The 46,455-nt window shown below is 71.0% G+C and carries 52 protein-coding genes and 2 pseudogenes; 20 read left to right on the top strand and 34 right to left on the bottom strand.

Annotated elements, in window-relative coordinates; all coding sequences use genetic code 11:
• Positions 1 to 415: 415 nt before the first annotated feature.
• On the bottom strand, positions 416 to 1,099 hold the full coding sequence (locus AB0K00_RS51360; protein ID WP_203852089.1) for a response regulator transcription factor: 684 nt from the start codon (positions 1,097 to 1,099) through the stop codon (positions 416 to 418).
• Positions 1,100 to 1,176: 77 nt separating this feature from the next.
• Positions 1,177 to 2,220 (bottom strand): annotated as a pseudogene (locus AB0K00_RS51355) (ATP-binding protein); the annotation flags it as partial.
• A 220-nt stretch (positions 2,221 to 2,440) separates the two neighbouring features.
• Between AB0K00_RS51355 and phoU the strand changes: the two are divergent.
• On the top strand, positions 2,441 to 3,097 hold the full coding sequence (phoU, locus tag AB0K00_RS51350; RefSeq protein ID WP_363538108.1) for a phosphate signaling complex protein PhoU: 657 nt from the start codon (positions 2,441 to 2,443) through the stop codon (positions 3,095 to 3,097).
• Positions 3,098 to 3,157: 60 nt separating this feature from the next.
• Here phoU and AB0K00_RS51345 read toward each other — a convergent pair whose 3' ends face one another.
• On the bottom strand, positions 3,158 to 3,928 hold the full coding sequence (locus AB0K00_RS51345; protein WP_363538106.1) for a phosphoglyceromutase: 771 nt from the start codon (positions 3,926 to 3,928) through the stop codon (positions 3,158 to 3,160).
• 45 nt (positions 3,929 to 3,973) lie between these two features.
• On the opposite strand from AB0K00_RS51345, the gene AB0K00_RS51340 reads away from it, so the two are divergent.
• The 3 genes from AB0K00_RS51340 (at position 3,974) to AB0K00_RS51330 (ending at position 6,830) form a co-directional block, all read left to right on the top strand.
• A complete protein-coding gene (locus AB0K00_RS51340; protein WP_363538104.1) occupies positions 3,974 to 5,206 on the top strand; it encodes an MFS transporter in 1,233 nt (410 codons plus the stop codon).
• A gap of 76 nt (positions 5,207 to 5,282) precedes the next feature.
• Positions 5,283 to 6,464: an MFS transporter gene (locus tag AB0K00_RS51335; protein ID WP_363538118.1), complete on the top strand. Its 1,182-nt coding sequence runs from the start codon at positions 5,283 to 5,285 to the stop codon at positions 6,462 to 6,464.
• Between the two features lie 15 nt (positions 6,465 to 6,479).
• A complete protein-coding gene (locus tag AB0K00_RS51330) occupies positions 6,480 to 6,830 on the top strand; it encodes an STAS domain-containing protein (RefSeq protein WP_363538103.1) in 351 nt (116 codons plus the stop codon).
• Positions 6,831 to 6,874: 44 nt separating this feature from the next.
• Here AB0K00_RS51330 and AB0K00_RS51325 read toward each other — a convergent pair whose 3' ends face one another.
• From AB0K00_RS51325 to mshA, 4 genes are all read right to left on the bottom strand, one after another.
• On the bottom strand, positions 6,875 to 7,909 hold the full coding sequence (locus AB0K00_RS51325; protein ID WP_363538101.1) for a chlorophyllase: 1,035 nt from the start codon (positions 7,907 to 7,909) through the stop codon (positions 6,875 to 6,877).
• Between the two features lie 323 nt (positions 7,910 to 8,232).
• Positions 8,233 to 9,654: a glycosyltransferase family 39 protein gene (locus AB0K00_RS51320; protein ID WP_363538099.1), complete on the bottom strand. Its 1,422-nt coding sequence runs from the start codon at positions 9,652 to 9,654 to the stop codon at positions 8,233 to 8,235.
• Positions 9,655 to 9,709: 55 nt separating this feature from the next.
• The gene (locus AB0K00_RS51315; RefSeq protein ID WP_363538097.1) at positions 9,710 to 10,201 is read right to left on the bottom strand and encodes a YbjN domain-containing protein; all 492 of its coding nucleotides are present in this window, start codon (positions 10,199 to 10,201) and stop codon (positions 9,710 to 9,712) included.
• Positions 10,198 to 11,514, bottom strand: a complete 1,317-nt coding sequence (gene mshA, locus AB0K00_RS51310; RefSeq protein WP_363538095.1) for a D-inositol-3-phosphate glycosyltransferase — start codon at positions 11,512 to 11,514, stop codon at positions 10,198 to 10,200. Before mshA ends, AB0K00_RS51315 begins: the two co-directional genes overlap by 4 nt.
• A 129-nt stretch (positions 11,515 to 11,643) precedes the next feature.
• Between mshA and AB0K00_RS51305 the strand changes: the two genes are divergently transcribed.
• A complete protein-coding gene (locus tag AB0K00_RS51305) occupies positions 11,644 to 12,399 on the top strand; it encodes an SDR family oxidoreductase (protein WP_363538093.1) in 756 nt (251 codons plus the stop codon).
• The gene (locus AB0K00_RS51300; RefSeq protein ID WP_363538116.1) at positions 12,399 to 13,151 is read left to right on the top strand and encodes a class I SAM-dependent methyltransferase; all 753 of its coding nucleotides are present in this window, start codon (positions 12,399 to 12,401) and stop codon (positions 13,149 to 13,151) included. Before AB0K00_RS51305 ends, AB0K00_RS51300 begins: the two co-directional genes overlap by 1 nt.
• A gap of 6 nt (positions 13,152 to 13,157) precedes the next feature.
• Here AB0K00_RS51300 and AB0K00_RS51295 read toward each other — a convergent pair whose 3' ends face one another.
• Positions 13,158 to 14,258, bottom strand: coding sequence for a UDP-N-acetylmuramate dehydrogenase (locus AB0K00_RS51295; RefSeq protein WP_363538091.1), 1,101 nt, complete (start codon positions 14,256 to 14,258; stop codon positions 13,158 to 13,160).
• Positions 14,259 to 14,323: 65 nt separating this feature from the next.
• On the opposite strand from AB0K00_RS51295, the gene AB0K00_RS51290 reads away from it, so the two are divergent.
• Positions 14,324 to 15,088, top strand: coding sequence for a maleylpyruvate isomerase family mycothiol-dependent enzyme (locus AB0K00_RS51290; RefSeq protein WP_363538089.1), 765 nt, complete (start codon positions 14,324 to 14,326; stop codon positions 15,086 to 15,088).
• Positions 15,089 to 15,160: 72 nt separating this feature from the next.
• On the opposite strand, the gene AB0K00_RS51285 is transcribed toward AB0K00_RS51290, so the two are convergent.
• Genes AB0K00_RS51285 through AB0K00_RS51275 form a run of 3 tightly spaced genes read right to left on the bottom strand, consistent with a single transcriptional unit; the run spans position 15,161 to position 16,657 of the window.
• Positions 15,161 to 15,994 carry an EI24 domain-containing protein gene (locus AB0K00_RS51285; RefSeq protein ID WP_363538087.1) on the bottom strand — a complete coding sequence of 278 codons (834 nt, stop codon included), beginning with the start codon at positions 15,992 to 15,994 and terminating at the stop codon, positions 15,161 to 15,163.
• A 58-nt stretch (positions 15,995 to 16,052) separates the two neighbouring features.
• Positions 16,053 to 16,403 carry a hypothetical protein gene (locus AB0K00_RS51280; protein ID WP_363538086.1) on the bottom strand — a complete coding sequence of 117 codons (351 nt, stop codon included), beginning with the start codon at positions 16,401 to 16,403 and terminating at the stop codon, positions 16,053 to 16,055.
• Positions 16,403 to 16,657, bottom strand: a complete 255-nt coding sequence (locus AB0K00_RS51275; protein ID WP_363538084.1) for a hypothetical protein — start codon at positions 16,655 to 16,657, stop codon at positions 16,403 to 16,405. Before AB0K00_RS51275 ends, AB0K00_RS51280 begins: the two co-directional genes overlap by 1 nt.
• A 71-nt stretch (positions 16,658 to 16,728) precedes the next feature.
• Here AB0K00_RS51275 and AB0K00_RS51270 point away from each other — a divergent pair, with 71 nt between their 5' ends.
• On the top strand, positions 16,729 to 17,136 hold the full coding sequence (locus AB0K00_RS51270) for a GntR family transcriptional regulator (RefSeq protein ID WP_363538082.1): 408 nt from the start codon (positions 16,729 to 16,731) through the stop codon (positions 17,134 to 17,136).
• Here the strand turns inward: AB0K00_RS51270 and AB0K00_RS51265 are convergent.
• From AB0K00_RS51265 to mtfM, 11 genes and pseudogenes are all read right to left on the bottom strand, one after another.
• The gene (locus AB0K00_RS51265) at positions 17,126 to 17,863 is read right to left on the bottom strand and encodes an alanyl-tRNA editing protein (RefSeq protein ID WP_363538080.1); all 738 of its coding nucleotides are present in this window, start codon (positions 17,861 to 17,863) and stop codon (positions 17,126 to 17,128) included. The two genes, AB0K00_RS51270 and AB0K00_RS51265, sit on opposite strands and share 11 nt — an antisense overlap.
• A 187-nt stretch (positions 17,864 to 18,050) precedes the next feature.
• Entirely contained in the window at positions 18,051 to 18,938 is an 888-nt protein-coding gene (locus AB0K00_RS51260; protein WP_363538078.1) for an alpha/beta hydrolase, read from the bottom strand.
• A 10-nt stretch (positions 18,939 to 18,948) separates the two neighbouring features.
• The gene (locus AB0K00_RS51255) at positions 18,949 to 19,275 is read right to left on the bottom strand and encodes a DUF2516 family protein (protein ID WP_363538076.1); all 327 of its coding nucleotides are present in this window, start codon (positions 19,273 to 19,275) and stop codon (positions 18,949 to 18,951) included.
• A 70-nt stretch (positions 19,276 to 19,345) separates the two neighbouring features.
• Complete coding sequence (locus AB0K00_RS51250) at positions 19,346 to 19,867, bottom strand: hypothetical protein (protein ID WP_363538074.1); 522 nt, start codon at positions 19,865 to 19,867, stop codon at positions 19,346 to 19,348.
• 20 nt (positions 19,868 to 19,887) lie between these two features.
• A pseudogene (locus AB0K00_RS51245) lies at positions 19,888 to 20,277 on the bottom strand (helix-turn-helix transcriptional regulator); the annotation flags it as partial.
• A 69-nt stretch (positions 20,278 to 20,346) separates the two neighbouring features.
• A complete protein-coding gene (locus tag AB0K00_RS51240) occupies positions 20,347 to 21,294 on the bottom strand; it encodes an asparaginase (protein WP_363538072.1) in 948 nt (315 codons plus the stop codon).
• The gene (locus AB0K00_RS51235) at positions 21,291 to 22,124 is read right to left on the bottom strand and encodes a 3-keto-5-aminohexanoate cleavage protein (protein WP_363538070.1); all 834 of its coding nucleotides are present in this window, start codon (positions 22,122 to 22,124) and stop codon (positions 21,291 to 21,293) included. Before AB0K00_RS51235 ends, AB0K00_RS51240 begins: the two co-directional genes overlap by 4 nt.
• Positions 22,125 to 22,132: 8 nt before the next feature.
• Positions 22,133 to 23,200 (bottom strand): folate-binding protein, encoded by a 1,068-nt coding sequence (locus AB0K00_RS51230; protein WP_363538068.1) that lies wholly within the window; start codon positions 23,198 to 23,200, stop codon positions 22,133 to 22,135.
• Positions 23,201 to 23,203: 3 nt separating this feature from the next.
• On the bottom strand, positions 23,204 to 23,629 hold the full coding sequence (locus AB0K00_RS51225; protein ID WP_363538067.1) for a transcriptional repressor: 426 nt from the start codon (positions 23,627 to 23,629) through the stop codon (positions 23,204 to 23,206).
• 9 nt (positions 23,630 to 23,638) lie between these two features.
• Positions 23,639 to 24,223: an FABP family protein gene (locus tag AB0K00_RS51220; RefSeq protein ID WP_363538065.1), complete on the bottom strand. Its 585-nt coding sequence runs from the start codon at positions 24,221 to 24,223 to the stop codon at positions 23,639 to 23,641.
• Positions 24,220 to 24,324: a small membrane protein MtfM gene (gene mtfM, locus AB0K00_RS51215; RefSeq protein WP_033363477.1), complete on the bottom strand. Its 105-nt coding sequence runs from the start codon at positions 24,322 to 24,324 to the stop codon at positions 24,220 to 24,222. Before mtfM ends, AB0K00_RS51220 begins: the two co-directional genes overlap by 4 nt.
• A 121-nt stretch (positions 24,325 to 24,445) precedes the next feature.
• Between mtfM and AB0K00_RS51210 the strand changes: the two genes are divergently transcribed.
• Entirely contained in the window at positions 24,446 to 24,820 is a 375-nt protein-coding gene (locus AB0K00_RS51210) for a DsrE family protein (RefSeq protein WP_363538063.1), read from the top strand.
• Position 24,821: 1 nt separating this feature from the next.
• Here AB0K00_RS51210 and AB0K00_RS51205 read toward each other — a convergent pair whose 3' ends face one another.
• From AB0K00_RS51205 to AB0K00_RS51180, 6 genes are all read right to left on the bottom strand, one after another.
• A complete protein-coding gene (locus AB0K00_RS51205; RefSeq protein WP_363538061.1) occupies positions 24,822 to 25,607 on the bottom strand; it encodes a hypothetical protein in 786 nt (261 codons plus the stop codon).
• Positions 25,608 to 25,688: 81 nt separating this feature from the next.
• Positions 25,689 to 26,000: a DUF1416 domain-containing protein gene (locus AB0K00_RS51200; protein WP_363538059.1), complete on the bottom strand. Its 312-nt coding sequence runs from the start codon at positions 25,998 to 26,000 to the stop codon at positions 25,689 to 25,691.
• A gap of 13 nt (positions 26,001 to 26,013) precedes the next feature.
• Positions 26,014 to 26,865: a sulfurtransferase gene (locus tag AB0K00_RS51195; protein WP_363538057.1), complete on the bottom strand. Its 852-nt coding sequence runs from the start codon at positions 26,863 to 26,865 to the stop codon at positions 26,014 to 26,016.
• A 213-nt stretch (positions 26,866 to 27,078) separates the two neighbouring features.
• The gene (locus AB0K00_RS51190; protein ID WP_313900978.1) at positions 27,079 to 27,147 is read right to left on the bottom strand and encodes a putative leader peptide; all 69 of its coding nucleotides are present in this window, start codon (positions 27,145 to 27,147) and stop codon (positions 27,079 to 27,081) included.
• A 79-nt stretch (positions 27,148 to 27,226) separates the two neighbouring features.
• A complete protein-coding gene (locus AB0K00_RS51185) occupies positions 27,227 to 27,997 on the bottom strand; it encodes a DUF2993 domain-containing protein (protein ID WP_363538055.1) in 771 nt (256 codons plus the stop codon).
• Between the two features lie 79 nt (positions 27,998 to 28,076).
• The gene (locus AB0K00_RS51180; RefSeq protein ID WP_363538053.1) at positions 28,077 to 28,838 is read right to left on the bottom strand and encodes a hypothetical protein; all 762 of its coding nucleotides are present in this window, start codon (positions 28,836 to 28,838) and stop codon (positions 28,077 to 28,079) included.
• Positions 28,839 to 29,294: 456 nt separating this feature from the next.
• Between AB0K00_RS51180 and AB0K00_RS51175 the strand changes: the two genes are divergently transcribed.
• The 6 genes from AB0K00_RS51175 to pstB all read left to right on the top strand — a co-directional run bounded on the left by AB0K00_RS51175 (position 29,295) and on the right by pstB (position 35,122).
• Positions 29,295 to 29,996: a response regulator transcription factor gene (locus tag AB0K00_RS51175; RefSeq protein WP_327006563.1), complete on the top strand. Its 702-nt coding sequence runs from the start codon at positions 29,295 to 29,297 to the stop codon at positions 29,994 to 29,996.
• Positions 29,997 to 30,010: 14 nt separating this feature from the next.
• Complete coding sequence (gene mshD / locus AB0K00_RS51170) at positions 30,011 to 30,931, top strand: mycothiol synthase (protein ID WP_363538051.1); 921 nt, start codon at positions 30,011 to 30,013, stop codon at positions 30,929 to 30,931.
• Positions 30,932 to 31,124: 193 nt separating this feature from the next.
• On the top strand, positions 31,125 to 32,243 hold the full coding sequence (gene pstS, locus AB0K00_RS51165) for a phosphate ABC transporter substrate-binding protein PstS (RefSeq protein WP_363538049.1): 1,119 nt from the start codon (positions 31,125 to 31,127) through the stop codon (positions 32,241 to 32,243).
• 97 nt (positions 32,244 to 32,340) lie between these two features.
• Positions 32,341 to 33,243 (top strand): phosphate ABC transporter permease subunit PstC, encoded by a 903-nt coding sequence (gene pstC / locus AB0K00_RS51160; protein WP_363538047.1) that lies wholly within the window; start codon positions 32,341 to 32,343, stop codon positions 33,241 to 33,243.
• Positions 33,243 to 34,325, top strand: coding sequence for a phosphate ABC transporter permease PstA (pstA, locus tag AB0K00_RS51155; RefSeq protein ID WP_363538045.1), 1,083 nt, complete (start codon positions 33,243 to 33,245; stop codon positions 34,323 to 34,325). The genes pstC and pstA overlap by 1 nt, the downstream gene beginning before the upstream one ends.
• A 20-nt stretch (positions 34,326 to 34,345) precedes the next feature.
• Positions 34,346 to 35,122, top strand: a complete 777-nt coding sequence (gene pstB, locus AB0K00_RS51150; RefSeq protein ID WP_363538114.1) for a phosphate ABC transporter ATP-binding protein PstB — start codon at positions 34,346 to 34,348, stop codon at positions 35,120 to 35,122.
• A 4-nt stretch (positions 35,123 to 35,126) separates the two neighbouring features.
• Here pstB and AB0K00_RS51145 read toward each other — a convergent pair whose 3' ends face one another.
• Complete coding sequence (locus tag AB0K00_RS51145; RefSeq protein WP_363538043.1) at positions 35,127 to 35,888, bottom strand: NUDIX hydrolase; 762 nt, start codon at positions 35,886 to 35,888, stop codon at positions 35,127 to 35,129.
• Between the two features lie 9 nt (positions 35,889 to 35,897).
• A complete protein-coding gene (locus AB0K00_RS51140) occupies positions 35,898 to 36,320 on the bottom strand; it encodes a hypothetical protein (RefSeq protein ID WP_363538041.1) in 423 nt (140 codons plus the stop codon).
• 38 nt (positions 36,321 to 36,358) lie between these two features.
• Here AB0K00_RS51140 and AB0K00_RS51135 point away from each other — a divergent pair, with 38 nt between their 5' ends.
• The 3 genes from AB0K00_RS51135 to AB0K00_RS51125 are packed head-to-tail and all read left to right on the top strand — an operon-like array spanning position 36,359 to position 39,757.
• Positions 36,359 to 37,336 (top strand): Gfo/Idh/MocA family oxidoreductase, encoded by a 978-nt coding sequence (locus AB0K00_RS51135; protein ID WP_363538039.1) that lies wholly within the window; start codon positions 36,359 to 36,361, stop codon positions 37,334 to 37,336.
• Between the two features lie 41 nt (positions 37,337 to 37,377).
• The gene (locus AB0K00_RS51130; protein WP_363538037.1) at positions 37,378 to 37,704 is read left to right on the top strand and encodes a hypothetical protein; all 327 of its coding nucleotides are present in this window, start codon (positions 37,378 to 37,380) and stop codon (positions 37,702 to 37,704) included.
• Between the two features lie 37 nt (positions 37,705 to 37,741).
• Entirely contained in the window at positions 37,742 to 39,757 is a 2,016-nt protein-coding gene (locus tag AB0K00_RS51125; RefSeq protein ID WP_363538035.1) for a M91 family zinc metallopeptidase, read from the top strand.
• On the opposite strand, the gene AB0K00_RS51120 is transcribed toward AB0K00_RS51125, so the two are convergent.
• The 3 genes from AB0K00_RS51120 to AB0K00_RS51110 all read right to left on the bottom strand — a co-directional run bounded on the left by AB0K00_RS51120 (position 39,754) and on the right by AB0K00_RS51110 (position 42,518).
• Positions 39,754 to 40,770: an inorganic phosphate transporter gene (locus AB0K00_RS51120; protein WP_363538112.1), complete on the bottom strand. Its 1,017-nt coding sequence runs from the start codon at positions 40,768 to 40,770 to the stop codon at positions 39,754 to 39,756. The two genes, AB0K00_RS51125 and AB0K00_RS51120, sit on opposite strands and share 4 nt — an antisense overlap.
• On the bottom strand, positions 40,770 to 41,396 hold the full coding sequence (locus AB0K00_RS51115; protein ID WP_363538033.1) for a DUF47 family protein: 627 nt from the start codon (positions 41,394 to 41,396) through the stop codon (positions 40,770 to 40,772). The genes AB0K00_RS51120 and AB0K00_RS51115 overlap by 1 nt, the downstream gene beginning before the upstream one ends.
• 114 nt (positions 41,397 to 41,510) lie before the next feature.
• Positions 41,511 to 42,518 carry a hypothetical protein gene (locus AB0K00_RS51110; RefSeq protein WP_363538031.1) on the bottom strand — a complete coding sequence of 336 codons (1,008 nt, stop codon included), beginning with the start codon at positions 42,516 to 42,518 and terminating at the stop codon, positions 41,511 to 41,513.
• 71 nt (positions 42,519 to 42,589) lie between these two features.
• Here AB0K00_RS51110 and sigJ point away from each other — a divergent pair, with 71 nt between their 5' ends.
• Entirely contained in the window at positions 42,590 to 43,471 is an 882-nt protein-coding gene (gene sigJ / locus AB0K00_RS51105) for an RNA polymerase sigma factor SigJ (RefSeq protein WP_363538029.1), read from the top strand.
• Here the strand turns inward: sigJ and AB0K00_RS51100 are convergent.
• Positions 43,454 to 43,954 carry a DUF402 domain-containing protein gene (locus AB0K00_RS51100; RefSeq protein ID WP_363538027.1) on the bottom strand — a complete coding sequence of 167 codons (501 nt, stop codon included), beginning with the start codon at positions 43,952 to 43,954 and terminating at the stop codon, positions 43,454 to 43,456. The genes sigJ and AB0K00_RS51100 overlap by 18 nt on opposite strands.
• 235 nt (positions 43,955 to 44,189) lie before the next feature.
• Between AB0K00_RS51100 and AB0K00_RS51095 the strand changes: the two genes are divergently transcribed.
• Positions 44,190 to 46,151 carry an ATP-dependent DNA helicase gene (locus AB0K00_RS51095; RefSeq protein ID WP_363538110.1) on the top strand — a complete coding sequence of 654 codons (1,962 nt, stop codon included), beginning with the start codon at positions 44,190 to 44,192 and terminating at the stop codon, positions 46,149 to 46,151.
• Positions 46,152 to 46,455: the final 304 nt, after the last annotated feature.

Genomic DNA, 46,455 nt, shown 5'->3' with positions numbered 1-46,455 from the left:
TTTCGTCAGTTCGAAGGATCAAGCGGTGACCGTCTCCATCTCCTCAACCACCTCAAAGGTGGGCGATTCGTACACCACTTCCGTGGACGTGACCCCGCCGCGCAGCGGTGGGGCAGCTAGAAACAGGCTTGAGTGTGAGCGAAGCGAGCATGGGGGGCGCGGGGTGGGAACCCCCCGCCGGGACCCGCCGCGCAGCGGTGGGGCAGCTAGCAACAGGCTTGAGTGGGAGCGAAGCGAGCATGGGGGGCGCGGGGTGGGAACCCCCCGCCGGGACCCGCCGCGCAGCGGTGGGGCAGCTAGAAACAGGCTCGAGTGCGTCGCGTCAGCGACGCATGGGGGGCGCGGGGTGGGAACCCCCCGCCGGGACCCGCCGCGCAGCGGTGGGGAAGCTGGAAGCTGCGCGGCCAGCGGTTGCCTACGGCTCGAACTTGTAGCCGAGGCCGCGGACGGTGACGATGAAGCGCGGTGCTGACGGCTCCGGCTCGATCTTCGAGCGCAGGCGCTTGACGTGCACGTCGAGGGTCTTGGTGTCCCCGACGTAGTCGGCGCCCCAGACGCGGTCGATCAGCTGGCCGCGGGTGAGGACCCGGCCGGCGTTGCGCAGGAGCAGCTCGAGCAGCTCGAACTCCTTCAGCGGCAGCTGCACGGCGTCGCCGGCGACGGTGACGACGTGCCGGTCGACGTCCATGCGGACGGGGCCGGCGGACAGCGTCGGCGGGGCGAGCTCGCCGACCGCGTCGACCTGCCGGCGCAGCACCGCGCGGATGCGGGCGACCAGCTCACGGGGTGAATACGGCTTCGTGACGTAGTCGTCGGCGCCGATCTCCAGGCCGACGACCTTGTCGATCTCGCTGTCCCGGGCCGTGATCATGATGATCGGCACATTGGACTTGGTCCGCATCTGCCGGCAGACCTCGGTGCCCGACATCTCCGGCAGCATCAGGTCGAGCAGGACGATGTCCGCTCCGGTGCGGTCGAACTCCGTGAGGGCCTCGGTGCCGGTCGCCGCGATGGAGACCTCGAAGCCTTCCCTGCGGAGCATGTACGACAGCGGGTCGGAAATGGACTCTTCGTCCTCGACCACGAGTACGCGCGCCAACGTGCTGTCCTTTCGTAGTTGCCGAGGAGCCGCACTGCGCTGCGAACCGCGGGTGTGATGTTGCGATTGGGTCACAATCATGGGGTGCCTCCGATCTCAACGGACGGCGGTAGCGCCAGCGCGGCGTCCGCCGGACGCGCGGGCAGCCGCAAGGTGAACGTCGAGCCAACTCCGACACTGCTGACCACGTCGACGCGGCCACCGTGATTGGTGGCGATGTGCTTGACGATTGCCAGGCCAAGGCCGGTGCCACCGGTCGCCCGGGAGCGGGCCCGGTCGGCCCGGTAGAACCGCTCGAAGATCCGATCGATATCACGGGGCTCGATGCCGATGCCCTGGTCGGCGACGGCGATCTCGATGTGCCCGGCGTCGTCGCCGGTCGAGAGGCTGGTCGTGATGCTCACCGTCGTCGAGTCGGGCGAGTAGGCGATCGCGTTCTCCACCAGGTTGACCACGGCGGTGACGAGCTGGTTCTCGTTGCCGTAGACGACCAGGCCGCGCGGGCCGCGCGACGCGACCTCGATGTTCTTCGCGGAGCTGGGCGTCTTCGTGCGGTCCAGCACCTCGGCGATGATCTTGTCGACGTCGACCGGCTCCGGCTCGGGCAGCGGCTCGGCGCCCTGCAGGCGGGACAGCTCCATCAGCTCGGAGACGAGCCGGCCGAGGCGGACCGACTCGTGCTTGATCCGCTCCGCGAAACGGATCGCGGCGGCGGGGTCCTTGTCGGTCGCGTCCAGCAGCGCCTCGGCGAGCAGCTGCAACGCGCCGACCGGGGTCTTGAGCTCGTGGCTCACGTTGGCGACGAAGTCGCGGCGGACCCGGGCGACCCGGTGGGCCTCGGTGACGTCGGCGGCCTCGATCGCGACCCGGCCGCCGCCCAGCGCGACCGCGCGCACGTTGACGCCGAGCGGGTCGCCGTGAGTGAGGCGCGGCAGGTCGAGCTCGACCACCCGGGTCACCCCGTTGCGCCGGACCTGACCGGCGAGGCTACGCACGATGGTGTGCGCCTCCTCCCCGACGCCCTGGCGCTGCCGGACGAGACCCATCTCGCGAGCCGCCGCGTTGACCAGCACGGGCCGGTCGGCATCGTCGAGCACGACGACACCGACGAGCAGCGCGTCGAGGATCTCGGTCATCGCCGTATCCGTCGCCGCGCTGTCGGCCTTCGACTGCCGGAACTTCCAATCCACGATCTGATCGTAGGAGGTCGCTTACCCGACGGACGGTGGTCCAGGGCACGAAACGGGCTCACATCACTCAGTGTTCACCCTCACGCGGGGTGAAGTTCACCGGACTCGTCGGTGTGAGACCTACCGTGAGGGACACCACGATAGGAGAACTATGCGCGACGAATACCGTGCCGACCTGCTGCAGGTCAACCGTCTGCTGGTATCGATGGCGGACGCTGTGCGCAACGCGATGATCCGGGCCACCAAGGCCCTGCTCACCGCCGACCAGACCGAGGCCGAGGAGGTCGTGGCCCGCGATGCGGAGGTCAACGCCCTCTACCGGCTCGTCGAGGACAAGGTGTACGACCTGTGCGCCCGCCAGGCTCCGGTCGCCTCGGACCTGCGTGTGGTGCTGACCGCCCTGCACCTGGCGACCGACCTCGAGCGCATGGGCGACCTCGCCGACCACGTCGCGAAGACGGCGCTGCGCCGGCTGCCCGACGTGGCCGTGCCGGAGACGCTGGTCGAGACCTTCGAGCAGATGGGCCTGGTCGCCGACCGGATCGCGGGCAAGATCTCGCGCGCGATCTCCACCCTCGACGTGGTCGCCGCCGGGCAGCTCGACCGCGACGACGATGAGATGGACCGGCTGCACACCGGCCTGTTCGAGATCATGTTCGGCCCGAAGTGGACCGAGAACACCCAGGCGGCGGTCGACACGGCCCTGCTCGGCCGCTTCTACGAGCGTTACGCCGACCACGCCGTCAACGCCGGCCGCCACGTGGTGTTCCTCGTCACTGGCGAGGCGTTCGACACCGCGCAGGCGTAACCAGGACCAGGCACAGCCAAGAGAGGGGGCCGCGAAAGCGGCCCCCTCTGTTGCGAAGAACTACCGGCCCTGGTTGGCGACCGCGGCCGCGGCCTCCTTGGCCGCCTCCGGGTCCAGGTAGGTGCCGCCCACCGTGACCGGCCGCAGCGCCGCGTCGAGGTCGTAGCGCAGCGGGATGCCGGTGGGGATGTTGAGCTTGGCGATGGCCTCGTCGGAGATGCCGTCGAGGTGCTTCACCAGGGCGCGCAGCGAGTTGCCGTGCGCCGCGACCAGCACCGTCTTGCCGTCCAGCAGCTGCGGCACGATCTGGTCGTACCAGTAGGGCAGCATGCGCTGCACGACGTCCTTGAGGCACTCCGTGCTCGGGCGGATGTCCGGCGGCAGGTTCGCGTAGCGCGGGTCGGCGGCCTGCGACCACTCGTCGTCCTCGGCGATCGGCGGCGGCGGCACATCGTAGGAGCGGCGCCAGAGCATGAACTGCTCCTCGCCGAACTCCTCCAGCGTCTGCTTCTTGTTCTTGCCCTGCAGGGCACCGTAGTGCCGCTCGTTGAGCCGCCAGTTGCGCTGGACCGGGATCCAGTGCCGGTCGGCGGCGTGCAGGGCGATCTCACTGGTGCGGATGGCACGGCGCAGCACTGACGTGTGCACCACATCCGGCAGCAGACCGGACTCACGGATCAGCTCGCCGCCCCGCCGGGCCTCGGCCTCTCCTTTGGCGCTGAGGTCCACGTCGACCCAGCCGGTGAACAGGTTCTTGGCGTTCCACTCGCTCTCACCGTGCCGCAAGAGCACCAGTGTCCCGACTTCACTCATGCCGTCATCTTCCCGCACGGAATCACTTCGACAGCACCGGACCTCCGATGTAAGGATGCGAGCGTGCCCCGCAGCTTACAAAAACCCTCCCGGTTGCCCGGTCAGTTCTGGATCGTGTGGACCGCGACGCTGGTCAACCGCGCGGGTGGCTTCGTCGGCATCTTCCTGACGATCTACCTGACGACGGAGCGGGGCTTCAGCGAGTCGGTGGCCGGGCTGGTCCTCGGGCTCTACGGGCTCGGTGGTGCGATCGGCGTCACAGCCGCCGGGCACCTGACCGACCGGTGGGGGCGGCGGCCGACGGTGCTGCTGGCGATGGGATCCGCCTCGGCGCTGATGGTGTGCCTCGGGTTGGCGCACAGCCGCCCGGCAATCATGGTCGGCGCCCTGGCACTGGGCATGGCCGCGGAGGGCGCCCGCCCGCCACTCGGCGCGATGATCGCCGACCTGGTGCCGGCCACCGACCGCGGCCGGGCCTTCTCGGTGTACTTCTGGGCGATCAACCTCGGGTTCGCCACCGCGGCGGTCCTCGCCGGGTTCGCGGCCGGCAGCGGCTACCTGACGCTGTTCCTCGCCGACGCCGCGACGACGGCGGCCGCGGCGATCCTCATCGCGGTGAAGATCCGCGAGACCAGACCGGCGCTCGTGGAGCACCACCAGGAACAGCGTTCCGGCCTCCGCACGCTCGCCCGGGACCGCGTCTTCCTCGGCTTCGTCGCCTGCAACCTGCTCGTCGCGCTGGTCATGCTGCAGCACATGGCGATGCTGCCCCTCGCGATGATCGGCGACGGGCTGGCGCCGCGGACGTTCGGCATCGTGATCGCGCTCAACGGCGTGCTCATCGTGCTCGGCCAGCCCCTCGTCACCCGGCTGCTCGCCAACCGCCGCGAGGCCCTGGTGGCGCCGGTCTCCGCGGCGGTGATCGGGGTCGGCTTCGGGCTGACCGCCCTGGCGCACACCCCGGTCTGGTACGGCGCCACCGTGCTGCTCTGGACCACCGGCGAGATGCTCAACGCCCCCTCCACCGCGGCGCTGCTGGCCGGTCTGTCCCCGGTCGACATGCGAGGCCGCTACCAGGGCGCCTACAGCCTGTCGTGGCAGGCGGCGTCCTTCCTCGCGCCGACGCTCGGCGGTACGGTGCGCGACCTCGCCGGCAACACCGCGCTGTGGCTGGGCTGCCTCGGGCTGGCCCTCGTCGCGGCGGCGTGGAGCCTCCTCGCGGCGCCGGCCCGGGAACGCCGGGTGGCGGCGGTGACGGCCGCCGCCGAGCGGCAGCACGAGCTGGCTAAGATCTAACTGTTAAGAACATTTACCGTTCCTGGAGCACCGCTTGCGCAACTGGTACCGGTCCACGATCGGCGGACTACCGAGGATGTACTGGCTGCTCTGGACCGGCATGCTCATCAACCGGGTCGGCGGGTTCGTCGCGCTGGTGCTGTCGCTGTACCTGACCTCCGAGCGCGGTCTGAAGCCCAGCGCCGCCGGGCTCGTCGTGGGCCTCTACGGCATCGGCGGCATCGCCGGCGTCCTGCTCGGCGGCGTGCTCGCGGACCGGTGGGGCCGCCGGCCGACGCTCCTGCTCGCGCACTTCGGCGCGGTGGTGTTCCTCGCCGGGCTCGCCATGACCGACCGCATCCCGGCGATCGCGGCCCTCGCCGCGCTGCTCGGCCTCATGCACGCCATGCCCGGCCCCGCTTTCGTCGCCGCGATCGTCGACGTGGTGCCGGGCAGGGACCGCAGCCGGGCGTTCAACCTGCAGTTCTGGGCGTTCAACCTGGGCATGGCCGCGGCGTCGCTGCTCGCCGGGCTGCTCGCCGAGGTCAGCTTCACGCTGCTGTTTGCCATCGACGCGGCCGCCACCCTGGTCACCGCGGTGCTGCTGCTGTGGAAGGTGCGCGAGACGAAACCGGCGGCCAGGCCCGCCTCGAACGCGCCGGCGGGCGGGCTGCACACGGCGCTGACCGACCGCGCGTTCCTGCAGTTCGTCGGGCTGAGCCTGCTCCTGGCCGTGGTCACCCTGCAGAGCTCGACGATCCTGCCCCTGGCCATCACCGCCGACGGGCTGCGCCCGACCGTGTACGGCTCGGTCGTCGCATACGCGGGGCTGCTCATCGTCGCCGGGCAGCTGTTCGTGCCGAGACTCATCGAGCGATGGCGCAAGGGCACCACCCTCGCCGTCGCCAACGTGTTCCTCGGGCTCGGGTTCGCCAGCGTGGCGCTCGCCTCCGACGTGCCGGGCTACCTGCTCGCCGCGACCGTGTGGACGGTCGGTTCGATGCTCGCCGCGCCGCCGAACGCCGCCGTCATCGCGGAACTGTCGCCGGAGGCGCTGCGCGGGCGGTACCAGAGCGTCTTCTATCTGATCTTCCCGGCGGCCAGCTTCATCGCGCCCGCGGCCGGCGGAGCGAGCCTGGAGTTCCTCGGCGACTGGCACTGGGTGATCTGCGGTGCCCTCGGACTGGTCGCCGCGGCCGGGCACCTGCTGATCCAGCCGGCCCGGGAACGGCGGGTCACCCGCGAACAAGAGAGGTTAGAAGTCCCGGTCGCTGGGTAGACGCCGCCTTTCGACATGACAGGGGGCGAAGTGGACGGTCTGTCGGCGAAGCTCGAGGCGCCGGATCCTGGCACGGTCGTCATCCGGCTCGACGGGGAGCTCGACCTCGCCACCCGCGACCAGATCGTCCTGGTGGTGCGCGGGGTGCTGCCGACCTTCCACCCGGACACCCTGGTCCTGGACCTGGGCGGCGTGTCGGTGCTCGACTCGGCCGGCATCGGCGCGCTGGTCAGCTGCTGGAAGCTGGCCCAGGACGCCGGCTGCGCGCTGCGCCTGCGCAACCCGCGACCCCTCGCCTACGCGCAACTGCGGCTGACGGGCCTGCTCGACGTGTTCGCCCTCGCTGAAACCGTCCAGCCTCGCTGAAACCGTCCGGCCTCGCTGAAATCGTCAAACCTCGCTGAAACCGTCTAGATGGTGCCGTCGTACTTGGCGGCGCCGCTGACCGTCGCGTCGCCGCGCAGCCGGCCCTTGGCCGCGCCGTCGCTGTAGAGCGTGAACCGCAGGAAGTCCAGCATCGTCTTGGACACCGCCTGGTTGGCCGGCGCGGATCCGAACAGCCCGCCGCCGTGATCGCCGCCGAGCAGGGTCAGGAACGCCTTCGGCCAGGTGCAGCCGTCGTACAGGGAGCGCCCGCTGCTGTAGGGCACGGTGCCGTCGGCGTCGCCGTGGATGAACAGCACCGGGGTCGACGCGCCGCTGAACTTCCCGCCCATGCCACCGCCGGAGACGATGACGCCGCCCTTGAGGCGGCTGTCGCGGCCCGAGCCGGACAGCATGCCCGCGGTGGTGTAGCCGCCCGCCGAGTGACCGCCGGCGGCGACCCGGCTGGTCTCGATGTGACCGGCGAGCGCCGCGCCCGCCTTCGTGTCCAGCTTGAGCACCTCGGTGATTACGGCGGACGCGTCGGCCGGCTGGTTGCTCATGTCGTTCTGGTTGAACGGGTTGGCCTTGTCGTTGGTGAACGGGTACGCCGGCGCCGCCACGACGAACCCGGCCGCGGCGATCTTCGCGGTCACGCCCTGGTACCCCTCGGGCGAGCCGTGCAGCCCATGGCTCCACAGGACCAGCGGGAACCGGCCGGCCGCGACGCCCGCATTGCTCTTGGGTGAGCCGCCGGCGGAACCTGACGCCGGGTAGAAGACCAGGGTGCGCAGCGTGCGACCGGCGCGGGTGAACGTGAACTGGCTGACGCCGACGGCGAACGTCTGGGTGGGCGCCTTCACGGCGGGCGGCGCGGCGCTCTTCGACGCCGAGGCCGAGGGTGCCGCTCCGGCGGCGGCGAGCGCGGCCTGCCCCGAGTCGGCGGCAGGGTCACCGGCTTCGGCCGACTCGCTCGCCGTGACATCCGATTGCTGCGATTGATCGGCTTTGTCCGCTTTGTTGCCGCAGCCCGTCAACGCGACGACGAGTAGGAGACCGGCAAGCGCGCCCCGCATCCGCATGCGAGGAAACTACGGCTTTATGACCTCAGGCGTCTTTACGCGCGACTTAAGTTTGGCGCTCGTGCCGGCGGCAGCGGGTGGCGTGCACCCCCAGTCCACGACCACCCGCTCTGCTGCGGTCTTTCGACCGCGCGGTGCCGCCGGTTGCAGTGGTCGCCCCGCCCGGACAGACCACCGCGAGTGGGCCGCGAACGGCCCAGAAACACCCCCGTCGCTCCCCAACTTCAGGAATCGCCGGATCCGTCATTGACGGTACGCGGCGAGGAAATGCAGCGACAAGTAACGGAACTGTCGGCTCCCTCACACAACTGAAATAATTGAAATCAATCAAAATGCTGGAAGCTCGGCCACAGGTCAGCCCAGGTGCCCGTCAGCTCCCGGCAGACGAAGACGCGAGCTGTTTGTTCCTCGTTCTCAACGTCGTAACCGTTGTCGAGATCGGCTTTGTGCTCGCACGATCCGAACGCCGTGGAACGGCTCGGATCACCCTGCGTCACGAGCACGACCACCGTCGCGGACTGCGGCGGCGGGCCGAGCCACCACAGCTCGTTCTGTCCACTGTAGACAGCAGGCAGGCCCAGCGCCTTGCCGTAGCGGTCCAGCGCGCCGGCCTCGCCGTAGTTGCCGGTGAGCAGCACCGCGCGCGGCTTGTCCTGGGCCGGGAGGGCGTCGTAGACCGCGGCGACCTGCCGCACGTACCGCGGCCAACCGATCTGATCCGAGATGCCCTGGTTGATGGCTGGGATGGGGGTCCCGCCCACGACGTCCAGTGGCAGCACCGGCAGCGAGGTCAGGATCGCGAACGCCGCGTTCACGGCCGCGCCGGCGACCAGGATCCAACGGCGGGTGACGCGCCGCTCGACGGGCACCGTGCCGATCGCGAAGAGCGCGGCGAGCAGCCCGACGGTGTAGTACGGCTGGCCGGCGATGACGAACAGCAGGACCAGCATCAGCGGGTACGCCAGGCCGAACGCGCGGACCGGACGCAACGCCGGATTCCGCAGGAGCGTGACAATCCCGGCGATCCAGACCGGCACGAACAGCGGGCCGAGCCACACCAGCTGCAGCGGGATCATCGTGATCCGCGCCTCGTCGCCCTTGTTCTCGGCGAGGGCGTCCGCCATGTCGAGCTGCGGATAGTCGTTGGCGATCTGGTACAGCAGGTTCGGCAGCCCGACGACGAACGCGATCCCGAGCCCGGCCCAGAGCCACTTCGACAGCAGCACCTTGCGCGGGCCGAGGATGAGCAGCCCGGCCGCGAACGTCAGCAGCAGCAGGATGACGAGGTGTTTGTTGTACAGCGCCAGCCCGGCGAACAGTCCCGCGAGCAGCCAGTACCGCGGCCGCTCGCGCAGCATGGCCCGCAGCACGCACAGGATGACCAGCAGCCACATCAGCAGGTCCGGCGCGGCGGTGATCGAGATGTGCGTGGCGACGAGGATGAACGTGGTCAGCACGCCGCTCGCCGCGAGGGTCTGCGCGACGGCGCCGCCGCCGACCTCCCGGGCGACCAGGGCAAGCAGGAACGCGGCGGCCACGATGTAGAGCACGCCGGGCAGGCGGATCGCCCACACGGTGTCGCCGAAGACCTCGATGCACAGGCGCATCAGCAGCGGCGTGAACGGCGGCTGGTCGACGTAGCCCCACTTGGGATGGGCGCCGACCATGCGGAAGTACAGCTCGTCCCGGTGGTAGTCATACCGGTTGATCGTCAGCAGGAGCGCGACGGCGGCCGTGGCCGCCACCGCACCGACAGGTTTCCATGCAAGAGGCGATCGCTCGATCACCGGCACAGGGTACTTAGACTTGTCGCTCCACGAATGCCGTGAACGCCTTGAGATTGTCCAGGGGCTCGCCGCGCTTGACCCGCCATTCCCACTCGCGGCGGATCGCGGAGCCGAAGCCGATCTCCAGCATCGGGTCGAAGCTCTCGTCGGCGTAGGTCAGCACCGCGCCCAGGAGCCGGTCGAGCTCCTCCTCGGTCACGGCGTGCAGCGGCAGGCGGCCCATCAGGTACACGTCGCCGACGCTGTCGACGGAGAAGGCGACCCCGTACATGCGGGCGTTGCGCTGCAGCAGCCACTGCCACAGCTCCTCACGGTGCTCGTCGGGATGCCGCATGACGAACGCCTCGACGCGCATGGTGTGCTCGCCGACGATGAGGTTGCAGTTGGTCTTCTGCTTGTGGGTGCCGGGCAGCACCACCACGTAGGCGTTGTCGCCGGTCTTCTCCCAGGCGATCTCGCGCTCGTCGCAGACCCGCTCGATCAGTTTCCGCACGACCTCGGTCATGACATCACCGCCAGCAGCTCGGTGTCGCGGTGGGTGGTGAGCGCGTCGCGGTACGCGGCGAGCAGGCCGCTCGCGGTGTGGCTCCAGGAGAACTCGTGGGCGTGCCGCACGGCACCGGCCGACAGCTCGAGCCGCCGGGCCGGATGGGCGAGCAGGTCACCGAGCACCGCGGCCCAGTCGGCCGGGCGGTGGGTGTCCACCAGTATCCCGGAGACACCGTCGCGCACGGCGGTCACCAGGCCACCGACGGCGGCCGCGACGACCGGGGTGCCGCACGCCTGCGCCTCGATCGCGACGAGGCCGAACGACTCGTTGTAGCTCGGCACCGCGACCAGGTCGACGGCGCGGAACAGCTCCGCCAGGTCCTCCCGCGGCTGCGGGGCGAGGAACCGCACGCAGTCGGCGATGCCGAGCTCGGTGGCGAGGTCCATGAGGGCGGTCGGCCGGTCCAGTCCGGAGCCGCTCGGGCCGCCGCAGACCGCCACGATCAGTTTGGCGCCCAGCTCCGGGTCGCGGGCACGCAGCTCGGCGGCGGCGCGCAGCAGCACGTCGGGGGCCTTCAACGGCTGAATCCGACCGACGAACGCCACCACGAGGGCGTCCTCGGGCAGCCCGAACTTCGCCCTGTGCCGCCGGCCGGAAGGGGTGAACGTCTCCAGGTCGACGCCGGGCGGCACCACGCTGACCCGGCGGGGGTCCGCCGCGTACAGCTCGATCAGGTCGGCGGCCTCGGCCGGGGTGTTGGCGACCAGGCCGTCCGCGGCGGCGACGACCTGCTCCTCGCCGATGACGCGGGCCAGCGGCTCGGGCTTGTCACCGTCGGCGAGCAGCTGGTTCTTCACCTTCGCCAGGGTGTGCGCGGTGTGCACCAGCGGCACGCCCCAGCGGTCCTTCGCCAGCCAGCCCACCTGACCGGACAACCAGTAGTGGGAGTGGACGAGGTCGTACCAACCGGGCGCCCGGGACGCCTCGGCCCGCAGCACGCCGTTGGTGAACGCGCACAGCTGCGCCGGCAGGTCCTCCTTCGCGAGCCCCTCGAACGGCCCCGCGATGACGTGCCGCACGAGCACGCCCGGCGCCATCTCGACGACCGGCGGCAGCTCGCTGCAGGTGGCCCGGGTGAACACCTCGACCTCGACGCCGGCCTGGGCGAGGCGCTCGGCGACCTCGACGATGTACACGTTCATGCCGCCGGCGTCGCCGGTGCCCGGTTGGTCCAGCGGAGAGGTGTGCACCGACAGCGTCGCCACCCTCCGGGGAAGGGAGCGACGGGACTGCGGGGTGTGCCTGTGCAGCGAGTCGACCCGCGCCACGTCGGTGCTCCTTCATCTGTTGCCGGACGGTTACATCTTCCCAACCGTCCATGTTCCCTCGCGGGCGGCCATCTACCCACCGTTGCGTTGGTCACTGCGCCCGCCGGTGTTTACGGCAGGATTGGGTGCATGTCTTCTCCTATCGCCGTGGTGACCGGTGCCTCCAGTGGCATCGGGGCTGCCACCGCCCGCCGTCTTGCTGCGGAGGGCTTCCACGTCGTCGCCGTGGCGCGGCGGGCCGACCGGCTCGATTCGCTCGTCGCTGCCCTGCCGTCGGCGACCGCGGTTGTGGCCGACATCACCTCCGATGCCGACATTTCCCGACTTGTCGGCGTGGTGACTGATCTGGGCGGTTCCGTCGAACTGCTGGTCAACAACGCCGGCGGGGCGATCGGCGCGGAGACCGTCGAGGAGGCCGACCTCAGCGACTGGCAGTGGATGTTCGAGGTCAACGTCCTGGGCACGGTCCGGGTCACCAAGGCGCTCCTGCCGCTGCTGGAGAAGTCGGGCCGGGCGACCATCGTCATGATCAGTTCCACTGCGGGCCTCGTCGTGTACGAGGGAGGCGGCGGCTACACGGCGGCCAAGCATGCCCAGACGGCAGTCGCGGAGACCCTGCGCCTGGAGCTCAACGGCCGCCCCATCCGCGTCGTCGAGATCGACCCCGGCATGGTGAAGACCGACGAGTTCGCCATCAAGCGCTTCGAAGGGGACGCGGCCCGCGCCGAGGCCGTCTACAAGGGTGTCGAGTTCCCGCTGGTCGCCGACGACATCGCCGACTGCGTCGCGTGGACCGCCACCAGGCCGCACCACGTCAACATCGACCGGATCGTCGTCCGGCCGCTCGCCCAGGCCGCCCAGCACAAGGTGCACCGGGTGGTGTGATGCGGCCGATCGGCGCCATCACGCGGGGCACCACCAACCCCAACCGGCTCCGGCGGGTCGACAACTGGATCGCAGTGACCCTCGGCGCGCTGCTCGCCCGCGCCGAGGCGCCGCTGGTCGTCGACCTCGGCTACGGCGCCTCGCCGGTCACCACCCTGGAGCTGCACCGCCGGCTCGGCCCCCGGGTCCGGGTCGTCGGCCTGGAGATCGACCCGGCGCGGGTCGCGGTCGCCCAGCCGTTCGCCGACCCGCCGGGTCTTTCGTTCCAGCGTGGAGGCTTCGAGCTGGCCGGGCTCGCGCCGACGGTCGTGCGGGCGTTCAACGTGCTGCGCCAGTATGACCTCGACGCCGTCCCCGCGGCCTGGGCGGCGATGACGGCGACCGGGGCGGTCCTGGTCGAGGGCACCTGCGACGAGCTCGGCCGGCTGGCGTCCTGGGTCACCGTCTCGGCCGGCGTGCCACGGACGCTGACCCTGGCCAGCCGGCTGTCCACGTTGGACTCCCCGGCCACCCTGGCCGAGCGCCTGCCGAAGTGCCTCATCCACCACAACGTGCCCGGGCAGCCGATCCACGCCCTGCTGTCCACACTGGACACCGCCTGGCGCGCCGCGGCGCCGCTGTCGACCTTCGGCCCGCGCCAGCGCTGGCGCCACGCGGTCGAGTCGACCCGGGCTGCCGGCTGGCCGGTTCTGGACCGCCCCGCCCGCTGGCGCCTCGGCGAGGTGACGGTCCCCTACTCCTGCCTGCTGTAAGGCCGGTCAGAGTTCGCAGTTCACCAGGACGGGCTCCGGGTGCAGCTCCACACCGAACTTCGCGCGGACCCCGGCCCGGATCTCGCGGGCCAGGTCCAGCAGCGCGGCGGTCGTGCCCGTGCCCCGGTTCGTGAGTGCCAGGGTGTGCTTGCCCGACAGGGCGACGCCGGTCGCCAGGTTGCCGTAGCCCTTCGTGAAGCCGGCCCGCTCGATGAGCCACGCCGCGCTCAGCTTGACCATGCCGTCGGGTGCGGGCCACGCCGGAGGTTCGCCGGCGGCGTCCCGTACCACGGCGACGGCATCGGCGGCAACGACCGGGTTGGTGAAGAACGACCCGACCGAGAACGTGTCGCGGTCCGCGGGGTCCAGCACCATGCCCTTGCCCGCCCGCAGCTGCAGCACCGCCTCGCGGACCTCCTTGAGGGGCGCGGCCTCCCCCTGCGCCACACCCAGCGTCCGGGCCAGCTCCGCATAGCGGATCGGCGTCGACACCGGCGACACGGCCAGCTCGAACGTCACCGACAGCACCACGAACCGCTCATTGTGCTTGAACACGCTCGTCCGGTACGCAAACCCGCACGCCGCCGCCGGCACGGTCACGATCTCGTCCCGGACCCGGTCATAGACCCGCACCTCGGTGATGGTCTCGGCGACCTCCTGCCCGTAGGCGCCGACGTTCTGGATCGGGGTGGCGCCCGCCGAACCCGGGATGCCCGACAGCGACTCGACCCCGGCCCAGCCGTTGGCGACCGCGGTCGCCGCGACCTCGTCCCACGGGTGGCCCGCCGCGACGGTCAGCCGCACCACCTCGCCGTCGCCAGGCGCGTCACCGGGCGCGTCACCGGGCGCGCCCGCCGGCTTGGTCTCGCCCCGCGCGCCGACCGCCTCGATGCCCCGCTGGCGCAGGACCACCACGGTCCCCGGAAAACCCTCGTCGGCGATGACGACGTTGCTGCCACCCGCCAGAATCAGGAGCTTCTCGCTGTTCCGCACGGCGGCCACGGTCTGCTCGTCCGAGGTCACCTCGACCAGATGATCGGCGGGGCCACCGAGGCGCAGGGTGGTGAGCTCGGCAAGGCTGGACACTGGCGCGGCTGCTTCGGACACCGCACCAGAGTAAGGCGTGGCCTAATGTTGGACGTGCAGCGTCCGGACCGGGAGAGGGATCGCCCATGAGCAAGCCTCAACTCACCAAGGAGTTCTGGCTCACCGCGCTGCGCACCGAAGGCGATGCCTTCCGGACCGCGCTCGGCGGGGAGACCCCGCTCGACGCCCCGGTGCCCACCTGCCCCGGCTGGCAGCTGCGCGACCTCGCCTGGCACTTGACGCAGGTCTACGTCTGGGTCAACGCCCTCGTCCCCCGCGGCGTTACCGACCGCCCCGAACATCCCCGCCCCGACGAGCCCCTCCCCGCCGGCGTCGACCCCGTGGTCGCCTGGACGGACGCGTTCACCGAGTTGATTGCCACTCTCGACGCCGTCGACCCCGACCTGCCCGCCTACAACTGGGCCCCGCAGGCGAAGAAGGCCTCCTTCTGGCACCGGCGGATGGCCCACGAGACCGCCATCCACCGCTGGGACGCCCAGATGGCAGGCGGCCTCAGCGAGCCCATCGAGTCGAAGCTCGCCAGCGACGGCGTCACCGAGGTCCTCGACAGCTGGTTGCCCGCCGGGCGCCGCAGCGGCCCCACCAACCGGGCCGGCATGATCGCCCTGCACGCCACCGACGTCGACCAGATCTGGTATGTCCGCCTGCGCGGCGCCGGGGTCGCCCTGCTGGACACCGACACCCTGCTGGACTCCGACGACCACCACGAGCGGGCCACCGCCAGCGGGCCGGCCAGCGACCTGGTGCTGGCGCTGTTCGGGCGGGTCGCCTTCGACACCCTGCTGGTCAGCGGCGACACCGGCCTCCTTGAGGGCCTCCGCGCCGGCTGACCCGCGGCCCGGCCCCGCGCTCGTCGGACCCTCGGCGGCGTTGCCGGGTCGCGCTCCACCCAGCCGGTCCCGCTACACCCGCACGACGGCGGGCGGCTTGCCATCCACGACTGGTGGCTTGCCGTCGACGACGGCCGGATTGTCGATGGGTAGGCCGAACAGCTTGCGGGTGAGCAGGGTGCTGCCCGCGACCGCGGCCGGCACGACCAGCACCGCGGCGAACGGGACCAGCAGGATCACGAAGACGGGCATGCCGAAGCCGAGCGCCATGGGACGGTTGGCCCGCAACAGGACGCGGCGGTCCTTCAGCCGCAGGCCGCGACGGTTGAACGGCACGCCGGTGAGCTCGACCGCGAGCAGCCAGCCGCCCACGACGGCGTCGAGGACCGGGACGACCGTCTGCCCGAGCACGGGCACGAACCCGAGCAGGAACAGCGGGACGGCGACCGCGATCCCCAGCACGATCAGCCTGATCGAGTCGGCGGCGTTCTTCAGCATCGTGCGATACCACGGCAGGTCGCTCATCCCTGGCGTGCCGCCGAACCGCTCCTCGATCCGCTCGGAGATGACCTCGTAGAACGGGTCACCGATGAGCAGCGTCAACGCCGTATACGTGAGCACGGACACCAGCGCCGACACGATGACGATCCCCGCACCGGCGCCGAACCTGGTGAGCCCCCGCCACGGCGACCCCCAGTCGTCGGCGAACCAGGTCACGGTCGCGGCCAGGTCCCGGATGAACCACAGCAGGAAGAACCAGGCCGTGCCGAGCAGCAGGAACGAGATGACCGCCGGGATCAGCCCGAGCAGCAACAGGCGGGGGCTGCGTCCATACATCGCGAACCCTCGGCCGAGCAGCCGCGCCCCCTCGGCGAACTCGTCCCACATCGTCTTCAGCGCCGCCACGCCGCCATTTTTCATGGTCCCGGGGAGCCACCGATCAGCGGACCCCCGGGATCACGAACTAAACGGAGAGGAGTCGCACCCCAGGCCCATACTGCTCCGGCGCACACGTCAGCACCGGCCAGCCGGTGGCTCGGGATTCCCAGATCACATGCTTGGCGGCCAACGAACCGGTCCATGAGCCGACCTGTTTCGCCGCCTCCTCGCCGAACGGCAACACACTGACAGTCACCGACCAAAGCAACGGATCCCACGCGGTTGGGCTGACGTCCGCCTGATGACCGGCCGCGGCCATCGCTGCGGCCGGAAAGCCAACCACGGCCTGCCCTCGGTCGGCTCTTTCCCAGAGTCTGTAGACCGGCATGTAGGCGGCGAACAGCGCGACCAATGCGCTGTCGTCGAAGACGAACATCAGGCGGCCTGCTGCGCACCTGGCACAATCATCTGACGAGCTCGGGCTATCAACTCGTCGACAGCACGCTCGTCCTCAGGCGTGGTCTCCGGGATCCGGTCGGCACCCCAGAGCTGCCGCAACAGCGCCGAGCCGGCGCCGGGCGTGTGCGGAGGCAACTGCGTCCTGGGCTGGATGTGGCCGTCCGCGGGCGCGTCCATTCGGTCAGAATACCTCGTCATCTCGTCCCCCGATCGAGCTTCGGTGATGCCCATGAGCGAGTATAGGGCCATGTGCGCATAGGACGGCAAGCGGACAAGATCGGCGGGCTATCTACGGTTGTCGCATGATCGACCGGAGTTCGGATCGGCCGCTGTATCAGCAGTTGGCGGACCTGCTGCGTGAGCAGATTAAGACGGGGAAGCTGGCGCCCGGGGCGTTCGTCCCGTCGGAGAGCAGCCTCATGCAGGAGCACGCGCTGGGGCGTCCCGCGGTCCGCAACGCGGTGTCGGTGCTGCGGCAGGAAGGGCTGGTCGTGTCCGCGAGGGGTGCGCGCACGCAGGTGCGGCCCGCCCTGGAGCGCGACGTCGTCGAGCTGGGCGCCGGCGACGAGGTGATCGGGCGGATGCCGACCGATCCGGAGCGGCGGGACCTGGGGATCGACCCAGGCGAGCCGATCCTGGAGGTGACCAGGGCGGACGGGCAGAAGCTCATCCTGCCCGCCGGCGCCCACCAGCTGCGGGTCAGTCGCTGAGGCGGACCCGCACGCGGCGGTTGGCCTTGCCCTTGCTCTCGACCTTGACGACCTGCAGGCGGCCGATCTGGGCGGTCGACGCGACGTGCGTGCCGCCGTCGGCCTGGGCGTCCAGACCCACGATGTCGACGATGCGTATCTCCTGCTCGTCGGCGGGGATCAGGTTGGACTGGGTGCGGATGATGTCGGGCAGCGCGAGGGCCTCGTCCCGGCCGAGGACCTTGGTCACGACCTTGCGGTCGGCGGCGACCTCGGCGTTGATGAGCTCCTCGAGCCTGGCCTTGAAGTCGGGTGGGACCTGGGGCAGGTTGAAGTCCATGCGGGCCTCGGCGGGCTCCATCGAGCCGCCGGTCACGAGGGCGCCGAAGTCGCGGAACACCACGCCGCCCAGGACGTGCAGGCCGGAGTGGGTGCGCATCAGCTTGGTGCGGCGGTCGTCCTCGACGGCCCCGATGACCTCGGTGCCGGCGGGCGGCAGCGGGTCACCCTCGGCCGGCAGCAGGTAGAGGTCGTCGCCCTTGCGGGTGCCCGTGATCCGCGTCTGGACCCCCTGCCACAGCAGCACGCCGTGGTCCGGTGGCTGGCCGCCGCCGCCAGGGTAGAAGGCGGAGCGGTCGAGCACGATGCCGTCCGTGGCATCGGCGTGCAGGACGAGGCACGTCCACTCGCGAAGTGTCGGGTCCGCGAGGTCGAGGCGGGCAGTCCTGCCGTGTTGCGTGACACCCATGACCGGAACTCTATGTCGGTCCGGCCCAGCGGCGCAGCGCGGTCATGGTCCGATCCCCCCAAGCAGCTCGTAGAAGGCGCATTCGCAGGACAAGACGCGCGGAGGCACCGCCTTGATACGCGGGGTGGGTCAGCCGTTCGGTCAGAACGTGCGCCTGGAATCGGACGAAACGCTTCCCACGGGACGTTCAGTTCAGGAACGTGGAGATCCGCTCGCGGAGGTCGGCCCGCTGGGTCCACACGACGCCGGGGCGGTCGTAGATGTGCAGCTCCGCGTCCGGGAGGGCCTCGGCGAGCTGCTCGGCGATGGCGACGGGGTGCAGTTCGTCGCCCCTGGAACCGATGACGAGGCATTTCGCGGTGACCTTGGCGAGGTCGGCGCGGTCGTTGACGGCGACCTGAGCGGGCAGGCTGCCGAGGCCGGCGGCGAGCCCGTCGCGCATCAGCTGGTCGAGTCGCTGGCGCAGAAACGCCCAGACCGGGGGCGAGTTGCGGACCTGGGTGGGGACCTCCATGGAGATCACGTCGGCGACGGCGGCGGCGTCTCCGGCCTCGATCGCTTCGAGCAGCGCGGTGAGGCGCTCCTGCGCGGCGGCCGGCCGCGCCGTATCAAGGACGGCGGGTAGGAAGAACACGGCGCGTTCGAAGCGGCCCGGGTTGTCGGCGAGCAGCCGGCAGAGGGCGCCCGCGCCGAGGCTGACGCCCAGGGCGCGGGTGGCGCCGGACAGGTCCGCGACAGCGCGCAGGTCGCGGGCGAGGTCGGCATACGTCCAGACGCCACCGGGCGAGGCGGAGTGCCCGTGCCCGCGGAACTGGAAGAAGACCTTGCGGCCGGAGACGGCGCTGCCCAGCGGGCGGGTCTCGGCGATGCCGCTGCCCAGTCCGTGCGCGAAGACCGTGACGGGGTTCCCGTCGCCGGTGATGAGCCATTCCAGCTCGACGCCGTGCGGGGTGGCGATCTGCTCCGTCGGCGGCGCGGGGAGGGTCGGCCGGCCGGTCTGCGGCCCGCGGGTCACGGGCGGGCGGAAGCGGTCGGGCCTGCCGTCGGGCGGCGGCGGCCAGCGAAAGTCCATCAACGACCCGCCATCACCACGAGCCGTGGCCGTCAACCGCGTCGCGCAGCGCGGGTCTGATGTCGAGCAGATACACCGCGAAGATGCCCGCGGCGATGAGCAGGAAGATGCTGAGGTAGCCCATGCGCAGCTGCGGTGCGACGGCGGTGAGCAGCAGACCGCCGCCGGTCAGGGCCAGCCAGACCGTTTTCGACATCGTGCCGATGGCGGGGAACGCGTCGGCTCGTTGGACGAGACAGTGCAGCAACGCCGCGGCGCCGAGCACCAGGCAGAAGATCCACACCGCCAGGTCGATGTAGAGCTCGACCCGGTCGTAGAACATCGGCACGGCAGTCACCATCCCACGAGCTTATTCCGAAGCCCCCCGGCCCGTGCGAGACGGTGCCGGAGGGCTCCTGACAAACTCCCGGTTACTTCTTCGCGGCCGTGGTCTTCTTCGCCGCGGTGGTCTTCTTCGCGGGGGCCGCGGCGGGCACGGTGGAGGACGCGGCCTCGGGCTTCGTCGTCACGGCCGGCGCGACGTCGGCCGGGGTCGGGGTGACGGCGACCTCGGTGGTCACGGTCTTCGCGGCCGGCTCGATCTCGATCTTCGCCTCGGCGGTGCGACCCCCGGCGACGACCTTCTCGCCGCGGTTGACCAGCTCGGTGTAGACCGCGACGGCCCGGTGCTGGGCGACCTGGGCGCCCGCCTGGGCGTTGGCCAGGATCGACTCGGCGTTGCGCAGGGCGGCGCCGCGCAGGCGGTCCAGGTCGGCGCGCAGCTTGGTCTCGGCGACCGCGTCGGTCACGGCAGGGCGCAGCTCCTCGACCCGGGCACGCAGCTGGGCGACCTGCGCGGGCAGCTTGCGCAGCTGCTCATAGGCCAGGTCACCGGCGCCGGCCGCGGCGTAGAGCGGGGTCGGGATCTTCCGGGTGGTGGTGCTGGTGGTCATGCTGACTCCTCTGACTTCGTCGTGGATACCGCAGCAGCGTCAGACCCCGCCCCCGAGGCCGCGCTGTCCGCGTCGTTGCGCGTGTTCTCGCGCCGGAACGTCTCGTAGATCTGCGTGAGCGACTGCTTCTGGGCCACGGTGAGATCACCGTCCGCAGCGATCGCAGCCAGCACGTCGTGCCCTTCACGCTCGAGCAGGCCGGCCCGCAGATACATCAACGGAGTCGACACCCGCAGCGCCCCGGCCAGCTGCGCGAGCACCTCGGCGCTCGGTTTGCGCAGGCCACGCTCGATCTGACTGAGATATGGGTTGCTGACTCCGGCCTGCTCAGCGAGCTGGCGGAGCGAGATGCGCGCGTTGCGGCGCAGGTCACGAATGAACCCACCCAGGTCGCGCGGCTCTTCAGTCACGTTACTGACGGTAGCTCGCCCTGCTAACTCTTGCAAGCAAAACGCTAGCAAGAGCTAGCGTGAACCGGGTCACCAGACGGCGCGGACCTCTCCTACCCGCGTCCCGCCACCCAAAACCGGCATATCCGCATATGAACCCAAAGCGAAGCCTAGCCGAGACAGCGCCGCGGCGAGCACAGGAACCCGAGAACGCATCCCGCCGTCGTCGATCTTCAACGCCACGGCTCCGACGCCCGGCAGCGCGGCCGCCAGTACACCTTCCGCGCCACCCTTCACCAGCAGCCCGGGGAACGCCCGCATGAGGTGCGTGTCCTCGCCGCCCACGTCGGTGCCGGAGACCAGGTCGGGGTGCGCCCGCATCGCGTCCGCCACCCGCCGTGGGGCGGAGCCCGGCTCGGCGGACACCAGCCGCAGGAACGCCGCCGCCAGCCCGCGCAGCGACACCGCGAGCAGCGGCGCGCCGCACCCGTCGACCCCGACCGCGACGGCCGGCTCGCCGGCGAGCGACTCGACGCCGTGCCGGATCGCCACCTGGACGGGGTGCGCGGGGTCGAGGTACCCGGCGAGGGGCCAGCCGTTCGCCGCGCAGGTGCGCAGCATCCCGGCGTGCTTGCCGGAGCAGTTCATGAACAGCGGCGAGCGCCGCTCACCCGCCCTGACCAGGTCGTCCCGGGCGTCCTCGGACAGCGGGTAGTCCGGTGGGCACCCGAGCGCCGCCGGTGAGATGTCGGCGAGGACGCCACGTACTGACTCGATGTGCACCGGCTGACCACGATGGCTGGCCGAGATGATCGCGAGCTCGGCCGGGGTGGCGTCGAGCCCGGCCGCCAGCATCCCGACGGCCTGCATAGGCTTGTTGGACGAGCGCGGGAAGACCGGTCCGAGCACGTCGCCGGCCCACGCCGTGACCTCCCCGTCCGCGTCCAGGACCACGACCGACCCGCTGTGCCGGCTCTCCACGAACCCGCTGCGGATCACCTCGGCGAGCGGCTCGCCGCCCAGATACAGGTCGCTCATGCGCGGATGCCGAGCAGCGCGCGAGCCTCGACAGGGGTCATCGGGGGACGCTGGGCGAGCCTGGCGAACGCGGAGGCGCGCGCCACGAGCTGCGCGTTGCTCTCCACCGGAACACCCTTGGCGTAGGTGACGGTGTCCTCCATGCCGACCCGCAGGTGCCCGCCTGCGGACAGCGACGCGAGCAGGACCGGCAGCGTGCCCCGGCCGATGCCGGTCGCCGAGAACGTGGTCCCCTCGGGCAGGTCGCGCATCGCCTGCACGCACGCGACCAGGGCCTCGGCGGTGCCGGGCATCCCACCGGGCACGTTCATCACGAGGTCGAGGTGTACGTGGTCGCCGAAGGGCAGCCCGTGCCGGTCGAGCAGGCGCCGCAGGGTGGTGAGCTGTCCCAGGTCGAAGATCTCGTATTCGGGGACGATCCGGCGGTCGCGCATCCGGGTGTGCAGCTCGACGATGAACGCCCACCGGTTGAGGAACACGTCGTCGCCGAAGTTGACCGTGCCCATCGTGCAGGAGGCCATGTCGGGCTCGGCATCGAGGACCCGCAGCCGGTCCTCCTCCGGGTCGGTGACCGCGCCGCCGCTGGAGAGCTGGACGATCAGGTCGGTCTCGGCCCGCAGCGCGGCGACGGCCTCCTTGAGCCGCCCCAGGTCCAGGGTGGGCTCGGCGGCGTCGTCGCGGAGGTGCACGTGGATGACGCCCGCGCCGACCGCCTGGCACTCCTTGCCGGTCGCGACCAGCTCGTCCAGGGTCACCGGCAGGGCTGGCACGTCGGACTTGCGGGACTCGGCACCGGTGGGCGCCACCGTGATCAACGTCGTTGTTGTCATGGCTCTTTCTACAGCGGGTCGATCGCGGCCGTGGACGGGCCCACCTGCAATTGACCGCCGTCGTCGGGCTTGACGTTCTGCCTGACCACCGCGAGCGCGATCTGGCCGAGCTCGTAGTGGCGCACGGCGGTGCCGACGAACCCGACCGCCCGGCCGTCCTTGACGACCTCGGTGTGCGGCGCGGGAAGCTCGTCGGTGGCGATGCCGTCGAGGTGCAGCAGGACCAGCTTGCGCGGCGGGCGGCCCAGGTGATGGACCCGGGAGACCGTCTCCTGACCCCGGTAGCAGCCCTTCTCCAGGTGCACGGCCTGCGCCGTCCATCCGACCTCCGCCGCGAGGGTCTTGTGGTCGGTCTCGAAGCCGAACCTCGGGCGGCGGGCCGCCACCCGCATCGCCTCATACGCCCAGATGCCGGCCGGTGGGAGCGCGGCGGCGGCGATCACGTCGGGCACGGCGGCGCGCGGCACCAGCAGGTCGGCGCCCCCCTCGACCCGCCGGACGAGACCGTCGAAGCCGGGCAGCGTCGCGGCGGCGTAGCGGGCGGTGGGGCGGTCCGGCACGGTTCCTGTGGCGAATTTCGCCGGCGGCACCGGTGCGACATCAGCGGGCTCGAGCGGACCGACCCCGAGCGCCCTGAGTGCCTCGTCGGTCTGTGGGCCGACGATCGACAGCACGGCCCGGTCGGCGGTCACGTCGGCGGGCTCGACCCGCATCATGAACCGCATCCGCTCCAGGAACGTCAGCAGCCCGCCGCCGGCGCCCGGCTCCAGGTCCAGCCACGTGGCCGTGCCGTCGTCGACGAGCACCGCGTGGTGCTCGACGTGCCCGTGCGGGGACAGGACGAGCAGCTCGGAACCGGTCATCGGGGGCAGCCCGGTCAGGTGCTGGGTGGTGAGGCTGTGCAGCCAGGTCAGCCGGTCCTCGCCCGGCACCGCCAGCACGTCGCGGTGCGAGCGGTCGACCAGGCCGGCCTCGGTGTCGAGGATCTTCTGCTCGCGGCTCGGGTCGCCGTAGTGCGCGACCGCTCCGGCGTCGATCGATGAAGGTTCTATGGACGCCACGGTGACGGGCTTCACGGGTTACTCCTCTTTGGAACCGCAGCTGTCGCACACACCGAACAGGGCCACGTGGCCGATGTCGAGGCGAAAGCCGCGGGTGGTGCACAGGTCCTCGGCGAGGCCCTCAAGGGTGGACGACGGCAGCTCCTGCACGTCGCCGCAGCCCCGGCACACCAGGTGGGCGTGCTGATGTTCGCCGAGCGGGTGATAGGTGGGCGCGCCGTGCGACAGGTGCGCGTGCGTCACGAGCCGGAGCTCCTCGAGAAGCTCCAGCGTGCGGTAGACCGTGGTGATGTTGACCCCGGCGGCCCGCTCGCTGACGTCGGCGTGGATCTGGTCCGGCGTCGCGTGGCGCAGCCGGTAGACCGACTCGAGCACGAGCTGCCGGGGCGCGGTCAGCCGCAGGCCCCGCGACCGGAGCACTACGGCCAGATCATCGAAACCCACGACACCAGGTTATCCCGCTACGCGCTCCAACCGGGCGGACAGGTGCGGCTGGAGTTTCTCGCCGACCGCGGCCAGGTCGAACGCGTAGAGCAACGCACCGTCGACGATGCCATACAGCCGCTGGCCGCCGCGGACCTCTTTGGCGGTCGACGTGCGGACCACCGCGTCGGTGGCCATCTGCCACTGCGTGGTGCCCTTGGCCTGACCGATGTAGAGCTCCATGATCCCGGTCGGCTGGTTGAGCAGCACCTCGACCTCATCGGTCGCCTTGCCGTCCACGAGCACCGGCCGCCACCAGCCGGTCTCCCGGTTGCTGGGCTTGATCGCATTGCCCTCGACGTCGATCACCCACGCGCGCGACTCGTAGAACAGGAACGGCCGGCCGTCGTGGCTGAACCGGATCTCCTGCGCGTAGTGGAAGCCCTCAATCGTCGGGTAGTCGCCCTGGCCGCGCCCGCGCCACACCCCGACCAGCGGCAGCAGACCGAGCAGCGCAGGATGGAGATCCGGCCCGACCCGCAGGTCGTGCGTCTCCTCATACGGGTATTCCCCGGCCTGCGCCAAGCCCGCCCACGGCGGCTGCACGTCCGTCACCAACGCCCCCTCGACACCCTTACCGCGAGATAGATCAGGCCGCCGGCCAGTGCGCCCATGCCGGCGACCAGCAGACTCACGAACCCGATCTCAGTAACCATCGCAGCTGATCCTATTCCTGGCTTCACTGTTCCTGGCTTCGGGCGGCGTTCGCCGCGACCGGCCGGGGGGTTCCCACCCCGGAGCCCCCCATGCTCGCGGTGCTCGCACTCGTGCGCTCTTATGCTGCGAGGCATGGCACGCTCTCTGGTCATCAAGACAACCGCCGGCGCGGACGCGCCGGAGCGCTGTTCGCAGGCGTTCACCGTGGCCGCCACCGCCGTCGCCGGTGGGGTGGCCACCTCGTTGTGGCTGACCGGGGAGTCGGCGTGGTTCGCGCTGCCGGGCCGGGCCGCCGAGTTCGAGCTGCCGCACGCGGCGCCGCTCGCCGACCTGCTGGAGGCGATCCTGGCAGGTGGCTCGGTGACACTGTGCACCCAGTGCGCGGCCCGTCGCGACATCGGCCCCGACGACGTCATCCCCGGTGTCCGCATCGCCGGGGCGGCCGCCTTCATCGAGGAGGCGCTCCAGAACGGCGCGCAGGCACTGGTCTACTGACTCAGCAGCCGGCGGTCGAGGTGATGTGTAGCCCGTCACCCTCGACGCGCAGGGCGACACCCGCCTCGCCGGCCCGGAAGGCGAAGAGCCCCGGCTCGTCGAGGATCACCGCGGTGGCGGGGACCGTGGTGCGTGCCGCGGCGCCGTCGCCGGTGGTGACCGCCTCAACGGTCCACAGCGTGCCGCCGCCAGGACAGGTGAGGCGGTGGGTCCGCCACTGCGACGCGGTCTGCTTGAGGGTGTCGAGGACCGCCTGGACGGGTGCCCGGTTCGCGGTCTGCGACTGCGGGGTGGCCTCCTCGACGGCGGCGTCCTGGATCCGGCAGCCCGTGTCGGCGGTGAACCGCACCTGACCGGGCTTGACGACGGCGCCGCGCAGCGTGACGAAGTCGCCGGCGTCCGCGGTCAGCAGGTGGGTGCTCGGTCCGCTCACCAGATGGCTCTGGTACGCCGCGGGCAAAGCATTGTGGACCCGGTCCAGGACGGCGGGCTCGGTGTCCTGTTTGACGTACACCAGCAGCACCCGTTCGAACCGGGTGCCCTCGCGCGCCGAGGTGACCCGGCAGCTGCGATCGGTGCGCGTGTAGCCGCCGAGGGCCGGGACGGAGGTGGCGGGGTCCAGCGCGGCGGCGACCCGGGCGAGCGCGGTGTCGACCACCGGCAGGCCGTCGGCGATCGTGGTCTGGTCGCGGGACGTCGGCGGATCATTGCGCGAGGAATAGTAGGCGAGCCCGGCCACGACGAGCACCCAGGCAGCCGTTCCGGCGATGATCCAGCGACGTTTCACGGCGGACATCCTCGCAGCCCGGGACAACGACGCCGCCCTCCGGGGTTGGGCCCGGAGGGCGGCGTCACTTGCGTGCGAAGGTCAGGCGACCGCGACGGCGACCTCGTTGATGCCCCGGGCGGCGGCCAGGGAGGCGTCGCCGTTGCCCTGGCGGGACAGGGCCCGCAGGGTCCAGTTGCCGGGCGCGGCGAAGAACCGGAACTGGCCGGCCGGCGACGTGACGACCTCGGCGGTGAACTCACCGGTCGAGTCGAGCAGGCGCACGTAGGCGCCGCCGACGGGACCGTCGCCGGAGCTGACCACGCCCGTGATGACGGTTTCCTTCTCGACGTCCACGGAGGCCGGGATCGGCGCGCTCTGCTCGGGCGCGCCGCAGCTGTCAACAGCACTCATGATGATCTGCCTTTCACGCGTTGCCGGGCTCGTCGCCCACGGCGACGGGGACACCCACGAGGGAGCCGTACTCGGTCCAGGAACCGTCGTAGTTGCGCACGTCGCTGTGCCCGAGGATCTCCTTGAGCACGAACCAGGTGTGCGAGGAGCGCTCGCCGATGCGGCAGTACGCGATGGTCGACTTGCTGTCGTCGAGGCCGGCGGCCGCGTACAGCTCGCGCAGGTCCTCGTCGGACTTGAAGGTGCCGTCCTCGTTGGCGGCCTTGCTCCACGGCACCGACACGGCGGTCGGGATGTGGCCCGGACGCTGCGCCTGCTCCTGCGGGAGGTGCGCGGGGGCAAGGAGCCGGCCGGCGTACTCGTCGGGCGAGCGGACGTCGACGAGGTTCTGCACGCCGATCGCCTTGACGGCGTCGTCGCGGAACGCGCGGATCGACAGGTCCTGGTCGTGCACCGCGACATACGTGGTGGCGGGGCGGCTGACCTCGTCCTTGGTCAGCGGGCGGCCGTCGAGCTCCCACTTCTTGCGACCGCCGTCGAGCAGCTTGACGTCGCCGTGACCGTAGAGCTTGAAGTACCAGTACGCGTAGGCGGCGAACCAGTTGTTGTTGCCGCCGTAAAGCACCACGACGTCGTCGTTGCCGATGCCCTTGCTGGACAGCAGCGCCTCGAACTGCGCCTTGTTGACGAAGTCCCGACGGACCTGGTCCTGCAGCTCGGTCTTCCAGTTGATTTTGACGGCACCGGCGATGTGGCCGCCGTCATAGGCTGCGGTGTCCTCGTCGACCTCGACGAAGACCACGTTGTCGGCACCGATGTTCTGCTCGGCCCAGTCGGCCGTGACCAGTGCGCTCTCGCGACTCATGAGTGTTTTCTCTCCCAGGGAACGAATTTGGGGCGGGTCGAGTCGACACACGGGTCGGGGTGTGCACCACGCCGCGCGCGACCCGAGGGGACGGATCACGGTTTCGGCGATGAGTCTGGAAACTGCCGCGGACTGGAAAACGCCCGCCAGACCCATCGGTCTGGGGCGCCGCTGCCTCGAGCCGTTAGAAGAGCACGCTGCAGGGCCGCACCATTAGGGGCGGCAACACAGGCAGGTGGCCACGCGGCACAGGTCGACCGCGCGCCGTCTGGTGAGCAGCATGCTCATGGTCAGGCAGCCTAGCATCGCGGAGAGGGTCGGCCCAGGGTCCGTTGAGTCACTGTCCGCCTGTTGGACCTGATCACTGGCCGGACAGCGGGACGTTCTTGGCCGAGGCGATGACGAGCAGGCCGGAGTCGGTGGTCTCGGCGGAGTTGATCACCAGGTTGTAGGGCAGGCCCGGCAGCTTCAAGGTCACCTGGAGCCGGCTCTTGTTGGTCTGGATGAGGTCGTTGACGAACTTCGGCAGGTTGCCCTGGTCGGTGGTGACCGACTCCAGCTTGAGCAGGACCTTGCCCGCCTCGACGACCATGCTGCCGTTCGCGATGATCACGGCCTTGAAGCCCTGGTACTGGAACGGCAGCCGCAGCTCGATCTTGTTGTTGACGACCTTCACGTCGACCGCGGAGGGGTCCACGCCCTGCGGCAGGTTGGTGAACTCCAGCAGCTTGCGGACGTTGTCCCAGGTCATGGTGGCCCGGCCGGCGACCTCGCCGGCGACGACCTCGCCTGTGCCGTTCATCAGGTCGCGGGCGTCGGCCTTGACCGCCTTGGCGTCGACGGTGAGCTCTTCGAGTTTCACGTTCTCGATCTGCGGCTTGCTCAGCGCGATCGTGATCTTCTGGTACTCCCCGGCGAGCACCTGGGTGAGGAAGGGGAAACCGGCGATCTTCACCGAGGGGTCGCCCTCGTAGGTGACCGAGTTGGCCGCGAGCTGCTTGCGGGTCTCGTCGGTGATGCGGTCCTTCGCGGTGCTCGCCGCGATACGGTCCGCGACGAAGAGCACACCGACCAGGACCACCGCCAGCACGACCAGGACAATGCCGATCTTGGCCCCTCGACTCGCCGCCACGGCGCTCCTTCCGCATCCTGCGTGTGTTGTACCGGGACGTACCCAGACACCAGGATTTCGTACCCTGGCAACCTCTGAACTACAGCAGGAGCAGGACGCTGGCGACGTAGGCGGCGGGGGCGGCGAAGGCGAAGGCGCCCATCGGGCCCTGGATGTACCGGGCCAGGTACAGGGCGGGCTCATCACCGTCGATGAGGCGGCTGGCCTCCGCATAGCCGACGGACAGGTCGACCATGACCGCCACGATGGCGGTGGCCAGCCCGGCGAGGGCGCTGGGCAGCGGGGTGATGCCGTCCAGCAGGTTGCCGATGGCGCCGGCGGCGGCCGTGCCGACCATCGCGCCGAGCACGACGCCGGCGCCGCCGCGCGGGACCTGCGGCGCGATGCGGGGCAGCGCGACGATCGCGTCGGTGAGCCGGGCGATGAGGATCGCGATGCCGGCCGCGGCGAGGCAGGCGACGATGGCCTGGGTGCCGCGCACGTTCCGGCTGAGCACGATCACGCTGGCGAAGGCGACGACGCCGAGGGTGACGACCAGCGACGAGCCGAGCGACTCGGTGACCCGCTGCCGGCCGGCGGGGCGGGTGAGCTGGCCGACGACACCGACGATGAAGCCGGCGGCGGTGACGTACGCCAGCGGCGCGAGGGACGCGGGACGGGTCAGGACGGCGGCGACGTCGGTGCCGATCGCGACCGCGATGCCGACGGCGGCGACGACGCGCGGGGCGGGCGGGCGGCTGGCGATGGTCCACACGGCGACGAACAGCACCTGCACGCCGAAGATCACCACGGCGTAGGACTCGTGCCTGGTCTGCGCGCCGACGACCAGGCCGATGGTCATCAGGGCGGCGAACCCCGCGATGCCGAGGGAGACCAGCCGTCGGACCGGCGGCCACGATTCGGACGTATCGGGAACTTCCCACCCTTCGGCGGGGGCCGCCTCTTCGCGCCGCCGTCGGCGGGGAGCCGGATCGGCGGGCGGAGGCCAGGCACCGTGGTCCTCGGGGGCGGGCGGGGTAGCGGGCACGCCCCGATGGTGCCAGAACGCCCCGGACCCGGGCAGCACCGGGATGAGGAAACCGCATAGCACGATGGCGGAAACGGTGGGGTGTGGCTCACCCGACTGTCTCGATCTGGATTCCCGCTGGCCGCAAAACATGAATACTCAGATATTCTTCTGTGGGGATACACCCACAACCCTCCCGTCAGTGTGGCCGGGACGAACAGAGCCGCCGCCCTTTCCAGGGGCGCCACAGCGCCCACTGCGAGAGGTGCGCCGCGGCCACGGAGGTGACTCGTGGAGATTCTGCTGCTGACCGCGGCTCCCGCGGGCCAGGTGGTCCTGCCCGGCCTGGACCTGCTGCCCCACACGGTGCGCACCGCCCCCCGTGACGTCCGCACACTGGTGAGCGGACCGAGCCCTGACGCCGTCATCGTCGACGCCCGCACCGAGCTGGCCGACGCCCGCGCGACCTGCCGCATGCTGCACGCCACCGGGCTGGGTGTCCCCCTGCTGGCGGTCGTGACCGAGGCGGGTCTCGTCGCCCTGCACGCCGACTGGGGCCTCGACGACGTCATCCTGGCCACCGCCGGCCCCGCCGAGATCGAGGCCCGGCTGCGCCTGGCCGTCGGGCGCCTCAACTCCGCCGCGGCCGCGAGCGGCGGCATGATCAAGGCCGGCGAGCTGACGATCGACCCCGACACGTATGCGGCGAAGCTCAAGGGCCGCCCGCTCGACCTCACGTACAAGGAGTTCGAGCTGCTCAAGTTCCTGGCGCAGCACCCCGGCCGGGTCTTCACCCGCGACCAGCTCCTGCGCGAGGTCTGGGGCTACGACTACTTCGGCGGCACCCGCACCGTCGACGTGCACGTCCGGCGCCTGCGCGCGAAGCTCGGCTCGGAGTACGAGTCGATGATCGGCACCGTGCGTCAGGTCGGCTACAAGTTCGTCGTCCCACCGGCCCGCCCGCTGCACGAGTCGGAGCCGGTAAGGGTCTGATCTAGACTTCACCCGTGACCGTCGAGCACCTTGACCACCTGTCCGCCAGTGAGGTCGACCAGGTGCTCGCGCTGAGCCAGGCGGCCGGCGACACCGACGGCGCGCTGCCGCTGTCCGAGCACGTGGTGCTGCACCTGCGGCACGGGGGTGAGACGCAGGCGGTCCACCTGCTGGCCCGCGACGCCGCCGGCGCCGTCGTGGGCTACGCGCACGTCGACACCACCGACGCGGTCGCGGGCGCCTCGGCGGAGCTGGCGGTGCATCCGCTGCACCGCCGGCGCGGCGTCGGCCGGGCGCTGGCAAAGGCGGCGATCGCGGTCGCCGACGAGCGCGCCGGCGGCCGGCTGCGGTTGTGGGCGCACGGTGACCACCCGTCGGCCTCCGCGCTTGCGGTCAGCCTCGGCTTCAACCGCGCGCGGGTGCTGCTGCAACTGCGGCGGTCGCTGTTCGCACCGCTGGACGAGGTCGTGCTGCCCGAGGGCGTGACCCTGCGTGCGTTCCGGCCGGGCGAGGACGACGCCGCCTGGCTCGCGGTCAACACGGCCGCCTTCGCCGATCACCCGGAGCAGGGCAAGTGGACCCTCGAGGACCTGCACGTCCGGCTGCGGGAGCCGTGGTTCGACGCGGAGGGTTTCCTGCTGGCGTTCCGCGGGGACCGTCTCGTCGGCTTCCACTGGACCAAGATCCACGGTGATCTTGAGGATCACCCGCACGAGCCGATCGGTGAGGTCTACGTGCTGGGCGTCGCGCCCGGCGCGCACGGCGGCGGGCTGGGCCGCGCGCTGACCCTGGCCGGCCTCTGGCACCTGCGTTCCCGCGGGCTTGCGCAGGTCATGCTCTATGTCGACGAGGACAACCGGCGGGCCGTGGCCCTGTACCAACGGCTGGGTTTCGTGCGCTGGGCCAACGATGTGAGCTTCCAGCGCGGCGTCTGACGCAAAACAGGCACCAACCATCTCCAGTGGGCAGTTCACCCATTGTCCAACTGGCCTCCGATCAGGCGTCACCTTCATCGCAGGACCTGTTCACCGCCCGTTCATTCGGACCCGGAGGGCCGGTTACCTGGCGCTCTTAGCGTCCTTCTCAGTCGACGACCCCCGTCGGCGGCACCCCGACGAAGGGACCGCAGTGAACTTCAAGCGGCACGGCATCATGGCCGGCATCGCGCTCACCGCGACGCTGGCGCTCACCGCGTGCGGCTCGGATAACAACGAGACCCCCAGCACGACGGGCAGCAACGGTGGCAGCGCCCCGGCCTCCACCATCACCTGCGCCAAGGGCTCACTGACGGCCCAGGGCTCGTCCGCGCAGAAGAACGCGATGGACGAGTGGATCAAGTCGTACCAGCAGAAGTGTGCTGACGCCAAGATCGACTACCAGGGCACCGGCTCCGGTGCCGGTATCACCGCCTTCTCGGGTGGCACGGCCGACTTCGCCGGTTCCGACTCCGCCCTCAAGGACGGCGACGAGACCACCAAGGCCACCGCTCGCTGTGGCGGCAACCCGGCGCTCAACCTGCCGATGGTCACGGGCCCGATCGCGATCGCCTACAACCTCGACGGCGTCAAGGACCTCCAGCTCAAGCCGGAGACCCTCGCCAAGATCTTCGCCGGCTCGATCACCAAGTGGGACGACGCCGCGATCAAGGGTGACAACCCGAGCGCGTCGCTGCCGTCGAGCCCGATCCTCGCCGTGCACCGTTCGGACTCCTCCGGCACGACGGAGAACTTCACGGACTACCTGACCAAGGCCTCGGCGGGCGCCTGGACCTTCGGCAAGGACAAGGTCTGGAAGGCCACCGGCGGCCAGGCCGAGAAGGGCTCCGACGGCGTCGCGGCCGCGGTCAAGAAGACGGCCGGTGCCATCGGCTACGTCGAGTGGTCGTTCGCCAAGGCCAACGCGCTCGGCACCGCCAAGGTCTACAACGGCGCCGGTGAGTACACCGCGCTGACCGGTGCGGCCGCCGGCAAGACCGTTGCGGGCGCCAAGATCACCGGCACCGGCGACGACCTGAAGCTGTCGATCGACTACGCCACCAAGGAGGCCGGGGCCTACCCGATCGTCCTGGTGACCTACGAGATCGTCTGCAGCAAGGGCACCCCGGCCGACAAGCTCGAGCTGGTCAAGGGCTTCCTGGGCTTCACCGCCAGCACCGACGGCCAGGCCCTGCTCGACAAGCTGGGCTACGCGCCGCTGCCGGCGTCGGTCCAGACCAAGGTTGCTGCCTCCATCAAGAACCTGGCCTGACAGGCCTGTCTTGAGCCAGGAGACTCTGCCTGCCACCTCCGCCGGTTCGCCCGGCGGAGGTGGCGGTCTTCCGAGGCGCCGCCGACTCGGCGCCGACATGCTGTTCCGCAGCACTGCGACGTTCGCCGGCTCGATGGTGCTCATCATCATCGCCGCCATCGCCGTCTTCCTCGTCGTGAAGGCCATCCCCGCCATTCAGGACGACAACGAGAACTTCCTCACCTACAAAGAGTGGTTCACCGACTCCGACACCAAGAAGTTCGGCATCGCGGCGACGGCGTTCGGCACGGTCCTCACGGCGGCGCTCGCGCTGCTGATGGCGGTGCCGGTCGCGCTGGGCATTGCGCTGTGCCTGTCGCACTACGCGCACCGCCGGGTGGCCACCAGCCTGAGCTTCGTCATCGACCTGCTGGCCGCCGTCCCCAGTGTCGTGTTCGGCCTCTGGGGCCGCGACTACTTCTACGAGCCGGTCACCAACCTGTCGAAGTGGCTGCACGACACCGTCGGCTGGCTGCCGATCTTCGGCAGCGAGGGTCCCTATGGCAAGTCGGTCCTGCTCGGCTCGATCGTGCTGGCAATCATGATCCTGCCGATCGTGACGTCGCTGTCGCGTGAGGTGTTCCTGCAGACCCCGCGGGAGAACCAGGAGGCCGCGCTCGCGCTCGGCTCCACCAAGTGGGAGATGATCCGCACCGCCGTGATCCCCTACGGCAAGGCGGGCATCATCGCCTCGGTCATGCTCGGCCTGGGCCGCGCGCTCGGCGAGACGATCGCCCTCGCGCTGACCCTCGGCAGTGTCTTCGCCATCAACTGGGACTTCATCGGCCCCGGCGGCATCACCATCGCCTCCAACATCGCCAACCGGTTCGGCGAGGCCGACGAATTCGGCCGTGGCGCCCTGATCGCCTCCGGTCTGGTGCTGTTCGCCATCACCCTGGTCGTCAACATGGCCGCCCGCGCGATCGTGTACCGGCGCCGTGAGTTCGTCGGGAGCGCATGATGAGCGTGCAAACCAAGGAGCCGGTGGGCCTGCAGAACGCGCAGCAGCTCCGCACGAAGTCACTGCCGAAGTGGTCGCCGTGGGCGGTCGCCGTGGCGGCGCTGGTCGTGTCGTTCATCCTGGTCTATCTGACCTCGTGGGGCGGCGCGGTGCTCACGGGCGTCGTCGCCGCCGTGCTGTTCGTGGCGTTCCTCGGCATCGCGGCGACGGTCGTCGAGGGCGGCCGGTCGGCCCGCAACCGGATCGCCACCACCCTGATCTACGGCGCGTTCATCCTCGCCCTGGCGCCGCTACTCTCGGTGGCCTGGACGCTGCTCAGCAAGGGCAGCACCCGCCTGGACGGCAATTTCTTCGGCACGTCGATGAACAACATCGGCGCGTTCGACGAGAAGGGCGGTGCCTACCACGCGATCATCGGCACGCTCGAGCAGGCCGGCATCGCCACGCTGATCACGGTGCCGCTGGGCATCCTCGGCGCGATCTACATCGTCGAATACGGCCGCGGCTTCCTGGCCAACGCGATCCGCTTCTTCGTCGACGTCATGACCGGCATCCCGTCGATCGTGTCCGGCCTGTTCATCCTGTCGTTCTGGGTCTTCACGGTCACCCCGCTGTTCAACAACGGCAACGCCCGCTACTCGGGCTTCGCCGCGGCCCTGTCGCTCAGCGTCCTGATGCTGCCGACCGTGGTGCGCTCGACCGAGGAGATGCTGCGGCTGGTGCCCACCGCGCTGCGTGAGGGCGCCTACGCCCTCGGCGTGGCGAAGTGGAAGACGATCGTCAGCATTGTGCTGCCGACCGCTGGTCCCGGCATCGTCACCGGTGTCATGCTGGCGGTGGCCAGGGCCGCGGGTGAGACCGCCCCGGTCCTGCTGGTCGCCGGCGGCCTCAGCTCGATCAACTTCAACGTGTTCAGCGGCAACCAGTCGTCGCTGTCGCTCTACGTGTTCGAGCAGGCCGGCGTCGCCTCGGAGTTCGCACCTGGCCGCGCCTGGACGGCGGCGCTCACGCTGGTCGTCCTCGTCCTGGTCCTGACCGTCGCGGCGAAGCTGCTGGCCAGCCGCAACAAGCTCGCCCGATGACCCTCACTGGAGCGCCCGACATGGCAAAGCGCATCGAAGCCCACGGTGTCACCTCGTACTACGGATCGTTCAAGGCGATCGACGGCGTCTCGATGACGATCGAGCCGAAGTCGGTGACGGCCCTGATCGGACCCTCCGGCTGCGGCAAGTCGACGTTCCTGCGGTCGATCAACCGTATGCACGAGGTCCTGCCCAACGCCCGCATCGAGGGGCAGCTCCTCATCGACGGGCAGAACATCTACGACAAGGACGTCGACGTCACCGCCGTCCGCCGGATGATCGGCATGGTCTTCCAGCGGCCCAACCCGTTCCCGACCATGTCGATCTTCGACAACGTGGTGGCCGGCCTGCGCCTCAACGGCGTGCGCAAGAAGTCGCTGCTCGAGGAGATCGCCGAGAAGGCGCTGCGCAGCGCCAACCTGTGGAACGAGGTCAAGGACCGGCTCGCCCGTCCCGGCGCCGGCCTGTCCGGCGGTCAGCAGCAGCGCCTGTGCATCGCCCGCGCCATCGCGGTCGAGCCGCAGGTCGTGCTGATGGACGAGCCCTGCTCGGCGCTCGACCCGATCTCCACGCTCGCGATCGAGGACCTGATCACCGAGCTGAAGAACCAGTACACGATCGTGATCGTCACGCACAACATGCAGCAGGCGGCCCGCGTCTCGGACCGCACCGGGTTCTTCTCGATCGACAAGACCGGAGACCCCGGCCGCCTCATCGAGTACGACGACACCGCGAAGATCTTCACGAACCCGTCGGTCAAGAAGACCGAGGACTACATCACCGGCCGGTTCGGCTAGGACGTCAGATCGGGCGGATGGCGTCGGCCGGATCCCGGTTCGACGCCGCCGCCAGGGCCGCCTCGATGCTGCCCGCCTCAGCCACCTCGGTCAGCGTGAAGGTGGTCGGCGGCAGCATCGTGAAGCGGCCGTCCGCGGCATCGGCCGGCGCGCACCAGACCGTGTCGTCGGCCTCCCCGCCGACATCCCTCGTGACCTGCCCCTCCGGCAGCGCGGCGAGGAAGAAGTAGGTGTCGAAGCGCCGCGGCTCGAACTCCGGCGTGATCCAGCGCGACCACGGCACCAGCAGGTCGGAGCGCAGCACCAGCCCGTTGCGGGTGAGGAACTCGGCGAAGCCGAGCTCCCGGCCGATCAGTGCCAGCCTGGCCCGCTCCCAGTCGGGGCCGCTGACGTCACCGACGACGGTGTCCACGTCGGCGCCGGCGAGCAGCACCCCGGACTCCTCGAACACCTCCCGGACCGCCGCGCACACGACCGAGCGGGCCACGGACTCCGGCAGGCGCAGCCGGGCCGCCCACTGCGCCGGCGACGGCCCCGCCCAGTCGGGCTGGACGGTCGCGTCCCGCGGGTCGACGCCCCCGCCGGGGAAGACGTACATCGACGCGGCGAACGCCATCGTCGGGACCCGGCGCAACAGGTACACCTCGAACGGCGGGCGCAACAGCACCACGGTGCTGGCGAGGCGGGGCTCCACCGGTACACCACCTGCTGCGGCGAACTCACGGGCACGCTCCGCCAGACCGGGCGGCAGACGGAACTCGACCATGCGTCCAGCCTAAGGTGCGGCTTCGTGGCCGGGGCGGCCGTGGGTGCGGCGGCGCTCTTTCATCTCGGCCTCGAACACGTGGCGCCGGCCGCCGATCAGCTCGTCGCGGGCGGTCCGGTCCAGCTCCTTGAACAGGGCGTAGTAGCCGTCGTCGAACTCCTCGACGAGCTGGAACGTCCAGCGGCCGGCAATGACGTTGCGGCCCACGAGCTCGGTCTCGATACGCTCGGCAAGCTTGGCGTGACCGCCGTCGCGGAACAGGTCGACGGCCTCGTCGAGCATCAGGTCGGCGTGGCCGATCAGCTGATGCAGGTCGTAGAGGCGCCCGCGGGCCCGTTCCACGGTCTCCAGTGCCTCGCTCAGCTTGCCCAGTGCCTCGACGGAGACGTCGGAAACCCCGTCCGGCCTGCGGTGTTGTTCATCAGATCCCACAGCGGTCCGTTACCCGGTGAAGCACTAGGTTGAACGTCATGACCGACCGCATTCGCTGGGGCATCCTGTCCACCGGCAGCATCGCGAGCACGTTCGTCGAAGACCTGCGCCTGCTGCCCGACGCCTCGGTGGCGGCCGTCGGCTCCCGCACCACCGCGAACGCCGAGCGGTTCGCGGCGAAGCACGACATCCCGCGGGCGCACGGCTCCTGGCAGGCGCTGGTCGACGACCCCGAGGTCGACGCGATCTATGTGGCGACGCCGCACACAGCGCACTTCGACGCGACGATGCTGTCCCTCGCCGCGGGCAAGGCGACGCTGACGGAGAAGCCGTTCACGCTCGATGTGGCGTCCTCGGAGATCCTGGTGGAGACCGCCCGCAGCAACGGCGTGTTCCTCATGGAGGCGATGTGGACGCGCTGCATCCCGGCGGTCCGGCGGATGGTCGACCTCGTCAAGGAAGGCGCGATCGGTGAGCCGACCGCCGTGCACGCGGACTTCGGCATGCTGGTGCCCCGCGACGACACGCACCGGCTGTGGGACCGGGCCCTCGGCGGCGGTGCCCTGTATGACGTCGGGATCTACCCGGTGACGTTCGCGCACCTGTTCCTCGGCGCGCCGTCCAGCATCGAGGCGTGGGCCCGGCTCAGCCCCGGCGGCGTCGACGAGAACACCGGCATCCTGCTGGGCTACGACTCCGGCGCGGTCGCGGCGCTGACGTGCTCGCTGGTCGGCGACAGCGCGCGCCGGGCGACGATCACGGGCACCGCCGGCCGGATCGAGGTGCCCCGTGACTTCTTCCACCCGTCGGGCTTCACCGTCTGGCACGGCGGCGAGGCCGAGACGGTGGACCTGCCGTTCGAGGGTGCCGGCTACCAGTTCGAGGCCGCGGAGGTGCACCGGTGCCTGCGCGAGGGCCTCACGGAGAGCCCGCTGGTCCCGCTCGCCGAAACGCTGGACATTTTGACCGTTTTGGATGTTGTACGGGTAAAGGTCGGTCTTGACTACTCGGCCTGACGGGACCACCTGATCGTTCCGGCTTGGCTACCCTGCGCGATATGGCGAAGGAGATCCGGGCCGATCCCGGAGCGCTGAGCGATCTGGCGGATGCCAGCCTGGCCGCGGCCGAGCGCCTCGGCGACCACTTCCGCACCGGCTACCGGCACCTGCCGGTCCCCGTGTCGGCCTTCGGCACCCTCGGCGGCGCCGCAGCGGTCCACGGCACCTGCGAGCTGGTGCTGCAGGACGGCCAGGCCGCGATCACGTCCCTGGTCGCGGTCCTGGAGGGCGACGCCGAGCGGCTGTGGCGCACCGCGTTCGCGTATCACGAGGCCGACCGCGCCGCCGACCTGCGCATGGGCGGTTCCCGAGGAGCGGCGGCGTGACCGGCGCGCGGCGGCGGGGCGCAGCGGAGGCGGCGGCGTGACGACGAACGGGGCGGTGCTCGAGGCGGTTGCCGTCGACGACCTGTGGCGGCTCGGCGCGCGGCCGGACCTGCTCGACGCGGCCGCCGGGGTGTGGCGGGCGACGGGTCAGGACGCCGCCGCGGCGCTCGCGCTGCTGGACGCGGCGACCCGCCCGGTGACCGGCGCGGCGTGGACCGGCGACGCCGCCGACAGCTACCAGTGGCACCGCGGCAAGCTCGGCCGCGACCTGGACACGGTGGCGCGGCTCGCCCCGGCCACCGCCGCCCGGTATGAGGCGATGGCGGCGCTGCTGCGGCGGGGCCAGAACCTGCTCGACGATGCCTGGAGCCGCATCGCCGCACTCGTGCCGCACCGGCGGACCGGTGCCGGCGTCACGTTCAGCCCGGCGGACCAGGGCCAGGCCGACGCCGTCGGGCATGCCGTGGCCGACGCGACCGCCATCCGGGCGGAGGTGGTGCAGGCGCTGGTCGTACACGACGCGGCACTGCGCGCTTCGCGGCCACCGTGGGCGGTGATCTCGACGCAATGGCGCGAGATCGCGGCGGGGCGCGTGGAAGGCTGGCGGGCGGCCACCGAGCCGGCGACCGGCGTCGACGTGATCACGGCCGGCAGCGTCGTGGTCAACGCCACCGGCGGGGACGACGTCGTGACGGTGCGCACCGAGCCGGACGGCAGCCGGATCGTGCTGGTCGACGGCGTGCCCGTGCGGGTGCCGGCGGGCGCCCGGCTGGTGGTCCGCACCGGCGCCGGCAACGACGCGGTCCACGTGGAGGGCGCCGGCGCGGTCACCGTGCTCGGCGGCTCGGGCGACGACACCCTCGAGGGCGGAGCCGGCAACGACACGCTGCTGGCCGGTGCGGGCGTGGACCACGTACGGGCCGGCGAGGGCAACGACCTGGTCAGTCTGGGCCCGTGGCGCGGCGGCCGGCCGGAGGCGGAGACCGCGGCGCTGGAGGGCGGCGACGACCGGCTCTGGGGCAGCGCCGGCATGGCCCGGATCGACGGCGGCGAGGGCGATGACCTGCTGTTCGGCGGCGACGGCGACGACGTGATCAGCGCGGGTGGCGGCGCGGACACCGTCGACGGCGGCGACGGCGAGGACCGGCTGGCCGGCAACGCCGGCGACGACACGCTGTTCGGCGGGGACTCCGCCGACTACCTCGACGGCGGCGCGGGCGACGACCGGCTCGACGGCGGTGAGGGCGGCGACGTGCTCTACGGCCTGTCCGGCCGGGACACCCTGATCGGCGGCGCGGGCGGGGACTACCTGGAGGGCGGCACCGGCGACGACACCCTCGACGGCGGCACCGGCCAGGATGTCCTGTCCGGTGGCCGCGGCGACGACGTGCTGATCGGCGGGGCCGGCGACGACGTCGTCAACTCCGGTGCCGGCGCCGACACCGTGCTCGGCGGCGCGGGCGACGACACCCTGTACGGCCAGGGCGAGGACACCGCGGCCGGGGTCGAGCGGATGGTCGCGGTCGAGTCCTCGGCCGGGTTGGACGGCTTCGTGCGGATCGAGGGCGACGCGGAGTACGTCGAACGGGTCCAGGCCGACCTGGACCTGCTCAGCGCCTCCCCCGACGGCCGGCAGATGCTCGCCGGGCTGCAGGCGGCCGGCACGCCGCTGGTCATCCGGCCGGAGCTCGGCGACAACGGCCACGCCAGGCCGGGTCCGCCGCCGGCGGTGCTCTACAACCCGGCGTGGGGCGGCATGCAGGACGGCCGCCCGCCGGTGGTGACGCTGTTCCACGAGCTGGCGCACGTGTACGACTACACGCACGGCACGCTCAACCGGCACCCGTACAACGGTGCGAGCGGGCGCGACGTCGACGGCTACGGCAACCCGGTGGGCAACTTCGAACGCCAGGCGACCGGGCTGCCGATCGACGACGACGGCGACCCCGCGACCGCCAACCGGATCGACCCGCGGCACCCCGTGGAGCTCACCGAGAACGGCCTGCGCGCCGAGCTGCACCTCGCGCACCGGGACACCTATGGCATGCCCTAGAACAGGGGGCGGGCGATCAGGTAGGCGACGACGGCGATGGCGCCCGCGGCCGGGAAGGTGAGGACCCAGGCGATCAGGATGTTGCCGGCGACGTTCCACCGGACCGCGGAGAGCCGCTTGGTCGCGCCGACGCCCATGATCGCCGAGGTGATCGTGTGGGTCGTCGAGATCGGTACGCCGAGCCATGACGTGGTGAACAACACACCCGAGGCGACGGTCTCGGCCGCGAACCCCTGCGGCGGGTCGAGGTCGATGACCTTGCGGCCCAGCGTGCGGATGATCCGCCAGCCGCCGGAGTAGGTGCCCAGGGCCAGCATCGTCGAGGAGGTCCAGAAGACCCACCACGGGATGTGGCTGGTGTTGTCCTGGTATCCGCCGGCATAGAGGGCGAGCACCACGATGCCCATGGTCTTCGCGGCGTCCTGCATGCCGTGGCCGACCGACATCGCGGCGGCGGAGACGGTCTGCGCGTAGCGGAAGCCCTTGTTGAGCTTGCGCGGGTTGCCGTTGCGGAAGATCCACATGATGGCGATCATCATGATCCCGCCGAGCGTGAAGCCGACCAGCGGCGAGGCCACCATCGGGATGACGACCTTCTCCACGATGCCGGACCACAGCACGGTGGCGCCCTCGACGTCGAAGAGCATCGCGCCGAGCGACGCCCCGACCAGGCCGCCGACCAGGGCGTGCGACGAGGAGGACGGGATCCCGAAGTACCAGGTGATGAGGTTCCACGTGATGGCGCCGACCACGCCGGCGAACACGATGCCGAGGCCGCTCATACCGCTCGGCGGGTGGATGATGCCGCTGCCGACGGTCTTGGCGACCGCGCCGCCGAGGTGCGCGCCGGCGAAGTTGCCGAGCGCGGCCATGATCAGGCCGGTCCGCGGGCTGAGCGCGCGCGTGGAGACGGAGGTCGCGATCGCGTTGGCTGCGTCATGGAATCCGTTGGTGTAGTCGAACACCAGCGCCACGAGGATGACGGCGAGCACGGCGATCAGTTGCGCGCTGATCAGGACTCCTTGACGACGATGGTCTCGATCGTGTTCGCCACGTGCTCGAAGGCATCGCAGGCGGCCTCGAGCTCGTCGACGACCTCTTTCATCTTCAGCACCGTCAGCGCGTCGTACTCACCGGAGAAGAGCCGCACGAGCAGCATGCGGTACGCGTTGTCGCCCTCGTTCTCCAGCCGGTTGCACTCGACCCAGTACTCCTCGAGGTTCTTCATGGTCTTCAGCCGCGGCATCGCCTCGGCGGTGAGCCGGGCCTGCTGGTCGAGGACCTTGACGATCTCGTGCAGCTCGCGGGGCAGCGACGGCAGCTTGGTCAGGCCGTACAGGTACAGCAGGCTGCCGACCGCCTCGAGGTGGTCCATCACGTCGTCGAGGAGCGAGCCGAGCCGGTAGATGTCCTCCCGGTCGAACGGCGTGATGAAGCTGGAGTTGATCTTCTTGTAGAGCTGATGCGTGATCGCGTCGCTGTCGTGCTCGACCTCGACCAGGCGCTCACTGACGCTCTGCACGTCGACGCCCGGCAGCGCCAGCTCGGAGAGCAGCTCCGTGCCGATCACGAGATTCATCGCCGCACGGGTGAAGAACTCGTAGAACGAATCGTCGCTGGGACGAAGCCTGAAACGCACAGCCCTGACCTCGAGACGTGAACGAAATCCGCGAGCAACCGGTTGGCCCTCGGCGGGAATGCTAGATCCCACTACTGGAAGCGGCCGAACCGCAGTCCACAACCCATGTGTAGTTCATCTTTCGTTCACGTTGAATTCATCGAGAACCGCCATGCGGCGTGACTCAGCCCGGTGCTTCCGGTCTTTGTTGGTCGGTTTCCGAAGAAACCGGGCAAGTGGGGCGCGGTGTCGGCTGGCGATCAGGTCGACCCCAGCGGCGCGCAGTTCCTGCCAGAAGGCCGTCCGCACCGCTCGCGGGTCCTCGGGGACGTCGACGAACCGGACGCGCCGCCCGCCGGCGTGTGCGGCGCCGATCAGAGACCGCAGGATGTGCCGCGCCTCGGCGGGGAACTCGGGCCACTCCTCCCGCGGGTCCCAGCCGAGCCTGGCCCCGAGCGCGTCGGTGACCAGCGGCGCGACGGTGACCGGCAGGCCGCCCTCGTCCAGGTCGCTGAAGCGCCCCTCCAGGAACGCGAACCGCTCGTAGGCGCCCAGCAGGTCCGCGCGGGACCAGTACGGCCCGGTCAGCACGACCGTGATCGCGCCCGGCACGACCCGCCCGCCGAGGAACGTGGTCAGCAGTTCGGCCCGCGGGCGCAGCAGGAGGTCGAGGGCCTCGTACTCCGGGCGCGCCGCCTGCAGCAGCAACGGGCCCCGCTGGTGCGGCGGCCTTTCCCTGGTGCTGCCGGGCCGGGGCGCGGCCACCCCCGGGTCGGCGTGGACGAGCAGCAGGAACGGCTCGGCCCGGCGTGGATGGACCCGGGCGAGCGGGCTCGCGTCGACCAGGGCGGCGAGGGGATCCAGTACCGCCGCCTCGAAGGTCGGCGCAGGCTCACCGGGGGGCATCACACAGTCGAGCCGCAGGACCGGTGGCCGGGTGTCGTGGTCGAGGCGGACGGCGACCTCGACGCCCGCGAAGCCCGCGCGGACCGCGGCGGCGACCGGGTCGGCGGGGCCGTCGACCGCGACGAGAAGGCCGTCGGCGAGGTACGGCCGGCCCCGCCGTGCCCGCGCCGCGGCCAGTGCACCCATCGCCGCGAGGCCCACCAGTCCGCTGGCGACCGTGGCCAGACCATTGCTCATCCTCAAATGGTATGTAACGTACATATCGCCCGCGCGGGAAACGCCCTGCTCCAATGGGCTTGAATGGGTGCGTGGACGATGAGTTCAGCGCGCACCGCGACCATCTGTTCGGCGTGGCGTATCGGATGCTCGGCAGCCGCGCCGACGCCGAGGACGTCGTGCAGGACGCCTGGCTGCGCTACGCCGGGGCCGACACGACCGGCGTCGCCGACCTGCGGGCGTGGCTGACCACCGTCACGGGGCGGCTGTGCCTGGACCACCTGCGCGCCGCGAAGGCCCGCCGGGAGGCGTACATCGGGCCGTGGCTGCCCTCCCCGCTGGTCGAGCGGCTCCCCGACCCGGCGCAGGTGGACCCCGGCGAGCGGGTGTCCTTCCGGGACAGCGTCAGCATCGCGCTGCTGCTCGTCCTGGACGCGCTGACCCCCGAGCAGCGGGTCGCCTTCGTGCTGCACGACGTCTTCGCCGTGCCGTTCGCGGAGGTGGCGGCGACGCTCGGTACCACCACGGAGAACGCCCGGCAGCTGGCCTCCCGCGCCCGGCGGGCGGTCGCTGACGGTGAACGCCGGCACACCACCGACCGGGCCAGGCAGGAGGAGGTGCTCGCCGCCTTCACCGCCGCCGCGGCCGGTGGCGACCTCGACGCGCTGCTCAAGGTCCTCGCCCCCGACGTCGTCGCGCTCGGCGACGGCGGCGGCATCGGATCCGCGGCGCGGCGGCCGGTCGTCGGCGCCCTCGCGGTGGCCCGCTTCGTGCTCGGGCTGTTCCGGCGGTCGCTGCGGGAGGGGTACGTCGTGCAGTCCGCGCTCGTCAACGGCGACCTCGGGCTGGTCGTGCGGATGCCCGGCACCGGCGAGACCGCGGTCGCCAGCCTGGCGGTCAGCCCTTCGGGGCTCATCACCGGCGTCTACAACCAGCTCAACCCGGTGAAGATCGGCCTACTGGACGAGTTCTAGCCATTCGAGGTACTTGAGGCCGAACGGCTCCGTGCGCTGCGTCACCGCGCCGAAGAGCCAGTCGGCGCTGGTCTGCGCCTCGGCGATCACGTCCGCCGGGTAGGAGTACTTCACCTGGTGCGCGGCGAACTCGTCCTCGTCGAGCAGCTCGATCGCGCCGGTGCGCCGCCGCCGCACGTCGAGGTCCAGGTCGATCATGGTGACCTCGGTCTCCTCGATCCAGTGCGGCACCGTCGTGATGTCGCAGTAGATCTCGGTGCGGTGCGGCGATGCGTTGAAACACGCCGTCCACCACGCCTGCCGGGGGAAGAGCAGCACGTGCGGCGCCTCGACCGGGCCGGTGCGCGTCGGCCCCCGGTGCACGATCGTGCCGCTGTCGGCGCCGACCCAGATGCCGTGGTCGTCCTCGCCGAGCAGTCTCGTCTCGTAGTTCCAGTGCAGCGATCCGTCGAACTTCCGGTAGACCACCCGCACCTGTGTCATGCGCCCACAGTACTGATCGTGTCCCGGTGATCGGTTTCCGTCACCGGCCGTTGGATTCCGTTACGGGTCGTTGGTTTCGGTCGTGGCCGCCGGTTTCTGTCGTAGGGAGGCTGTAGCGTGCCATGGCGTGACTGCCACTCTTCCCGCCCAGCGCACCCCCGTGGACGTGACCGAGCTGCTCTCCGCCGCCGTCGGCGCGGTCCCCGGCGGCGCCGAGCGACCCGGGCAGCAGCAGATGGCCGAGGCGATCGCCGAGGCCGCCGAGCGGGAAGAGCATCTGCTCGTCCAGGCCGGCACCGGCACCGGCAAGTCCCTCGCCTATCTCGTGCCGTCGCTGCTCGTCGACGGGCCCGTGGTCGTGTCCACCGCCACCCTGGCGTTGCAGTCACAGCTCGTCGACCACGACCTGCCCCGGCTGGCCGACGCGGTCGAGCCGCTGCTGAAGCGGCGCCCGACCTTCGCCGTGCTCAAGGGCCGGCACCACTACGTCTGCCTGGCCCGCCTCGAGGGCACCTCCGTCGAGGAGCCCGACGACGCGCTCTTCGACGTCGGCGAGGCCAAGCCGACCCGCTGGCTCGGCGAGGCCGGACGGCTCGGCAAGCACATCGAGCGGCTCCGCGACTGGGCGATGGAGACCGACACCGGTGACCGCGACGAGCTCGACCCGGGCGTCGACGACTCGGCGTGGAAGCTCGTCTCGATGCCCGCCCGCGAGTGCGTCGGCGCGGCCCGCTGCCCCTATGGCTCCGAGTGCTTCGCCGAGGCCTCGCGCGCCCGGGCCCGCGAGGCGGACATCGTCGTCACCAACCACAGCCTCCTCGCCGTCGACATGCTCAGCGGCCGCATGATCATCCCGCCGCACAAGCTCCTCGTCGTCGACGAGGCGCACGAGCTCGCCGACCGGGTCAGCTCCGCCTCGCAGGCCGAGCTCACTCCCGAGCTGCTGGAGCGGGCCGCCCGCCGCTGCCGCCCCTATGTCGACGACGACGTCGCCGACCGCCTCATGGAGGCCGGCGACACCCTCACCGTCGCGCTCGCCGACGCGCCCACCGGCCGCATCACCGACGGCCTGCCCACCACCCTCGGCGAGGCACTCACCCTGCTCGACGGCGGTGGCCGCAAGGCCGTCGACGCCATCGGCGACGTCAAGGCCGACGACCCCGACCCGGTCCGCAAGCAGCAGGCCAGGACGATGGTCGGCGACCTCACGAAGATCGCCCAGCGGATCCTGTCCGGCTCCGAGCACGACGTCACCTGGATCGAGCGCGACGACCGGGGCCGCCGCGCCGTGGTCGTCGCCCCCCTGTCGGTCGCCGGCACCCTCAACACCCACCTGTTCCACGAGCGCACGGTCGTCGCCACGTCGGCGACCCTGGCCCTGGGCGGCCAGTTCGACACCGTCGCCCGCTCCCTCGGCCTGCCGGTCACCACGCCGTCGCCCGCCCTCGCCAGCGGCGCGTCACCGGCCGAGGCCGCCCGCGAAGCGGTCCTGCGCGCCTCCGCCGCCCGCGACGACGCCGACCTCGCGTGGAACGCGCTCGACGTCGGCTCCCCGTTCGACTATGCCAAGCAGGGCATCCTCTATGTCGCCGCGCACCTGCCCCGGCCACAGACCTCAGGCCTGTCCGACCCCGCGGCCAACGAGATGGTCGAGCTCGTCCAGGCCCTCGGCGGCCGCGCCCTCGGCCTCTTCTCCTCCCGCAAGGCCGCCGAGCGGGCCGCGGAGGTCCTGCGCGCCAAGACCTCCGGCATCACGATCCTTCTGCAGGGCGAGGAGTCCCTGCCGATCCTCGTCCGCAAGTTCCGCGAGGACCGCAACAGCTGCCTGCTCGGCGTCATGTCCCTCTGGCAGGGCGTCGACGTCCCCGGCGACGCCTGCCAGCTCGTCATCATCGACCGGCTGCCCTTCCCCCGCCCCGACGAGCCCCTGGCCGCCGCCCGCTCCGCCGCCGTCGAGTCCGCCGGGGGCTCGGGCTTTGCCGCGGTCAGCGTGCCGATCGCGGCGGTCCGGCTCGCCCAGGGCGTCGGCCGCCTGATCCGCGCCCGCACCGACAAGGGCGTGGTGGCGGTGCTGGACTCCCGCTTGGAGACCGCGCGAGGCTACGGCCCTTTCTTGCGGGCCTCGCTCCCCCCGTTCTGGTACACGACCAAGCCCGACCTGGTCCGCGCCGCCCTCCGCCGCCTGGCCAACCCGTAGCGGGGTCGGCCGCCGGCGCTCGCTGTGATCCTGGCGCCTGCCGCCCGGCTCGGCCATCTGGGCCGAGGCTGGCCCGCTTCGCGATCAACCACGGCGGCCCGGGTCGATTCGCACGACGTCACCGTCGAGGCCGGCGTCGTTCCGGGCGCCCGCTCCACCACGGGGACGGGCCTTCCGGCCGGTCCTGCGAGCCGGGTCGTGCGAGCCAGGTCGTGCGAGCCAGGTCGTGCGAGCCAGGTCGTGCGAGCCAGGTCGTGCGAGCCAGGTCGTGCGAGCCAGGTCGTGCGAGCCAGGTCGTGCGAGC

The organism is Dactylosporangium sp. NPDC049525 (assembly GCF_040676755.1).
GTDB lineage: Bacteria > Actinomycetota > Actinomycetes > Mycobacteriales > Micromonosporaceae > Dactylosporangium.
The sequence above is the reverse complement of the archived record's forward strand: the minus strand, read 5'-3'. Positions and strand labels throughout refer to the sequence as shown.

What these genes read in the sequence shown, in the direction of transcription:
- phoU (WP_363538108.1), top strand. Translation starts at nt 2,441, where the DNA reads ATGCGCGACGAATACCGTGCCGACCTGCTGCAGGTCAACCGTCTGCTG.
- AB0K00_RS51335 (WP_363538118.1), top strand. Translation starts at nt 5,283, where the DNA reads ATGTACTGGCTGCTCTGGACCGGCATGCTCATCAACCGGGTCGGCGGG.
- AB0K00_RS51330 (WP_363538103.1), top strand. Translation starts at nt 6,480, where the DNA reads ATGACAGGGGGCGAAGTGGACGGTCTGTCGGCGAAGCTCGAGGCGCCG.
- AB0K00_RS51325 (WP_363538101.1), bottom strand. Translation starts at nt 7,909, where the DNA reads ATGCGGATGCGGGGCGCGCTTGCCGGTCTCCTACTCGTCGTCGCGTTG.
- AB0K00_RS51315 (WP_363538097.1), bottom strand. Translation starts at nt 10,201, where the DNA reads ATGACCGAGGTCGTGCGGAAACTGATCGAGCGGGTCTGCGACGAGCGC.
- AB0K00_RS51305 (WP_363538093.1), top strand. Translation starts at nt 11,644, where the DNA reads ATGTCTTCTCCTATCGCCGTGGTGACCGGTGCCTCCAGTGGCATCGGG.
- AB0K00_RS51300 (WP_363538116.1), top strand. Translation starts at nt 12,399, where the DNA reads ATGCGGCCGATCGGCGCCATCACGCGGGGCACCACCAACCCCAACCGG.
- AB0K00_RS51290 (WP_363538089.1), top strand. Translation starts at nt 14,324, where the DNA reads ATGAGCAAGCCTCAACTCACCAAGGAGTTCTGGCTCACCGCGCTGCGC.
- AB0K00_RS51280 (WP_363538086.1), bottom strand. Translation starts at nt 16,403, where the DNA reads ATGTTCGTCTTCGACGACAGCGCATTGGTCGCGCTGTTCGCCGCCTAC.
- AB0K00_RS51275 (WP_363538084.1), bottom strand. Translation starts at nt 16,657, where the DNA reads ATGGGCATCACCGAAGCTCGATCGGGGGACGAGATGACGAGGTATTCT.
- AB0K00_RS51270 (WP_363538082.1), top strand. Translation starts at nt 16,729, where the DNA reads ATGATCGACCGGAGTTCGGATCGGCCGCTGTATCAGCAGTTGGCGGAC.
- AB0K00_RS51265 (WP_363538080.1), bottom strand. Translation starts at nt 17,863, where the DNA reads ATGGGTGTCACGCAACACGGCAGGACTGCCCGCCTCGACCTCGCGGAC.
- AB0K00_RS51255 (WP_363538076.1), bottom strand. Translation starts at nt 19,275, where the DNA reads ATGGTGACTGCCGTGCCGATGTTCTACGACCGGGTCGAGCTCTACATC.
- AB0K00_RS51250 (WP_363538074.1), bottom strand. Translation starts at nt 19,867, where the DNA reads ATGACCACCAGCACCACCACCCGGAAGATCCCGACCCCGCTCTACGCC.
- AB0K00_RS51240 (WP_363538072.1), bottom strand. Translation starts at nt 21,294, where the DNA reads ATGAGCGACCTGTATCTGGGCGGCGAGCCGCTCGCCGAGGTGATCCGC.
- AB0K00_RS51235 (WP_363538070.1), bottom strand. Translation starts at nt 22,124, where the DNA reads ATGACAACAACGACGTTGATCACGGTGGCGCCCACCGGTGCCGAGTCC.
- mtfM (WP_033363477.1), bottom strand. Translation starts at nt 24,324, where the DNA reads ATGGTTACTGAGATCGGGTTCGTGAGTCTGCTGGTCGCCGGCATGGGC.
- AB0K00_RS51210 (WP_363538063.1), top strand. Translation starts at nt 24,446, where the DNA reads ATGCTGCGAGGCATGGCACGCTCTCTGGTCATCAAGACAACCGCCGGC.
- AB0K00_RS51200 (WP_363538059.1), bottom strand. Translation starts at nt 26,000, where the DNA reads ATGAGTGCTGTTGACAGCTGCGGCGCGCCCGAGCAGAGCGCGCCGATC.
- AB0K00_RS51195 (WP_363538057.1), bottom strand. Translation starts at nt 26,865, where the DNA reads ATGAGTCGCGAGAGCGCACTGGTCACGGCCGACTGGGCCGAGCAGAAC.
- AB0K00_RS51180 (WP_363538053.1), bottom strand. Translation starts at nt 28,838, where the DNA reads ATGACCATCGGCCTGGTCGTCGGCGCGCAGACCAGGCACGAGTCCTAC.
- pstC (WP_363538047.1), top strand. Translation starts at nt 32,341, where the DNA reads ATGCTGTTCCGCAGCACTGCGACGTTCGCCGGCTCGATGGTGCTCATC.
- pstA (WP_363538045.1), top strand. Translation starts at nt 33,243, where the DNA reads ATGAGCGTGCAAACCAAGGAGCCGGTGGGCCTGCAGAACGCGCAGCAG.
- pstB (WP_363538114.1), top strand. Translation starts at nt 34,346, where the DNA reads ATGGCAAAGCGCATCGAAGCCCACGGTGTCACCTCGTACTACGGATCG.
- AB0K00_RS51145 (WP_363538043.1), bottom strand. Translation starts at nt 35,888, where the DNA reads ATGGTCGAGTTCCGTCTGCCGCCCGGTCTGGCGGAGCGTGCCCGTGAG.
- AB0K00_RS51135 (WP_363538039.1), top strand. Translation starts at nt 36,359, where the DNA reads ATGACCGACCGCATTCGCTGGGGCATCCTGTCCACCGGCAGCATCGCG.
- AB0K00_RS51130 (WP_363538037.1), top strand. Translation starts at nt 37,378, where the DNA reads ATGGCGAAGGAGATCCGGGCCGATCCCGGAGCGCTGAGCGATCTGGCG.
- AB0K00_RS51110 (WP_363538031.1), bottom strand. Translation starts at nt 42,518, where the DNA reads ATGAGCAATGGTCTGGCCACGGTCGCCAGCGGACTGGTGGGCCTCGCG.
- AB0K00_RS51100 (WP_363538027.1), bottom strand. Translation starts at nt 43,954, where the DNA reads ATGACACAGGTGCGGGTGGTCTACCGGAAGTTCGACGGATCGCTGCAC.
- AB0K00_RS51095 (WP_363538110.1), top strand. Translation starts at nt 44,190, where the DNA reads ATGGCCGAGGCGATCGCCGAGGCCGCCGAGCGGGAAGAGCATCTGCTC.